The sequence below is a fragment of the Thermithiobacillus tepidarius DSM 3134 genome (assembly GCF_000423825.1).
Lineage (GTDB): Bacteria > Pseudomonadota > Gammaproteobacteria > Acidithiobacillales > Thermithiobacillaceae > Thermithiobacillus > Thermithiobacillus tepidarius.
In genome coordinates this window covers 1-54,684 of record NZ_AUIS01000009.1, presented here as the reverse complement: position 1 = coordinate 54,684, position 54,684 = coordinate 1, and the positions used below count along the sequence as shown (strand labels likewise).

Sequence of the window (54,684 nt, the reverse complement as noted above, 5' to 3'; positions counted from 1 at the left end):
CGCATGGTGCCCACCAACGTGGTGGAGGCCGCGGCCCGGGGCGAGATGCTCGGGCTGATCTTTTTCAGTCTGCTCTTCGGCTACTTTCTCACTCAGGTGCAGGGCCGCGGCGGTGAAGTCCTGCTGGCATTCTGGCAGGGCGTGTTCGAGGTCATGATGCGGATGACCGACTGGGTGATGCGCTTCGCGCCCGTCGGCGTCTTCGCCCTGGTGGCCAAGGTCGCCGCCGGCACCGGGCTGGCCGCGCTGCAGCCTTTGCTGCTCTTTCTGCTGACCGTGCTGCTGGGGCTCGCCGTCCACTTTTTTCTGGTGCTGCCTTTGCTGCTGCGCCTGCTGGGCCGGGTCGATCCGTTGCGCCACTACCAGGCCATGGCGCCGGCCCTGTTGACCGCCTTTTCCACGGCGTCGTCCTCGGCGACCCTGCCGCTCACCATGGAGTGCCTGGAGAAGAACGCCGGCGTGTCCAACCGGGTGAGCAGCTTCGTCCTGCCGCTGGGCGCCACGGTGAACATGGACGGCACCGCGCTCTATGAGTGCGTGGCGGTGCTTTTCATCGCCCAGGCTTATGGTGTCGAGCTCAGCCTGGGCATGCAGTTCACCGTGGTGCTGCTGGCCCTGCTCACCTCCATCGGCGTGGCCGGCATCCCGGCGGCGAGCTTGGTCGCCATCGTCATCATCCTGGGCGCGGTGGGGCTGCCGGCCGAAGGCATCGGCCTCATCCTGGCGGTGGACCGCATCCTGGACATGTGCCGCACCGCCGTCAACGTCTTCAGCGACAGCTGCGGCGCGGTGATCATCGGCCGTTCGGAGGGGGAGACGGGAATTTTGACCGCCACGCGGCCCTCCTAGCAAGAGAGCTTTCATCGACAGGCAAGCTGGATGGATTCCTCAGAAGGAGAACAGCAAATGGATCTGCTCCGCATTCTGCTTTCAGTGCTCATCCCGCCGCTGGGCGTCTTTCTGCAGGTCGGCCTGGGCGGCCAGTTCTGGCTGAACGTCCTGCTGACCCTGCTCGGCTACATCCCGGGTCTGGTGCATGCCATCTGGATCATCGCCCGGCGCTAGGACTCGCGTGGCCGGCGGGATGGTTCGCGTTTGGGCGCTGTGCTGGCTTCTGTTCTTCGCCGTCGGCGCCCGCGCCCATCATGATCCCGGGCGGGAGCTGCTGGACAGCTTGGCGGCGCAGTGCGGGGCGGCCTTGTACGGTGCCCTCTACGCCCTGCCGGACACCCAGCCGGCCTTTCACGCCGTGGCCGGGCCGGGCGACTGGGGCACGCTGTTGCCGCCCGAGATCGCTCGCCGGCTCGGGCCGGCGGGCCAGGAGGCGCTGCTGGCGCGCGTGGCCGGGCAGATGCAGGAACCGAATGCGCAGCGAACTTTCCAGCGCATCCGCTTCTGGTGCGCCGCCTACGCCCAGCTCGACGCCATGAACGCCTATGCCGGCGTGGAGACCACAGCTGCGGCCCTCTACAGCACGGCGCTGACGCGCGGCGTCTTCGACCGGGTGCTGGGGGCGCGGAGCTGGGAGCGGTCGCCGGTCACGCCGCGCCAGGTCGGCGAAAGCCTGGCGGCGGCGGAACTGCCCGGCATCTACTACGCGGCGGCGAACCGGATCTCGACGCTGCCCGCCGCCCGGCAGGCCGCGTACTTTCGCGACCTGTACGCAGCGCTGCTGCGCCTGATGCCGGGCTAGCGGCCGTTTCCCGCGCGTCCGGCATGGCGCGGCGCCCGGGCGGGCCCTTCTGGGGATAACATGGCGCCGTGCGCGCGCCTATACTGCAAGTATCCCTCGACCCATTTGCAAGAAGACTACTGCACAGGAGCCATCCATGCGGGACTATCGCCACGTCTTGCTGGCCACGGATTTCTCCCCCCACAGCGAGGCCGCCGCCCAGCGTGCACTCGACCTGACCCGGCGCTACGGCGCGCATCTGAGCCTGATCCACGTCATCGAGGAGTTGACGGCGCAGCTGCGGGGCGCGGAGAGCAGCGCTTTTCTGACCAATCGTGCCCAGGAAGCGCTGACCCGCTTCGCCGAGCGCCTCGGCCTGCAGGAGGCCCGCATGCTGGTGGAGTGGGGGTCCCCCCGCACGGAGATCCTGCGCGTGGCTCAGGAGCAGCAGATGGATCTCATCGTGCTGGGCTCCCACGGCCAGCGCGGCCACGCCCTGCTGCTGGGCTCCACGGCCAATGCGGTGCTGCACAGCGCCCCCTGCGACGTGCTGGCGGTGCGCGCCGTGCCATGACGAGGGAGCAAAAGGGAAGGGCCGCCATGCGCGCATGGATCACGCTGCCGCTGCTGTGCCTGTTCTGCGGCGCTTGCGCGAGGACGCCGCCGCAAGCGTCCGAGGATCCCCAAAGCGTGGTCAGGGCCTGGCACGCCTGCGTCGTCGCGGAGACCCGGCGCTTCGCGCCGCGCGCGCAAAACATCGTGCAGCTGGCGATGACCGCGGACGACAATTGCCGCTACTATGAGGAGCGCCTGCAAGCGCTGATGACGCGCAAGCCGGGCTACTCGCGCCACTACGTGCAGGATTTCGTCGCCGGCTCCTCGCGCCAGGCCGCCGATCTGGCGCTGGACGCCGCCCGCTTCGAATTCGCGCATCGTTAGACGAAAACTCTTTCCCCAAGAAATCTGGACCGAGAAAACAGTATGCAATATCGCAAGCTTGGGAGCAGCGACCTGGCCGTTTCGGAAATCGGCCTGGGCACCATGACCTTCGGCGAGCAGAACAGCCTCGACGAGGCCCGCCGGCAGCTCGATCATGCCGTGGCCCAGGGGGTCAACTTCATCGATGCCGCGGAAATGTACCCGGTGCCGGGGCGCCCGGAGACCCAGGGGCGGACGGAGGAGTACGTGGGCGACTGGCTCAAGGGCCAACCGCGCGACCGCTTGATCATCGCCAGCAAGGTGACCGGTCCGGCGCGCGGCTTCGACTGGATCCGCGGCGGGCCGCGCGCGGTGGACCGGCGCAACATCGAGGAGGCCGTGCACGGCAGCCTGCGGCGCTTGGGCACCGACTATATCGACCTCTACCAGATCCACTGGCCGGACCGCTACGTGCCCATGTTCGGCCAGAGTGCTTATGATGCGGCCCTGGAGCGGCCCTGCACGCCGATCCAGGAGCAGCTCGAGACTATGGCGGATCTCATCCGGGCCGGCAAAATCCGCTATGTCGGCCTCAGCAATGAAACCCCGTGGGGCGTGTCCGCGTTCGTCAAGGTAGCCGAGCAGATGGACCTGCCGCGAGTGATCTCGATCCAGAACGCCTACAACCTGATCAACCGCAGCTTCGAGAGCGGCCTGGCGGAGACCTGCCGTCACGAGGGCCTGGGTCTCCTGGCCTACAGCCCGTTGGCCTTCGGGCTGCTGTCGGGCAAGTACCTGCGCGAGCCGCCCGCCAGCGCGCGCCTGACCTGCTTTCCCGAGTTCGGCGGCCGCTACCGCAAGCCCAACGTGGACGAAGCGGTGGCGGCCTACGCGGCGCTGGCGGAGCGGCTCGGCCTGGCTCCCGCCGCCCTGGCCCTGTCCTTTGTGCGCAGCCGCTGGTTCGTCAGCAGCACCATCATCGGCGCCACCTGCCTGGACCAGCTCGCCGCCAATCTGGACAGCGTTCGCGTCACCCTGGATGCGGAAACCCTGGCGGCCATCGACGCCATCCACGCCCGCTATCCCAATCCGGCGCCCTGACGGAACGGCCTGCCGCCGTGTCGAACTTCCGGCGGCGCGGCGCATCTTAGCTCCTGTAACGGTCTGTTCACGAATCGGCCTATCCGATGGAGGATTTATGATGCAGGACAGGATGCCGGGACATTATCTGCTGACCAAGGAAAAGCACGGCAGGTTCATCAATGCCCTGGAGGCGCTCGGCGACGCCGTGCGGCAGGAGGGGCCGGTCGACGAGAAGACCGCCCACCTGATCCAGTTGGCCGCGGCCGTGGCGATCCGTTCGGAAGGGGCCGTGCACAGCCACGTCCGCCGGGCCATGGCCAGCGGCGCCACTGCCGAGGAGATCGTCCACGCCATCATCCTGCTGACCAGCACCGTGGGCTTTCCCAACGTGTCCGCCGCCCTGAGCTGGGCGGAGGACGTCTTCCAGGGGCGCAGCACCGACGCCTGAAGCGGGCGCAGCCCGGCGGAGAGCGCCATGCAGCGGAGCGTGCGCGAAGTTTTCGAGGAGCATCTGCGCCGGTGCCAGTGCCAGTGCATTCCTGATCCGCCATGGGCGCATCGTGGTTCAAACCATCCACTATACGGGCGCCAGTCCAGGCTTGGCGGTTCTCGGCCCGTCTTCCGTCTGGCAGCTAGGACCTACGTCCCTTTGGCGCCGTTGCGCATGGCGTTATGGTAAGCATGGTACGTCGCAAATGGGGCGGGCAGTCAGTGCATGTTGCCCTGGCAGCTATCGCCCGGAGTAGCGGAGGCAGTCTGCAGTTCCCCTTCCATAACATCCTAAATACCCAGGAGGTAATATGCGTTCCAAGCTACTGGTTTTGGCGTTGACTCCGTTGTTTGCCATGGGGCTGGCCGCCTGCGACGTGAAGAAGACCCAGGAAGGCGAAGCGCCCAAGGTGGACGTGGATGTGAAAGAGGGCCAGATGCCCAAATACGATGTCGAGACGCCGGACGTGGACGTGAAGACCAAGGAGAAGGAGATCCAGGCGCCGGTGGTGGGCACCGAAAAGAAGACCGTGGAGGTGCCCGTGGTCGGCACGGAGGAGAAGACGGTCAAGGTGCCGGATGTGGACGTGAAGACGCCCGACGAAAAGCGCGCGGAAGGACAGCAGTAGGCCAGCGCGTCCTCACCGCTTGCAAGGGCGGTTGGCGGACGCTTCGCCAGCGCACCCGGAAAGCAAGAACGCCGCCCAGGAGGGCGGCGTTTTTGCTGCATGGCAGTATTTCAGTTTTCGCCGTAGCGGCAGTTTTCCTCGTGGTACTGCTTCTTGCCTTCGGCGATGTCGCCCTTGACGCGCGGGTCCTTGGGCCGATCGTGGCCGTTCATGAAGTAAGCCACGTCCCAGGCCTCCTGGTCGCTCAGGCTGCCGCCCTTGCCCAGAGGCATATTGACCTTGATGAAGGCGGCGGCGGTGTCGATGCGGTGCATGCCGGCACCCCAGTTGAAGGAATCCGGACCCCACAAGGGCGGGAAGGCCCACTGGCCGTCCTTGCCCTTGGTGCCTTCGCCGTTGGCGCCGTGGCAGACGGCGCAGTTGGCGGCATAGACCTTGGCGCCGCGTTCGGCGCTGGGCGCCTGCGCCGGCTTCTGCATCTTGATGTAACCTGCACCGGCCATCTTTTCACCGACCGGCGCACCCTTGGATAGGTAAGCCATGTAAGTAACCAGGGCGGTCATCACGTCGCTGTCAGCAGCCGGCGGCGTGCCGTTCATGCTGAAGCGGAAGCAGCCTTGCAGCCGCTCGGCGAGCGTGTTGACTTTGTTGTTCTTGGCGCGGTAGGCGGGGTAGTGCACGTAGGCGGCCCACATGGGCGCGGAATTGGCCTTGCGCCCACCGTCCAGGTGGCAGTTGACGCAGTTCAGGTTGTTGCCGGCGTACGGCTTGGCCAGCTTGCCGGTGTTGTAAAAAATCGCTTCCCCCTTGCGCACCATCTCGCCGTAAGCATCATTGGGCAGATCGTCCAGGGAGGGCGAGACGAAATACTGCACCTTGGCCGAAGCGGATTGCGCCTTCTTGCTCTGGGCGGCGTTGACCTGGGCGGGCTTGCCCGTAGCCTTCGTTTCGGCCGCAGCGGGCTGGGCGCCGAGCAGCAAACCGGCCGTCCCCAAGACCGCCAGTACACGGAACAGATGTTGGTTCTTCATGTAAAGCTCCTAAAACTGGTAAAAAACACGCACGCCGGCGGGCTTATTTGGCCGCCGTCTTGTCCTGGCCTGCATCCACTGCCGGCAAGCTGGCGAAGTAGGCGGCAACCGCCTCGATTTCCTTCGCGCTCAACTTGCCGGAGACGGATTTCATCAGGCCGACGGGATCGTTGCGGCGCGTGCCGGCCTTCCAGGCCTGGATCTGGTTGCTGATGTAGCTGGCGTGCTGGCCGGCGATGCCCGGGAACTGACCGACACCGGTGCCGTCGGCGCCGTGGCACTGGATGCAGGCGGGGACATCCTTGCTCCAGTTGCCGTGCTTGGCCAGGCGCTCACCCGCTTTCAGCAGGTCGGCGGCGACCGGGGCGGGTGCTTGGAAGGGGGCTTTCTGGGCGGCATAGTATTCCGCCACGTCCTTGATCTCCGCATCGCTCATGGCGGCGGCAATGGGCTTCATCATGGGGTTGTCGCGGCTGCCATCCTTGAAGCTCTTGAGCTGCTGCGCCAGGTATTCGGCGCTCAAGCCGGACAGACGCGGGAATCCGGCGGCGGCCATGCCGGCGCCGTCGGCCTGATGGCAGGACATGCAGGCGGTGGCGCCCTTGCCGTTGCCCTGCATCACGATGTTGCGGCCGTTCTCGTTGTCCGCATACACCGATCCCGCAGCCAGCAGACCCATCAACAATGCGGTGCTTTTGATCTTGCGCATACCCACTTCCTTTACAGTGTCAGGATACTGTTACCGTTTGCACGGTTTAGCTTTGATTGTATTGAGAAAAGTTTGGCAAACGGCGGCCTGGAGACAGGCGCCGTCGAGAATGCAGCTTGGGGCGGGGAGTATGCACAGAATGTAACAATATTACAATATTGCGATGTGCAAAACCGCGGTTGCCGGCTGACGGACGTTGTGGTGATTTGTTTTTTTTTGCCTTGCCCGGTGCCACGCCCTGCCTGCCGGCTTTCACCGGCAACCTGGGCAGAGCCGGTGCAGCATGGCTGCTTTCTCAAGCGCTCAATCTTCGCCGATGCTCGAGATGTCGAGTATCGGGAAATCCTGATTTTTTTGTAAGGGAAACCTTACAAGCGGGGGACAGCGGGGCCGGTCCGGGCACTCATCCTGCCTGTCAGGACGAGCAGCTTACCTGGATGTGCTGTGCCCAGTCCGGGGGCGGGGCGGCGTAGGCCTGCATGTCCGGCTGCTCGTCGTAGGGGCGGCGCAACAATGCCAGCAGGCGATCGATCTCAGAGTAATCGCGCGCCTCCACTGCGCGGTCGATGGCGATCTGGGCCAGGTAATTGCGCAGCACGTACTTGGGGTTGACGCGCGCCATGCGCGCCTTGCGCTCACCATCCGGGCTGCCGTCGGCCAGCAGGCGGGTGCGGTAGCGCGCCGCCCAGGCGTCGAAGGCGACGCGGTCGATGAAGAGATCGCGCAGGGGCGCGTTGGCCGCGGCCGTTTCGGTGCTGAAGCCGCCCAAGGCGCGGAAAAAGCCGGTGTAATCCACTTGGCTGGCGTGCAGGAGCTGCAGCAGGTCGGTCACCAGCGGGATGTCCTCGCGGGTGTGATCGCGCAAGCCGAGCTTGGCGCACATGAGCTCCACATAGTGCGTCGCATAAGCCGGCCCGTAGCGGCCCAAGGCTTCCCGCGCCGCTTCCACCGGCACCAGCGGCGAGAGCGCCTGGGCCAGCGCGGTGAGGTTCCACAGGCCGATCTGCGGCTGGCGGTCGAAGGCATAGCGGCCGGCATGGTCGGAGTGGTTGCAGATGAAGCCCGGATCGTAGCGGTCCAGGAAGCCGAAGGGGCCGTAGTCCAGGGTGAGGCCGAGGATGGACATGTTGTCCGTGTTCATGACGCCGTGGGCAAAGCCCACCGCCTGCCACTGGGCCAGCAGCCGCGCCGTGCGCAGCACCACCTCCTGGAAGAAGCGGACGTATTTGTCATCTCTGTCGACCAGTTCAGGGTAGTGGCGCTCGATCACGTAGTCGGCCAATAGCTTCAGCTCCGCGTGCTGGTCGCGGTAGAAGAAGACTTCGAAGGAGCCGAAGCGCACGTGCGAGGGCGCCAGGCGCAGCAGCACGGCGCCGCGCTCCACGCTTTCCCGATAGACCTCCAGCTCGCTGCCGACGATGCACAGGGCGCGCGTGCTCGGGATGCCAAGCCCGTGCATGGCCTCGCTGCACAGGTACTCGCGGATGGTGGAACGCAGCACCGCGCGGCCGTCGCCGCCGCGGGAATAGGGCGTACGCCCGGCGCCCTTCAATTGCAGTTCCCAGCGCTCGCCGGCGCGGTTGCGCACTTCGCCCAACAGGATGGCGCGCCCGTCGCCGAGCTGCGGCACGTAATGGCCGAACTGATGGCCGGCATAGAGCGCGGCCAGCGGTTCGCTGCCGGGCAGCGGCCGGTTGCCGCTGAAATACTCCACGAACTCGGGCCGCTGCGCTTCGCGCGGATCGAGATCGAGCAGGGCAGCGGCGGTTTCGTTGTAGCTCAGCAGCTCGGGCGCGGGCACCGGCGTGGGCATGACCCGGCTGTAAAAAGGCTCCGGCAGGCGGGCGAAACTGTTGTCGAAATCCAGGTCTTCGAGTGGACGCATGGGTGCTCAAGGTTGCGGGCGCGAGCGGGTGCGCCGGGCGGATGAGAGGCAGGCTGAGTCAAAAATTATACGATTTCTGACGCCGCCCGTCTGCCTCCCCGGTCAAACCCGGTTTTCTGCCGCAAGCGTTCAGCGGCTCCGGCCGCCTCCGCGGCCGGGATGGGCACGGAAGGGCCGATGACCCGGCTCCCAGCCGCCGCGCCGGTAACCGCGCTCCGCTTCCAGCTGGTAGCGGTTCCAGTGCTCTTCACGGAAGCGGAGCAGGCTCGGCGGCAGCCGATCGGGACCCACATGGCTCCAGGGGCCGCTGTAGCCGGGGCCGGCGTACCACTGGCCGCGGTTGTAATGGTAGTAGTTGCCGCTCCGGAAGAAGATCCGGTAAGGCGAGCGGTAGGCCACGTAAGCGTTGGCTTCCGGCACCCACACCATGACGGGTGGGCCGGCATAGGCTACGGCCGGCGGCGGACCATAGGCCGGCGGCGGTGGGGGCGAGACCGCGCAGGCGGGCAAAAAACCGAGCCCGAACACGGGCGCAAGGATGAGGGTGCGACGCAAGAAAAGGATGTTCATGGCGGGCTCCTGCTTGGCTCCATGCTGTATCAACGAAGCAGGCAGCCTGGCAGATGACAGGTGCTGGGCACCGCCAAAGAAACGGCCGCCCGGAGGCGGCCGCAAGGATGGCGGGAGGAAGGAGGGCTAGCGCCCGAGGCCGAGCGCATCCAGGATGCCGAGCGGCGTCACCGTGTCCGGCGCCGCGCGGCTGGGATCGACGGTACCCGGATCGGTGGTGATCAATTGGCCGCCCATGAAGGGATCGTCGGTGCCGCTGGACAGGCTGTCGAAGCGGGCTTCGTGGATGCCGAGCGGATCCAGGGCGGTGCCCTCGCCGAACTTGCTGTTGTGATCGGCCAGAGCGGGCAGGGCGGTGCCCAGGGTCAGCAGGGCGCCAATAAGCAGGGCTCTCTTTTTCACAAGCTTCCTCTCTCGATGCTGTTGGTAACGCGTCCCGGCGGGAGCCGGGGCGGTGCGCGCTGCAGGCGCACGGGTAATGGGACAAGAACATCTTATTTAAGTTCCTGCTCGCCAGCTCAGGGCTCTAAGCCCTTCGGCTCGTCCCTGGATGCGCACCGGTGTTACAATATCCCCTCATTTACCGGACCAAGGACCCGAATCATGGCCACAGTAGAGCTGACCAAGGACAACTTCGAAGAGGTGATCACCGGCAACGACATGATAATCGTCGATTTCTGGGCCCCCTGGTGCGCCCCCTGCCGGTCCTTCGCCCCCACCTACGAGGCCGCTTCCGAGAAGTTTCCGGATGTGGTCTTCGCCAAGGTCAACACGGAAGAGGAGCAGGAACTGGCCGGCTACTTCCAGATCCGTTCCATTCCGACCCTGATGATCTTCCGGGAGAAGGTGATCCTGTTTTCCCAGCCCGGCGCCTTGCCGGCCTCGGCCCTGGAGCAGGTGATCACCCAGGCCAGGGAGCTCGACATGGCCCAGGTGCACAAGGACATCGCCGAGCAGCAGGCCCAGCAGGGTCAGCAGCCCAATCCCTAGGCGGCACGCGACATGATGGACGACTACAAGCCCGCCGTGGCCTTCTTTTTCGATGAGCTGGAAGCCAAGTATGGCGGTCAGTTCAACTTCGACGCCCTCAGCGACGAGGAGCTGCTGGAACTGGAGCGCCTGGGGCGCCACGCCATCGAGCAGGATGGGCAGGTCACGGCCACGGAAAAGCAGATGCTGGCGCCGCTGCTTACGCTGACGGCCAAGCAGCGGGAAAAACGCAAGCTCTGAAGCCCGCTTCCCTGTTGCCTTTCCTCGGGCCGCGGCGCGCGGCCCGTATCCTTCGTTTTGCCAGGAAGAATGGTCATGTCAAAGGATGCCCCGCAAGTCATCTATCTGAAGGATTACATGCCGCCGGCCTATCTGGTCGATACGGTGGATCTGCATTTCGAACTGGGCGAGGCGGTCAGCACGGTCAGATCGCGCCTGGGCCTGCGGTGCAACCCGGACGGCGGGGCGGGCGCGCCGCCGCTGGTGCTGGACGGCCAGGCGCTGGAGCTGGTATCGGTGGCCATGGACGGCCGGCAGCTCGCGCCGGACGCGTACGCGGTGGACAGCGAACGGCTCGTCATCGCCGCGCCGCCCGCCGCCTGCACCCTGGAAATCGTCACCCGCCTCAATCCGCAGGAAAACACCGCCCTGGAGGGCCTCTACAAATCCGGCGGCAACTTCTGCACCCAATGCGAGGCGCAGGGTTTTCGCCGCATCACTTATTTCCCCGATCGCCCGGACGTGATGGCCCGTTACAGCACTACCATCGTGGCGGAGCAGGCCCGCTATCCGGTGTTGCTGTCGAACGGCAACCTGGTGGAAAGCGGGGTGCTGGACGACGGCCGCCACTGGGCTCGCTGGCAGGACCCTTTTCCCAAGCCGTCCTATCTCTTCGCTCTCGTGGCCGGCGATCTGGTGCGCATCGAGGACAGCTTCACCACCCGCTCGGGCCGGCCGGTGGCCCTGCACCTCTATGTGCAACGGCAGAATGCCGACAAGTGCGAGCACGCCATGCGTTCCCTCAAGCAGGCCATGCAGTGGGACGAGGATGTCTACGGGCGTGAGTACGACCTGGACGTCTACATGATCGTCGCCGTGGACGACTTCAACATGGGCGCCATGGAGAACAAGGGCCTCAACATCTTCAACTCCAAGTACGTGCTGGCCCGGCCGGACACGGCCACCGACAGCGATTACGAGGGCATCGAGGCGGTCATCGGCCACGAGTATTTCCACAACTGGACCGGCAACCGCATCACCTGCCGCGACTGGTTCCAGTTGAGCCTCAAGGAGGGGCTCACCGTCTTCCGCGATCAGGAATTCTCGGCCGACATGGGTTCGCGCGCCGTCAAGCGCATCAACGACGTCAAGCGCCTGCGCAGCGCCCAGTTCCCCGAGGACGCCGGCCCCATGGCGCATCCGGTGCGGCCCGAGTCCTACATCGAGATCAGCAACTTCTACACCGCCACCGTCTACGAAAAGGGCGCCGAAGTCATCCGCATGATGCACACCCTGCTGGGCCCGGCCGGCTTCCGCCAGGGCATGGACCTCTATTTCGAGCGCCACGACGGCCAGGCGGTCACCACCGAGGACTTCGTCAAGTGCATGGAAGATGCCAACGGTGCCGATCTCGGTCAGTTTCGCCTGTGGTACAGCCAGGCGGGCACGCCGGTGCTGGAGGTGGCGGGCAGCCATGACGCCGCGGAGCGCGCCTACACTCTGCGCGTGCGGCAGTCCTGCCCGCCCACGCCCGGGCAGCCGGAGAAGGCGCCCATGCACATTCCGCTGGCTCTGGGCCTGCTGGACGCCGACGGCCGCGAAATCCCGCTGCAACTGGCGGGAGAGGCGGCGCCCGTCGGCACCAGCCGGGTGCTGAATCTGCGCCAAACCGAGGAAAGCTTTTGCTTCGTCAACGTGCCGAGCGCGCCGGTGCCGTCCCTGCTGCGCGGCTTCTCGGCGCCGGTCAAACTGCGCATGGCCTACGGCGACGCCGAACTCGCCTTCCTCCTGGCGCACGACACCGATCCCTTCAGCCGCTGGGAGGCGGGCCAGCAGCTCGCCGGCAATCTGATGCTGCGCCTGATCGACGAGCATCGGGCCGGCCGGCCGCTCGCCCTCGATCCGGCCCTGGCGAACGCCTATGCCAGGACCTTGCAAAGCGCCGATCTGGACCCGGCCTTCAAGGCACTGGCGCTGACCCTGCCGGCGGAAAGCTATGTTGCCGAGCTCATGGAGGTGGTCGATCCGCAGGCCATCCACGTTGTGCGCGAGTTCCTGCGCCGGGCTCTGGCCGAGGCGTTGCGCGACGACTGGCTCCGCGCCTACGAAGCCCACCGGGACGAAGGGCCCTATCGCATCGACGGCGCCGCCATCGGCCGGCGCAGCCTGAAAAATCTGTGCCTCGGCTATCTCATGAGCCTGGACGAGCCGGATCCGCGCGCGCGCTGCATGGCGCAGTTCCGCAGCGCCGGCAACATGACCGACGCCATCGGCGCCCTGGGCCTGCTGGCCAACAGCGACAGCGCCGAACGCGTCGAGGCGCTGGCCGCCTTCTACGAGCGCTGGCGCCATGACGCCCTGGTGGTGGACAAGTGGTTCACGATCCAGGCCACCGCCAAGCTGCCCGGCACCCTGGACGAGGTCAAGCGGCTCCTGCAGCATCCGGCCTTCGAGCTGAAAAATCCCAATAAGGTGCGGGCGCTGATCGGCGCCTTCGCCCACGGCAACCCGGCGCACTTCCACGACGCCGGCGGGGCGGGCTATGCCTTCGTGGCCGAGCAGGTGCTGCGGCTCGATCCCCTCAACCCGCAGGTGGCGGCGCGCCTGGTCGCCGCCCTGAGCCGCTGGCGCCGCTTCGATGCCGGGCGCCAGGCCCTGATGCGGGCCCAGCTCGAGCGCATCCTGGCGGCCCCGAGCCTGTCCAAGGACGTCTACGAGATCATCGCCAAGAGCCTGGCCGACGCCTGAGGGGAGCGGGACCGTGAACGATATCGCCATCCAGGTGGAGGCGCTTTGCAAGCGCTACGGCGAGGTCCGCGCCGTAGACGGTATCAGCTTCACCGTGCGCCGCAGCAGCATCTGCGCGCTCCTGGGCGGCAACGGCGCCGGCAAGACCACCACGCTGGCCATGCTGCTGGGGCTTTTGCTGCCCACCTCCGGGCGCATCCACATCTTCGGCGAGGACATGCTGCGCCACCGCTACCGGGTGCTGCCGCGCATGAATTTCGATTCGCCCTATGTGGACCTGCCGCATCGCCTGAGCGTGGCGGAAAACCTCGGCATCTACGCGCGCCTTTACGGCCTGCGACGGATCCAGGTGCGCATCGGCCAGCTCGCGGATGAGCTGGACCTCGGCGCCTTCATGCAGCGGCCCTACGGCACCCTGTCGGCGGGCCAGAAGACCCGGGTGGCGCTGGCCAAGGCGCTGCTCAACGAGCCGGAATTGCTGCTCCTGGACGAGCCCACCGCATCCCTCGATCCGGACACCGCTGATCGCATCCGCGGCTATCTCATGGACTACCAGCGCCGCAGCGGGGCGACTTTGCTGCTGGCTTCCCACAACATGCCGGAGGTGGAACGCATGGGCGACGACGTGATCATGATGCGCGACGGCCGCATCGTCGACCGCGGCCCGCCGCCGGCCCTCATCCAGCGCTACGGACGCAGCAACCTGGAAGAGGTGTTCCTGGACGTGGCGCGCCGGCGCACGGAACCGGAAGAAGCGCCGGCGCTGCGCAGGAAGGCGGAATGAGCGCGCCCGCCTCGGTCTTTTCCCCGCGTCGCATCCACGCCATGGTGCTGCGCCATGTCTATCTGCTGCGCAACTCCTGGCCGCGGGTGCTGGAGCTCGTCTACTGGCCCACCATGCAGATGATCCTGTGGGGCTTCATCAGCCAATTCCTGGTCAGCACCAGCTCCTGGGTGGCGCAGGCGCCGGGCCTGCTGCTGGCCGCCGTGCTGCTCTGGGACATCCTCTTTCGCGGTCAGCTCGGCGTCTCGCTGGCCTTCTTCGAGGAGATGTACTCGCGCAACCTGGGCCACCTCTTCGTGAGCCCGTTGCGCCCCTATGAGTTGGTGACGGCGCTGCTGGTGGTGAGCTTCATCCGCACCGTGATCGGCGTGGGCGGGGCCGCCGTGCTCGCCATCCTGCTCTATCACTACTCCATCTTCGGCATGGGGCTGCCCCTGCTGGCCTTTTTCAGCAATTTGCTGGTGATGGGCTGGGCCATCGGCCTCCTGGTGGCGGCGCTGGTGATGCGCTACGGCCTGGGCGCCGAGAGCCTGGCCTGGGCGCTCATCTTCGCCGTGGCGCCGGTGAGCGGCGTCTACTATCCCATCCGCGTGCTGCCGGACTGGCTGCAGCCGCTGGCTTGGCTGCTGCCGTCCAGCCACGTCTTCGAGGGCATGCGCGCGGTCATGCTCGAACACGTCTTCCGCACGGAGCTGTTCTTCAACGCAGTGGCCCTGAATGCGCTCTACCTGGCCATCGGCATCGCCGTCTTCCTGGCCGCCTTCCACACGGCGCGGCGGCGCGGCCTGCTCCTGCACGTGGGCGAATAGGGCGGGCCTCTGCCTCCCGGCGATGCCGATGGCAGGGGAGGGCAATCGCGGGCAAGATGCGGCGTCCGGGGCACGTATGGCGACCACGACACCGTCGCGGGCGGCAGAGCAAGGTGCGGTGTCCGGCGTAGGAGCGGGCTTGCCCGCGATAAGCCAGTCCATTTTTCAAGGCGGCGGTTTATCGGCCCGGCATGGTCCGGGGTCAGCGTTGGCGTCGTGCCGCCGCCCAGCGGCCGTGGCAAACGCTTGCTCGACAAGCGCCACCATACGGGGATGCCCATGTTGCGCCGCATCGTCTGGACTCTGATCGCCGTTGCCGTGCTGGCCGGCGGCTTGCGCTGGCTTTTCCCGCCGCTGCAGCACACCTTCAGGATCATCGCCCTGCTGCGCGAGCCGCCGCCGGCGCAGTTGCCGCTGCCCGTTGCCGGCGCCCGGCCGGCGCGGCTGGTCGACACCTATGGCGCGCCCCGCAGCGGCGGGCGCCGCCACGAGGGCATCGACATCTTCGCGCCGCGCCACACGCCGGTGCTCAGCACCACGCGCGGCGTGATCGTGCGACGGGGCGACAATCGGCTGGGCGGGCGCGTGGTGATGGTGCTCGGGCCGGGCGGGCAGTTGCACTACTACGCCCATTTGGAGGCGTTCAGTGAACTGCCGCTGGGCGCCTGGGTGGAGCCCGGCCTGGTGCTGGGCTACGTCGGCAATTCGGGCAATGCGCAGGCCACGCCGCCGCACCTGCACTACGGCATCTATCAGCCCGGCGGCGGCGCCATCGATCCCTACCCGCTGCTGCGCCCGACGGGCTAAGCGCCGCCCAGGCGCGCCTGCACCCGGTGCTTGGCGGCGATGAAGTCCGGATGTGGCACGTAGAGGAGATCGGCGATCCTGCGGATCATGTGCTCCTCGTAGCGGTGCAGTTCCGCGTCGGCCAGAGCGATCTCCCACAGGTGCTCGACGACCTGGATTTTCTGCGCGAGGGTGAAAGCCTTGTTGATGAGCGAGGTGAACTGATAGTAGGACGTGGCCTGCCGTGCCTCGGCCTCGGCCAAGCGGACCAGTTCCGCCGTTTCCGCCGCCGAGAGCCCGAACTTCCGTTGCACCGCGGCGCTTACCGCTTGGCGCTCCTCGTCGTGCACCGTGTCATCCAGGCGGGTCAGCTCGATGAGCAGGGCCGCGGTCGCCAGTTGCAGGGCGTGCTCGCCGGCCGGAGTCCGCGCGTCGGCGGACCCGGCCAGGTATTTGTCGAAGAACTGCTTGATGGCGTCGATCATGGCGGGGCTGTTCCTCCGGATCCGGCTGCTGGCCTTCAGTATTCCACAGCCGTTTCCGGAGGAGAACCCGCCGGCGGCGCGCTCAGTGCACGGTGCTGAACACCTTCAGCATCTGTTCGTTGAAGGCCGGGATGTCGTCCGGCTTGCGGCTCGTCACCAGCACCCCGTCCACCACCACCGGCTCGTCGCGCCAGTCGGCGCCGGCGTTTTTCAGGTCGGTCTGCAGGCTGGGCCAACTGGTCAGGTGCTTGCCCTTGGCCAGGCCGGCCTCCACCAGCATCCAGGGGCCGTGGCAGATGGCGGCGATGGGCTTGCCGGCTTGCCCCATCTCGCGCACGAAGTTCACCGCCTCGCGGCTCAGGCGCAGCATGTCGGGATTGGCCACCCCGCCCGGCAGCACCAGCGCATCATAATCGGCGGGACTGGCGTCCTTGACGCTGACCTCGACCCGGAAGCTCTGATCCGGCGTCAGGTGATTGAAGCCCTGGATCTGTTCGCCCTTTCCCTTGGGGGACAGCAGTTCGACCGTGGCGCCCTGTTCCTCCAGGAACTGGCGCGGTTTCAGATATTCCACTTCCTCCACGCCGTCGGTCAGCAGCATGGCGATCTTCTTGCCTTTCAACGTTTCCGTTCTCATCGGTGTCTCCTTGTTTGGCTTGGATCACTCCTTCTTGAGGCCGGAAAGCCCGGATAGTTCGGCGCGTATCATGGAACGAAGGTAGGAGAGGGCGACAGCCGGCGCCGCTCAGGTGAAGAGGGTCAGCACGCCGGTATAGCCGTAGAGGCGGTCGTGGGAGATTTCGCCGTTGGCGAAAAAACCCACCAGCGGAAAGTCGCCGAGCTGCTCGCGGATGAGCTTCAGCTCGACGGAGTCGGGACCGAAGAGGCCGGCGCCGCGGCCCAGGCACGAGTAGTAGACGCCGCCGCGCGGCGGCGCCCGCAGCTCGCGCTTCAGCTCCGCCAGCATGCGCAGCATGTCCTGATGGGCGCTCATGCCGTCGCGGCGGCAGAACATGAGCGGCATGCCCGGTTCCAGCATCTCGCCGATGGCGATGAGCTTCTGGCCGGTGTCGATGCCGATCAGATTGCGCACCAGGTAGTCGCCGGTGTCGGAGCCCGGAATGGGCAGGCCGGCAAAGATGTAGCCCGCCGCCCGGTTGAGATCACGCGCCAGGATCTCGCCGATTTCCTCGTAGAACACGTCCAGGGCCGGGCGGCCATCCAGGCTGATGAGGATGTTGCGCTGACAGTCGGTGACCTCGTGCTGGGGACCGAGCGGCGACACGCCCTGGGTCAGGCGGCTGACGATGGGCACGGTGTCGGCCAGGAGCACGCCCGACAGACAGCCGCTGCCGACTGTGTCGGCGATCTGCAGGTTGCGCCTGCGCGAGCTGGTCAGGCCGCCGACCAGGAAGCCGCTCGCCACGCGCCCGGCGAGCAGTTCGATGAGCTCGGGAATGCCGGCGGTGTATGGATCGCCATGGACGATGCCGGACTGGGCCGGGCGGCCGTGGACATGGGCGAGATCAGGCGCCGTGAGCCCGGGCGAGCTGAGGGTCAGGCCGGGCAGGACCCGGAAGGCGTCCGCCGGCAATGCCGCCAGCATGACCGCCATGGCCGCTTCGTCGAGGTATTCCTGCCCCGTGGCGCAGATGCCTACGCCCACGCCGCCGACCCAGTGCGCCACCGCCGTACGGGCCTTGAAGAAGTCGAGAATGTCTTCTAGATCATCGGCGAAATCGTCGGTGACATAGAGGAAGCCCAGATTGGCTCCGGCCGGCTTGCCGCCGAGCTGCGCCAGGCAGTCCTGCGCCGCCGTGATCCACTGCGGCGCGCTGGCATGCCCATAGCTGAAGCTGTTGTCCATGGTGGCAGCCTCCGCGTCAACCGGAAAATGATCCATTGTGCCTCATCGGAATTCCCGCGACCAGCGGAGGAAGGCCTGGCCTTCGGTATTGGTCTGGCCGCCGTCCCGTGTCTTGTCGCGCAGCACGCCCGCACCCAGCAGGAAGCGGTTCGCCGCCCAAGTGAAGCCGTGACGCAGCTCCAGGCTCAGGATGTCCCGGGAGGCCGGCGAGTAGCGGTCGGTGCGGATGCCGCGCGCCAGCGCCTCCCAGGACGCCCCGCTGGGCCGCACCAGGACGCCGCCCAAGGACAGGCTGCGCGCGTCCCGGTCGATGCTGTGGCCGATCGGGCGCCCGTAGTAACGGTAGCCATCCCGGTAGATGTGGTGCTCGTAGGCATAGTTGGGCAGGTAGGATCCGAAGACGCCGGCCGTGGTGTCGGCATACTCCAGGTGCAGGCGGTAGGATTGCCCATCGTCACCGAGGCCGCCCCAAACTTCGGCGCCGCCCAGGAAGATGAAGCGGCTGGGCAGGCCGCCGGCTTCGTCCTCGCCGATGAGCTGGGCGTAAAGGGCGTAGGGCAGGTCGAAGAGCGGCGAGGTCCAGCGGATGTCGTAGCCGGCCAGCTGGTTGCCGGGCTCGTTGGTGGCGGTGATGCCGGCCTGGCCCGTGTTGTCCCGGCCGAGCAGCACATCGGCCAAGGTGCCCAGGCCTTGTGGCCGGCCATCGCCGCCCCATTGCGCCGTGCGCGACAGGCCGATCTCCAGCTTCGGGGTCGGCTTGAAGTTGACGCGCATGCCGAGGAACTTGGCGTGCGGCACGTCGCGATTGCCTTCGAGCTGGCCGAGCATGAAATTGAACTGCCACGGTCCCAGCCAGCGCAATGGCCGCCAGGAGAAAGGCGTGGACTGTTCGCGCTGCAGGGTGACGGCGGGAATGGGGCGGGCGTTGTTGGACAGGATGAGACTGCCGTCCCAGCCCGGTCCCCACCAGCGCTCCAGCGTGTCGGCGCGCAGCGACCAGTTGCCCAGCTTGGCGCCGACGTAGGAGCCGTCGGCGCGGATCTCGCGCTTGTCCTCCGGGTCACTCACCGCCTGGGCCTGCAGGCGGTAGGCGAACCAGTCGCCCGTATACTCCACGCCCAGGCCGCCCTCCAGGGATTCGCGCGGCGTGTTGGTGAAGGTGCGAAACTGGACCGGGTTGTGGGCGGCGGCGGCTTCCACCCGCGGGATGAGCCGGCCATTGCGCGCCGCCCGGCTCAGGCGCTGGCGTACCCGGCTCAAGGCGGCGGCCACTTCCGGTTTCGATATCGGGTTGAGGCCGCGCCTGAGACCCTGGTCGATATCGGCCCAGGCCAATGGCCAGGTAGTCAGCGGGGCATCGAGCAGGCCGTGGTCAGCCAGCAGCTGCAGATCATGCCGCAACGCCAAATCGCCGGGATCGGCCCAGGGGCCGGCATGCGCCGCGGCAGCGAAGAAGGAGAGGAAGAGCAGGACGGCCGGGCGCCGATAGCGGCGGCATGAATGATTGTGCATGTTTCCCCCCTGTTGCGGCCGGCTCCTTCTCGTTGTTGTGCCGGTATGCCATGGAATGCTGCTAGTGTCCGTTGTCGCTGCCTTGCCTGAATTCCGGCAGGTAGCGATGCACGTGGATGGAGGGCAGCAACGGTTCGTCCTCCAAACGCACGTCCATGCGCCGCAGGCGGTCCGGGTCCGGCCCGCGTTCCTCGGGCAGGCCCGAGAAGACGGGCAAGGGTTCGCCGCGCCGGGCCGGATAAAGGAGGGGCAGGGCGACCCGCACTTGCCTGCGCGTGATCTGCCCTTGCTGCCTCCAGACCACGTTGGCCCGTACATGGGTACTGGCGTCGAGGACTTCCGCCAGCGCTTCGTCCGGTGGTATCTGCGCCAGCCTGCGCAGCTGGGCCTGGATGTGCGGGCCATCGCCCAGCTTGCGCAGGCGCTCGCCGGCCTGCGCCGGCAGGAGGCGCGAAACCTTGCGGGTATGCGCCCAAGTAAAGCCCAGCCGCTCGGGTCGTTGCTCGAAGACCACCAAATGCCGCCATGCCTGCAGGCGATGCAGGCGAGCCCGGCCCATTGCGCGCAGGGCGACGGCGCTCAGGGGCTCGTCCACGCTTTTCCCGGTCCTGGCATCCCGGACCGCCACTTTGCGCCCGTCCATGCTCTTGAGCGCGTAGCGCAGATGATCCTTGGCCTGGTTGAGTTCCTGGGCCAGCATCAGGGTATCCGCGGAAGCGCCGAGCAGCCCAGGCAAGGTGACCGCCTCATTGGGCGCTTGGCCGTCCTCATACTCGATCTGGCCGATGACCAGCGCCATCCGGCGGCGGGCTTCCGCCGCCGGCGCCCGCCAAGCCCAGGCGGCCAGCTCACGGTCGGCATAGACCGACTGCAGCAGCCGTCCGAGTGCCCCTTCCAACTGTCGCATGGCCTGTTCCAGCTGGATGCGCAACATGGTGTCCTGCGATGACATGCGCCATCTCCGTGTCTGGCTGTTTCAATGCATATTATACCTCCTCCATTTTGATCCCATCCGACTAAATGCCTAGAGAATCAGATGATTAAGCACTGTCGATCCTTCTGTCTCAAAGTTTCACGAAGCGGATTTGAAGCGTCACAGTAAGCAGGAGGTATAATATGGTAGGTCACTGCGCCCAAGGCCGAGGTCGCTTGTGCCGGGCGCCCGGATTGCAGAGAAATGGCACGGACACAAAGAGAGGTGCCGGCCGCTGGGGCCGGCCGCGGCAGGTGGTCAGTTGCGCTGTTGCGGTGTCAGTTGCTCAACGTTGCTTCCATGCTGATCTGGGCGTTGAGCAGACGGGAGATGGGGCAGCCGCTCTTGGCGGCTGCGGCCGCCTGCTGGAAGGCAGCCGGATCGGCGCCCGGCACTTTGGCGTCGACGCTCAGGTGGGATGCGGTGATCGTCCAGCCTGCATCGAGCTTCTCCAAAGTCACGGTGGCGGTGGCGTGAATGCTGTCGGGCGCCAGCCCAGCGTTGCCGAGCTCTCCCGCCAGCGCCATGGAGAAGCAGGCGGCGTGGGCGGCGGCGATGAGTTCTTCGGGGTTGGTGCCGGGTTGCTCCTCGAAGCGGGTGCCGAAAGAGTACTGGACTTGTGACAGGACTCCGCTGGCCGTGGAGATCGCGCCCTGTCCGTTCTGCAAGCCGCCTCGCCAGACGGCGGAAGCTTTGTTGCGTTTCATAAGCCCTCCTGGCTGCAGCTGGGATGAAAAGCAGCCGTCGCATCCATTTAGGCCCACAGCTCCGGCTTCTGGTTCCGGCCGCTGCGGCTCATGCGAGCTCGGCAGGGCGGAGCCGAGACAAAAAATGGGAAAACTCGATGCCGAAGCGCGCTTCCATGGCTTTCAGCGGCTCCCGCGCCATTTTCTGATAAGAGACCGGAAACGGGCGATTGCCGGCGAGCGCGATGACGTTGCCTTTCGCCTCCACGGGCAGCTGCAGCAGGAAGCCATCGAAGCTGCGCTGCAAGGCTTGCAAGGTGCCGTCCAGGCCGTCGCGATCGCCGCTCCAGAGGTTGATGGACAGGATGCCGTGCCGCGCCAGGCGGGCGCGGCAGGCGTCGAAGAAGGCCAGGCCGCTTACTGAAGACACCATGCCGGCGGCATCGTAGGCGTCGACCAGCAGGAAGTCGTAGCCGTCCTGCGCCGTGCTGACAGCGCGCACGAACTCGCCGCCGTCGCCGATGTGGATGCGCAGCCGCGGGTCTTCGGGCAGGTGAAAGAAACGGTGCGCCAGATCCGCCACGCTGGCCCGATTCTCCACCGCATCCACGCGGCAGTCGGGGAAGTGGTGCAGCAGAAATTTTGCCAGGGAGCCGCCGCCCAGGCCGATGAGCAGGGCCGAGCGGGGCTTGTCGTTGAAGAGGAGACAGGCCATCATGGCACGGGTATAGGCGAAGACCAGCTGCACCGGGTCACGGAGCAGCATGCTGCTTTGCTGAGGCGGAGCGCCGAAGTAGAGGGAGCGGGTGCGGGCTTCTTGCACCACGTCGATGATGCCGAATTCGTCCTGGGTCCGGTGGATGATGGTGCCTGGATAGATGCGCATCGGCCCATTGTACCGCAATCCTCACGCATCCGGCGGATCCAGGAGGCGATCCATGTACGCGATCGTGGTTCATGGCGGTGCCGGCGACTGGCAGAACGAGCTGGAAGCGCAGTTGCTGGCCGGGGTCCGGCGCGCCGCCGAGGCCGGCGTGGCCATTCTGGCCCCGGGCGGCACGGCGTTGGACGCCGCGGTGGCGGCGGTGGTGGTGCTGGAGGACGATCCGCTTTTCAATGCCGGCACCGGCTCCACCCTCAACCTCGACGGCGAGGCGGAAATGGATGCCGGCGTGATGGTGGGGCAGGGGTTGCGCAGCGGCAACGTCGCCGCCCTGCGGCGGGTGCGCAATCCGGTGCTGGTGGCGCGCAAGGTGCTGGAAGAGACCGACCACGTGCTGCTGGCCGGGACCGGCGCCGAGCGCTTCGCCCGTGCCATGGGCTTTGCCGAGCACGATCCGCGCACGCCGGAGCGCTTGGCCGCCTACCGGCGCCAGCGCGAGGCCTTGGCCCGCCTGCCCAATGCCAAGCTGCCGCGCCTGCACGCGCTCCTGCAGGCGCACCCCGGGCTGGCGGGGGACACGGTCGGGGCGGTCGCCTGCGACAGCGCCGGCAACCTGGCCGCGGCCACCTCGACCGGCGGCGTTTCCCTGAAGCTGGCCGGACGCATCGGCGACAGTCCCGTTCCCGGCGCCGGCAACTATGCCACCCCGGCGGCGGCCGCCTCGGCCACCGGCCAGGGTGAGCTGATGCTGCGCTTCCTGACCACCAAGGGCCTCTGCGATCTGGTGACGCAAGGCTACCATCCCCAGGATGCGGTGGAAGCGATCCTGGCGCGCATGACCGCGGATCTGGGCCGGGACGTGGGACTCATCGCCGTCGATGCCACTGGGCAGCTCGGCGTGGGACACGCCACCAGCGCCATGCCGCATGCCTGGTTTCAGGAGGGCTTCGCGGCGGTATCGGCGCGCATGCGCGTGCCGCTGTGAGCGCGCCGAATAGCCAAGGAGAGTGAATGAAGCGGATATGCGTCTTTTGCGGCGCGAGCACGGGGTTCGATCCGCGCCACGCGCAAGCCGCCCGGACACTGGGCGGGACGCTGGCGGAGCGTCGGCTGGGACTGGTCTACGGCGGCGGCCATGTGGGCCTCATGGGCATCCTGGCCGATGCCGTGCTGGCGGCAGGCGGCGAGGCCGTCGGCGTCATTCCCGAAGTTTTGATGGAACGCGAGGTGGGCCACCACGGCCTCACGGAGCTGCACGTGGTCGGCTCCATGCACGAGCGCAAGGCGCGCATGGCCGAGCTGAGCGACGGCTTCATCGCCCTGCCGGGCGGCATCGGCACCCTGGAGGAGTTCTTCGAGGTGTGGACCTGGGCGCAGCTCGGCCTGCACCGCAAGCCGGTGGGCCTCTTGAACGTGGCCGGCTACTTCGATCACCTGATTGCCTTCCTCGACCACACGGTCGCGCAGGGCTTCCTGCAGGACCGGCATCGTGCCTTGGTGCTGGAAGATCGTGATCCGGCGGCCCTGCTGGACCGCTTCGAGCGCTACCAGGCGCCGGCGGTGGCCAAGTGGCTGGATCGGCAAAGCACCTGAGGAGGCCGCATGCATCTGCACGAACTGACCGCCTACACCGACCAGCTGCTCGGCGTGGAGCGCTTCCGCGACTACTGCCCCAACGGCCTGCAGGTGGAGGGGCGCGCCACGGTGAACACCATCGTCACCGGCGTGACCGCCTCGTTGGCCTTGATCGAGCAGGCCATTGCCCTGCAGGCGGATGCCATCCTCGTGCATCACGGCTACTTCTGGCGCAACGAAGACCCGCGCATCGTCGGTTTCAAGCAACGGCGCCTGGCGCAGCTCATCAGGCATGAGATCAGCCTGCTGGCCTACCATCTGCCCCTGGACGCGCACCCCGAGCTGGGCAACAACGCCCGGCTCGGGGTGCGGCTGGACTTTGCCATCGAATCCTGGCACGGCGAGCAGGGGCTCATCGCCCTGGGTCGCGCAGCCAGCCCCTTCACCCCGCTGGAATTTTCCGACTATCTGCACGACCGCCTGGGTTACCCCGTGCGCCTGCTGCCCGGCGACGGCCGCCCCATCCGTCGGGTGGCCTGGTGCACGGGCGGCGCCCAGGGCTACTTCGAGGAGGCGATCGCCCTGGGCGCGGATGCCTACATCACCGGCGAGGCCGCCGAACCGAGCTTTCACCTGGCCCAGGAATCGGGGGTGGCCTTCGCCGCCGCCGGCCACCACGCCACCGAACGCTTCGGTATCGAGGCGTTGGGACAGCATCTGGCTGCCACTTTCGGACTGCGCCACCAGTTCGTCGATCTGCCCAACCCGGTCTAGGCGGGGGCTCGGCCGGCTTGGCAGCAATGCCCTAGAACTTTAGCTTCATACTTCCCCGAGGGCAGGGGTATACAATCCCAGGCAGCGACAGGCAAAGCGACCATCAAGCAACCGCCGTTCCCCAGCCGAGAGGACGCGCCGTGACCCCGCTCAGACCGCCCGATGTGGACAGGATGGACCTCACCGACCAGGAGCGGCGCTCCCGCACCCAGAGCGAATTCTGGATCGGCGAAGAGCCGCGCGAACTCTATCAACGCGCCCTGCGCACCCTCAATGCGGCCGGCGTGCCCTATGTGGTGTCCGGCGCGTTCGCCATCTATCACTACACGGGCATCTACCGCGAAACCAAAGATCTGGACCTGCTGCTCGAACCCCGCCACGTGGTGCCGGCCGCGAAGGCGCTGAAGCAGGCGGGCTTTCGCATGACGCTGGAGCAGCCGCACTGGATCGCCAAGGCCAAGTCCGACCCGCATTTCGTGGATCTCATCTTCGGCATCGCCAACGGCTTGGCCTTCATCGACGAGGACTGGCATCGCCACAGCCGTGCCGCTACCCTGGCGGGTGAGCCGATCCGCGTGTCGCCGCCGGAAGAAATGATCTGGCATCGCCTTTTCATTTCCGAACGCCACCGTTACGACCTGGGCGACACGGTGCACCTGATCCTGGCGTCCGATGGACAGCTGGACTGGGACCGGTTGCTGCGCAAGACGGGCGAGCACTGGCCGCTCCTGCTCACGCATCTGATTCTGTTCCGCTACGTCTATCCCGAGTTCGCCGACTACGTGCCGGGCGCTCTCATGCAGGAGTTGCTGCAGCGCCAGGCGGCGGACCTGGGCCGGCAGGGGAGCCGCGAACTGGTGACCCGCGGCCCCTTGATTTCGCTCTTTTCGTTTCGCATCGACGTGAAGGAGTGGGGTTTTCGCGACCTGCGCCAGGCGGCGGTGGCGCGCGCCCTGCAAGATCCGATGGTGCAGAGCATCGTCAGGAGCCCGGTCTGGGAAAAGGAGCAAGCAGAAGGTGACGGACATCCTGCGTGAAGTGCGCATCGCCGCCGTAGGCGACCTGCACGTGGGCCGCAACGCGCGCGGCCTGTACCGGGGCGGCTTGAGCCGCGTCAACCACGAGGCCGACGTCCTGGCGCTGTGCGGCGATCTCACCAACTTCGGCACGCCGGAGGAAGCGGAGGTGCTGCTGGGCGAGCTGGCCGAGGTGAACATTCCCATCGTGGCCGTGCTCGGCAACCACGACCACGAAGCCGGGCTGCACGAGCAGTTCTCCCATATCCTGTGCGAGCGCGGCATCCATCTGCTGGATGACGGGGACAGCTTCGAATTCAATGAATGGCTGGGCTTCGCCGGGGTCAAGGGCTTCTGCGGCGGCTATGGGCCGGGCGCCTTGTCCGCCTTCGGCGAACCCATGATCAAAACCTTCGTCAAGGAGGCGCTGGACGAAGCCGCCAAGCTGGAGGTGGCGCTGCGCAAGCTGGCCACTCCGGTCCGCATCGCGCTCCTGCATTATGCTCCGGTGGCGGATACGGTGCGCGGCGAACCCATCGAAATCTATCCCTATCTGGGCACCTCGCGCCTGGCGCAACCGCTGGACAACTTCCAGGTGGCGGCCTGCTTCCACGGCCACGCCCACCACGGCAGCTTCGCCGGCCGGACCACCGGCGGGGTGCCGGTGTTCAACGTGGCGCTGCCCCTGTTGCGCCAACGCAATCCGGACGCCTTTTTCCACGTGCACACCGTCACCATGCCCACTGAAATGGGCCGGGCCTTTGGCACGCCCGAGCGGCGGCGCTCCGTTTCCATTGGCGCGAGCGGCCGGCGCATGGCCGGCGTCCCGGAGAGCGGCGCGGCCGGCGGCGAGCGCGACGGCCAATGACGACAAGCCGCGGCAATCTTGCCCTGAGTGGAAGTCAATCTGAAGAGGAGTCCATGCATGAATGAACAGGAGGCGCTGGACCGGCTGTGCGCCCTGTGCGGCATCGATCTCGCGTACACCGATATCTGGGGCAAGACCCATCCCGCGTCGGATCAGACCAAGCGCGCCCTCCTGGCGGCGATGCACGTCCCGGCCGGCAGCGAGGCCGAGCTGCGCCAGTCCCTGGAAGAGCTCGAATCGAAGGCCTGGCGGCGCCTGCTGCCGCCGGTGCTGGTGCTGCGCCGCAGTGAGCCCGCGCCGCGGATCCCGTTGACGGTGCCAGCCGAGCGGGCAGAGCGGGCGTTCCGTTGGGCCTTGCTGGAGGAGGGCGGTCAGCGTCACGGCGGCGAGTGCCGGCCGGCCGAGCTCGAGGTGCTGGAAAGGCGACAGACCGGCGCCGGCGACTGCGTGCGCTACGCGCTGCCATTGCCCTTTCTGCCGGCGGACGGCTATCACCGCTTCGAGCTAGAGGAGGTCGAGGACCCGAGCCACTGCGCCGCCATGAGCCTGATCATCGCCCCGGACGCCTGCTATCAGCCGCCCGCGGTGGCGGGCGCGGGCCGGGTCTGGGGCCCGGCCGTCCAGCTCTACACCCTGCGTTCGGGCCGCAACTGGGGCATCGGCGACTTCAGCGACCTGCAGCGGGTGGTGGAGCTCTCCGCCGAGCTGGGCGCCAGCCTGGTCGGCCTCAATCCACTCCATGCCCTGTTCCCGCACAATCTTGTGCACGCCAGCCCGTACAGCCCTTCGAGCCGGCTCTTTCTCAACGTGCTCTATCTGGACGTGGAGGCCGTGCCCGACTTCGCCGAGAGCGAGAGCGCGCGCGCCCTGGTCCGGTCGCCGGTGTTTCAGGAGCTGCTGCAAGCGCAGCGAGCCGGCGAGCTGGTGGACTACGCAGCGGTCGGCGAAGCCAAGTTGCGGGTGCTGAGCGCCGCCTACAGCCATTTCCGCGAGCATCATCTGCAGCAGGACAGCGAGCGGGGCAGGGCCTTCCGCCGCTTCCAGGCGGAGGGCGGCGAGATGCTGCGCATGCAGGCCCTCTTCGAGGCCCTGCAGGAACATTTCCATCAGGAGAACCCGGAGATCTGGGGCTGGCCCGTCTGGCCGCCGGCCTACCGCCACCCCGGCTCGGCCGAGGTCCGCGAGTTCGCCGCCGCCCACGAGGCGCGGGTGGAATTCTTCGAATATCTGCAGTGGCAGGCGGATCTGCAGCTGGGCGCCGCCGGCCGCCGCTGCCTGGAGCTGGGATTGGGCGTCGGTCTCTATCAGGACCTGGCGGTCAGCGTCGACCGCGGCGGCGCCGAGGCCTGGGCCAACCAGGATCTCTACGCCGTGGACGCCAGCGTCGGCGCGCCGCCGGACGCCTTCAACATGAAAGGCCAGGACTGGGGCCTGCCGCCCCTGATCCCGGAGCGCCTGCGCGAGGCCGCCTACGCGCCCTTCATCGCCACCCTGCGCGAAAACATGCGCCACGCCGGGGCGTTGCGCATCGATCACGTCATGGCCCTGATGCGGCTCTTCTGGGTGCCGCCCGGCAATTCGGCGGCCGAGGGTACCTATGTCAACTATCCCTTGGCCGATCTGCTCGGTATCCTGGCGCTGGAAAGCCAGCGCAACCGCTGCTTGGTGATCGGCGAGGACCTGGGCACCGTGCCGGATGCCGTGCGCGATGCCTTGGGCCCGCTCGGCGTGTTGTCCTACCGCCTGCTCATCTTCGAGCGCCACGACGACGGCAGCTTCAAGGCGCCGGGCGAGTACCCCAGGCAGGCGCTGGTGGCGGTCAGCACTCACGACCTGCCCACCCTGGCGGGCTACTGGCAGGGCGTGGACCTGGAGCTGCGCAGTGCGCTGCACCTCTTCCCCTCGGCGGAGGCGGGGCGCGAGCAATACGCCTTGCGCGAGCAGGACCGGGCGCAACTGCTCGCGGCGTTGCAGCGCGAGGGCCTGCTGCCCGAGGGGCTGAGCACCGATCCGCGCAGTGTTCCCGCCGTCACGCCGGAGTTTGCGCGGGCGGTGCACGTCTATCTGGCGCGCTCGCCGGCCCAGGTGATGCTGGTCCAGCTCGAGGACGTCTTCGGGCAATCGGAGCAGGTCAACCTGCCCGGCACCACGGACCAGCATCCCAACTGGCGGCGCAAGCTGACCGTCGGCCTCGAGCAGTGGGCCCAGGACGGACGCCTGGCGGCGCTGGCGGAAGCCTTGCGCCGCGAGCGCAGCCCGGCCGCCGGCGAGCCGCAGAACAGCTGTTGAGCCATGCTATGCCCGCTGCGCGGTCAGTGCTATCTTGGACGCCAGGCCCAGCCTGCCCGGCACGATGGGCTCCCACCCGATAAGCAAAAAGGAAAACGTCGATGGCAGTCGAGGATGCGATAAAACAAACGGTGTTGCAGCAGGCGCAGGGCGCGGCCGCCCTGCAGGTGGCTTACCTGGGCGTGTCCCGGGGGCTCTTCGACCGGCTCTGGGAAACGGCGTTGGGCAGCAGCACCCTGGCCGCCCAGGCCGGGCTTGACGCCGGCTACTGCGCCGCCTGGTGCGATGCCGCCTATGCCTTCGGCTACCTGGACGAGATTGACGGCCGCTTCAGCCTGACTCCCCTGGGCCGCGCCTTCGCCCGGCGCGAGCCGGACTCCCTTTTTCCGGCGGCGGTGGGGGCGGTGCTCGGCGCGCACATGGCGGAGCGCGCCGCCCACTACAGTGCCAGCGGCGAGCGCCCCGGCGAGCAGGTGCTGGCCGAACGCGAAACCCTGTTGCCGCTCTTCGGTCCCATGCTGGAGCAGAACTTCGGGCCGCTCTTCGAGCGCGAGATCCTGGCGCAGGTGCCGGTTTTCGCGGAGCTGGACCGCCAGGGCGGGGTGGCGGTGGACCTCGGCTGCGGCAACGGCTGGTACCTGCGCCGCTTGGCCAAGCACTACCCCAGGCTGCGCGGCATCGGCCTGGACGGCTTTCGCGAAAATATCGAGCAGGCCGGCCGCCTGGCCGCGGCGGAGGGATTGGCGGAGCGTCTGGACTTCCGCGAAGGGGATCTGCGCCAATTCAACGTCGCCGAACCGGTGGACCTGATCGCCATGAACCGTGCGCTGCACCATGTCTGGGAGGCGGGCCGGAACGAGGTCTTCCGCATCCTGCGGGAACATCTGCGCCCGGGCGGCGCGGCGGTCATCTGGGAACCCGCCTGGCCCGCCGAACGCGCGGCGCTGCGGGGTCCCGGCTACCGCAACATGGCCATGCAGAATCTTTTCGAATACGTGCAGGGCAATCACTTCCTGTGCCCCGAGGAGATCGAGGCGGCCTTCGCGGAAGTCGGCATGAAAGCGCAGACCTACCGCTTCCGGGATGGCACCGAGGCAGTGGTAGTGGGGCGCCGGCCTTAGGACAGCCCTGTCCGCTGCTTGCTCGATGGCAGGGGAGGGCCCGGTTGCAGGCGGGCCTCCAGCTCGCTCGGCGCGACTCACCGGCGCAGCCTTGCCGACCTTTGCCATTTGGCGCTATGATTGATGCCAAATTGAAGCCGCGCCGCCGGCGTGGCGAATGGCAGGAGCATTCCATGCTGGATACGCGCCGTATCGCAGACGTGCTGGGCGGGCCGCGGGTCCTGGGCCGCGAGATCGAACGCACCACCGAGGCCATCGAACTGGTCCGCGACGGTCTGCCGACCCGGGTGCTGGACGTCATCATGGCGCGCCTGGATCTGTCCCGGGACGAGGTGTCCGCCGTCGCCGGCATCCCGCTGCGCACCCTGGCGCGGCGCCAGCGCGAGGAAAAGCTCAAGCCCGAGGAGTCGAACCGCATCTACCGCCTGGCGCAGATCACCGCCTTCGCCGAGGATGTTTTCGGCGACCTGGACAAGGCGCACCACTGGCTACGCAAGCCCAACCGGGCATTGGGCGGGCAGGTGCCGCTTGACCTCCTGGACACCGATCTCGGCACCGCAGAAATCCGCAACGTGCTCGGCCGCATCGCCCACGGCGTCCATAGTTGATGCGGGTCTGGCGCATCTACGACCGTCGCTACGCCGCCAGCGCGTACGACGGCGAGGGCGCCCGGCTGTATGGCGGCCGCTGGAACAGCCCCGGCGTCAGCATGGTGTACACGGCCGCCAGCCCCTCCCTGGCGGCGCTGGAGGTCTTCGTGCATCTGGATCCGGAGGAAGTCCCGGACGGTCTGCTGCTGGGGGCGCTGGACCTCTCAGACGACCTGTCGCCGCAGTCCGTCTCCCCGCAGGACCTGCCCGCCGACTGGCGCAGCTTTCCCGCTCCCGAAGCCCTGCGCCGCCTGGGCGACCAGTGGGCGCAGGGCGGGGCCTCGCTCCTGCTGGCCGTGCCTTCGGCCGTCATCCCGGAAGAAAACAACTACCTCATCAACCCCTGTCATCCCGAGTTCCATGCTGTCCGCCCGGCCGCGACGCGGCCTTTCACCTTCGATCCGCGCCTGTGGAAGTGAAGTGCGACCTTCTTCCCCGGAGTATGCACTTTTTGCTCGCTCATCACCCTTCTGCAGTAGACACTACTGATCGAGAGCGAGGAGGGCAGCATGGAGGCGTAGTCCGTCTGAGGAGGTACGCTCCAGACTGCTTTTTTGGCGGTCCTTCCGGTGAAGCGATCCGCCTCCTGTTTCGCCATGCTTTCCCTCAATAACGTATCCGGTAACGATTGACATAGTATCAAAATCTGATATCATTCACAGTGTGAATGCCCGACACCAAAAAACCCTTCAGGCGATTTTCGATCAACCGGTACGCGCCAACGTGGCCTGGTCCGACATTGAAGCCTTGCTGCGGGCGTGTGGGGCAGAAATCACCGAAGGGAATGGATCTCGGGTCAGAATTGCGCTGCATGGGGTGCGCGCTGTCTTTCATCGCCCCCATCCGCACAAGGAAGCCGACAAGGGCGCTTTGGTCTCCATGCGCCGCTTTCTCGAAGAAGCAGGGGTCACGCCATGATGGAATACAAAGGCTATATCGGTACTGTGGGCTTCGATGATGAGGCCGGGATCTTCTCTGGCGAGGTCATCAACACTCGGGATGTCATTACCTTTCAGGGTCGCACCGTAGACGAGCTGCGCCAGGCGTTTCGCGACTCCGTGGACGATTACCTGGACTTCTGCGCCCAACGCGGCGAAGCCCCGGATAAACCATTTTCCGGCCAGTTTTTGCTGCGCCTTGGCCCGGAGCGCCACCGTAACGCCTCGATCAAAGCCCGGCTGGCGGGTAAAAGTCTTAATGCCTGGTTGACCGAGCAAGTGGACAAGGCCCTTTAAAGCACAACTCCGCCTATCCCGACCGTGAGCCGGCGGACCCGCGTGGGGCCGCAGGCGCTGTGTCCGGCAGCCAGGCGCCGACACCGGCGACCCGCGTGGGGCAGCCCGTAGGGGTGCGCGGGCGAACCTGGCGTGCCCCCGTCGTTTCGGCCTGTCGCACCCATCGTTTGATGGTGACGGGATGCCGCCCGAAGTGCGCGGCCACGGCCTCCAGGCTGTGGCCGGCCTGCAGCAGCGCCACGGCTTGCCGACGCTGCTGCAGCCGGCGTGCCTGGTTGGCCGCGACCTGGCGGAGGCGGACCTCCTGGCGCACGTCCTCGCACAAAAGCCGGGTGCGTCGGGCGGTCTCGCGGATCGAGCCGGTTTCCTGGAAAATCTCCCAGGCCTGCGCGTAGCGGGCCGCCAAGTCCGCGCGCGCCAAAACGGCTTCTGCTTCAGCCAGCGCCCGGACCGTTCGCCGGCGCTCGATCTCCGCCAGGGCGGCCTGTGCCAGCGCCTGTAGTGTGGTCAGCTCCTCGACGGCGCTGAAGGGAATGTCCACGGATACCCGCGGGCAATTGCCATATAGTCTCCATTGAAGCAAGGGCGTTCTTCTCATTGTCGTGCTTGCCTCCAATAAAAAACCCCCGGAGAGGGGGTTTTAGCACGGCGGCCGCTGCGCAGTCGGCGCAACCTTCGTCTGATTCTCGATTTCGTATAATGTATATTATGTTAAATTTATTACCACTCCGTCCCATTCCCTACCGATCAGTTTTCCAGGACAATCAGGGATCACCGCGCACTCGGACATGGGACGCGATGCTCCACCTCACCTGCCGTTCCGGCTGTATGGTACGCACCAGGTCCACCAGCAATCGGGCTGGAAGCAGCCCGGCCGATACAGACCACAAATGACCCGTTCGCCAATGTCCACGCGCAGCAGGCCGGCCACGAGCAAGAGTTCAGCGCCCAAGCCCAAGCTAACCAGCGTGCCCGTCATTTTGAGATTGCACCGCATGAGCTCTACCCCGCTGCTATGTCATGAAAGCTAATCCACGCACAGTCGCCGTCGCTTAGCTCTACGGTGTTTAGACCCAATTGAGCAACGTGGTGCTCTGTATTGCAAACGTTACGTACATGCATTATAATGCAACTATGCATTTAATTAGTATTCCTCCCGAAGAGTTATTCCAGGCATTGGCCGATCCAACCCGCCTGCGCGTCATGCGCCTGATGGTGGTGACTGGTGAGGAAGCCTGCTTGTGTGAACTGGTCGACAGTCTGCAGGAGCCCCAGTACAAGCTGTCGCGCCATGTAAAAACCCTGCGTCAGGCGGGTCTGCTGACGTCTACCAAGGACGGACGTTGGGTCTATCATCGGCTGGTGAGAGACCTGCCGCATCTGGAGGCGCTGTACGAGATGCTGCTTCGCCTACCAGACGCCAGCGGTATCTATGCACAGGATCTACAACGCTTCCAAGAGCGATTGTGCCTGCGCGAGAATGGCCGTTGCCGAGTCGGCATCCAGACACCGCATTTGGCGGAGGAGACCGTAGATGGCTTGCACGGATAGCTGCGGTACACCCGGTACTCCGCCGCCACGACCGTGGCGCAATGCCAAAGTATTGACATCCATCACGTCAGGCCTGCTGCTCGCCATCGGGTTTTCCGGCAGCCGGGTCGGTTTGCCGGAGCCGCAGGCGACATTCCTGTATGTCACTGCGATTGCCGTCGGTGGCTATTTCTTCGGACGCGAGGCCCTGGAGGAACTCATCAAGGAACGGGAGATCGGGATCGAACTCCTGATGGCCACGGCGGCCATTGTAGCCGGACTGCTGGGCGAATGGGCGGAGGCGGCAACGCTGGTGTTCCTCTATTCCATCTCCGAGGCAGCCGAGGGCTACACCGGCGAGCGCGCCCGCCACGCTATTCGTGCACTCATGGACCTATCGCCGAAAACCGCCCTGGTACAGCGGGATGGCGGCGAGATCCGCGTGCCTGTGGAAGCGTTGCGGGTCGGCGATATCTTCATCGTGCGCCCCGGTGAGGCCGTACCGACCGACGGCGAGGTGATCGCCGGACAATCCAGCGTCAATCAGGCACCAGTGACCGGCGAGTCCGTGCCCGTGGAGAAAATGCCGGGTACCAAAGTCTTTGCCGCCAGCCTCAACGGCGAAGGAGCCCTCACCGTGCGGGCAACCAAGACCTCCGCCGACAACACCCTCGCCCGCATCATCCATCTGGTGGAGGCCGCACAGGCCAGCAAAGGACGCAGCCAGCGCTTCATCGAACACTTCGGCCGCCGCTATAGCCCGACGGTGCTGGGTACCGGGATATTGCTCGCACTCCTGCCGCCCCTCTTCGGCCAGCCCTGGGGTGAGTGGATGGCCCGCGCCACCGTTTTCGTGGTTGCCGCCGCACCCTGCGCCCTTGTCATCTCTGTGCCCATCACCCTGGTCGCCGCGCTCGGCACCGCCGGCCGTCACGGTATTCTGATCAAGGGCGGCGTGCATCTGGAAAACCTCGCCAAGATCCGGGTCGTGGCGTTGGACAAGACTGGCACCCTGACCATGGGTCGGCCCAGCGTCACCAATCTCATCCCGCTCTGCGGCCAAAGCCCACAGCGTGTGCTGGAACAGGCCGCGGCGTTGGAGGCGCGCTCGCAGCATCCCCTGGCCCTGGCCATTCTCCAGCGTGCCCAAGCCGAAGGCGTGGCGCCACAGCCGGCCGAGGAATTCCAATCCCTACCCGGTTTGGGCGGTTACGGCCAAGTGGCGGGAGAGCAGCTCTATATCGGCAGCCCCAGGTTGTTCCAGGAGCTGGGGGTTGACCCGGAGCCTGCACGGACACTCGTGCGCCAATTGCAGCAGGAAGGCAAGACGGTGGTGCTCCTCGGCTCTGTGCAACGTCTCTACGGTTTGATCGCTATCGCCGATCCGCTGCGGCCCGGAGCCGCCGAGGCGGTGGCGGCGCTCAAGGCCTCGGGCATTGAGCGCGTCGTGATGTTGACCGGCGACAACAATCTGGCCGCGCAGGCCATCGCCGCCCAAGCGGGGGTCGATGAGGTACTGGCGGAGCTCAGTCCGGAGGACAAGACCCGGGCTGTGGCCGACCTGGAGGCCCGCTATGGCAAGGTCGCCATGGTGGGCGACGGCGTCAACGACGCGCCGGCGCTGGCCGCCGCCCACGTCGGCATCGCCATGGGCGCGGCTGGCACCGACGTGGCCCTGGAAACGGCAGACGTCGCGCTCATGGCCGACGACCTGTCCCGCCTACCCTATCTGGTACGCTTCAGCCGGCGCAACTGGGGCGTGATTCGGCAGAATCTAGCCCTGTCGGCCTTGGTGATCGGCACACTGGTAGCGGGCGCGGTGAGCGGCGTCTTCACCCTGCCGACCGCCGTGTTGGCCCACGAGCTGAGTGAGTTTGCAGTGATCGCGAGCGGGCTGCGCATGCTGCGGGCTTAGGTCCCGGACTGACGGGTCCGACCCTCTCGTGAGCACGCCGCTGTTCTTGTGGCGGAAGCACTTCCGTTGATATCGCACCGACAAGGAGGCTGTACCATGCAGAGCAAATACGGATTCGGCACCGAACTCGAAATGTCCTTTGCGGTAGCCGTCGAGCGCGTCACGCAGGCCTTGCAGGTCGAAGGCTTCGGTGTGCTCGCGGACATCGACGTAGCCGCGACCCTGCAGAAGAAACTCAACCAGATGATGCCGCCCTACCGCATTCTGGGCGCCTGCAATCCCTCATTGGCCCACCGGGCCCTGGAAGTAGAACCGTCCATTGGCCTCTTGCTGCCCTGCAACGTGGTCGTGCGTGAGGACGCAGCGGGCAAGGTGCATGTGGAATTCATGGATCCCCAGGTTGTGCTGACGCTGGTGGACAAACCCGAGATTGCCGAACTCGCCGGCGAGGTGCGTCAGAAGCTGGAGCGGGTGCTGACCACCCTGGGCGGCGCGGCGCCTGAGACGGGGCCGACGGCGGATGAGCCGATGACCCAAATGCAGGCGCGCATGCAGCGGATGCAGGCACAAATGGAAAGAATCCGCCAAGCCCAGGATCCCACGGAGCGCCAACGCCTCATGCAGGAACACATGCAGGCCATGCGTGAGAGCATGCGCACAATGCATGGCATGATGGGTAGCAGCATGCAAGGCAAATGCATGTGCTGCGGCCGTTAGGACATTGCACGTGTGAGTTCTTCTGCCCTGTTTCGACCGCGAGGACGCTCCCATGGCCATTATCCCGCGCGACACCATGCCCGACAGCACGCTAGCCTTCGCACTGGAGGGCTACACCTTCATCCGCAGACGCTGCCAACGATATCGCGCGGACATCTTCCAGACACGTCTGCTATTCCAGAGGACCATTTGCATGCTCGGCGCGGAGGCGGCCGAGCTCTTTTACGATACCGACCGGTTTGAACGCAGCGGCGCCGCTCCCCGGCGAGTGCAGGAAACCCTGTTCGGCCGTGGTGGCGTGCAGGGAATGGATGGCACAGCCCATCGACACCGGAAGGCGATGTTCATGGAGCTCATGAGTCCTGCCAGCATCCAGCGGCTGGCCGAGCTGAGCGTCGAGCAGTGGCGTGTCCATACCGAAAAGTGGCGGCGGATGGACACGGTGGTGCTGCTGAGCGAGACACAGGAAATCCTGTGCCGCACCGTGTGCGCCTGGGCTGGCGTGCCACTCGCGGAAGCGGAGGTCGAACAAAGAACCAAGGACTTTGTCGCCATGATCGAGGGGGGCGGCGCAATCGGTCCGCGGCACTGGCGCGGACGGCGTGCGCGCAACCGGGCGGAACACTGGCTTGGCGATCTCATCGAGAAGGTGCGCCGCCAAGAGATGCCGGCCGAGGCGGACAACGCACTTGCCGTTGTCGCCCTACACCGCGACATGAACGGGGAGCTACTCGACAAGCAGGTGGCCGCCGTGGAACTCATCAACGTCCTGCGCCCGACCGTGGCAGTGGCTTGGTACACCACCTTCGCGGCATTGGCGTTGCATCAGCACCCGGAATGTCGGCGAGAGCTCGACACAGATGGCTATCTTGAACTGTTCGTGCAGGAAGTGCGCCGATTTTATCCCTTCTTTCCCGTAGTGGCGGCGCGCGTGCGCCACGACTTCGAGTGGCGTGGCTACCCCTTTCCCAAAGGAGTGCGGGTACTGCTTGACCTCTACGGCACCAACCACGATCCCAGGCAGTGGGACCACCCGGAGCAGTTTCGGCCGGAGCGCTTCCGTCACTGGGATGGAGGTGCATTCAACTTCATTCCGCAGGGCGGAGGCGATCACTATCGGCAGCATCGCTGTCCGGGTGAGTGGATCACCATTGCGCTCATGAAAGCGGCAATCATGCTGCTAATCCGGCTGGATTACGACGTACCGACACAGGATTTGCGCGTCAGCCTCATGCGCATGCCCACAGCGCCGAAAAGCGGTTTTGTCATTCAGCACGTCGGGGAGACCAGAGGAGGCGTGCAAGTGCCTAAGCCAAGGTAATCGGAGATACTCTATGAACATTAAACTAGTAACTACCCGCAGCTGCCATTGTAACGCCATCGAGCAGGAACTGCGGGACTTGGGTCTCGACTACGAATTCCTTTACGCCGAAGAGCAGCCGGAATTGGTGGCGCGCTTCGCCATTCGCCACTGCCCCATGCTGATCATCGATGACATGCATGTCATTCCGGTGGATGGTCAGAGCGAGGGGCAGCTCAGAGCCCTGTTGCAGTTGTAGTAACGGCACGCCCGGCTTGATCGGGAGCGCCGCTGGTTCATGTCAAACCCGCAGTATTTCAACCTGGAGGTGATCCATGAACAGTCACAATGGGGTTGCGGCTTTTTCTGTTGCAAGCCTGCTGGCCGGGCTGCTGACCACATCCGCGCTTAGCGCCGCGGATCAGCCCACACCTCAGAGCGGTCGCACGGCTCCAGCTGACTGGATGCTGGCACAAATGTGGGGGAACGGCTGGGGCATGCGAGACGGCATGTGCGACGGCTGGATGGAGGGCATGATGATGGGCGGCCAGATGCCGCGTGGCACTGACCCTGCCCAGTTGCCGAACCCCCAGGCGCCAGGCGCCCGGCTGTTGAATCAATATTGCACCCAGTGCCACGGCCTGCCCACGCCGGCATTGCACAGTGCCGCCGGCTGGCCACCGGTTGTCGAGCGCATGAACGCCCGCATGCAATGGATGAGCCGCAATAGCCGCATGCCGATCAAGGCGCCAAATGCAGCAGAGTTCAGAAGCATAGTGGAGTACTTGCAGCGGCATGCTGGCCAAGGTGGGTGATTGAGAGAACCAGTACACTGGCTCATGCTGACGAGCCCGTGTACTGTGCGAGCTTACACGTTGAAACGGAGGAGATATTCATGGGCATGTTGTTGCTCCTGCTGGTCCTCTTGTTTCTGGTGCCGCTTGGAAAAGGCATTGACTATCCGGGAAGAGCGATATGCCCGGGGCGAGTTGGACCGGGAGGGGCTTTTGCAAAAGCGCGCCGACCTGTTTCAAGACTGGAAAAAGAGCGGAGTCCTCATGCGTGCGGGCATATCCAGCAGTACCGGCATTTCCACCTTGGAAATAGACGAAAAAACTGTACAAATGAAAACGTGTCACGGTAAGCTAAACAAATGACACGCATAGCCCACAATGCCGCTCTGTTCCTCCTCTTGGCCTTTCTGGTCAACACGGGCGGCTGGACGTTCGATCGCGCGATTCTTGAGGACATAGTCTTCGAGGCGCAGCGTACCAGTGTCTCGGCGGATAGCCACTATCTTGACCTGGGTAGTACGAACGCGTCCGCGGAGCACGACGGCAAGACGCAAAATGTCTGCAATCACGGCTGTCACTTCCTTACCCACTTTCAAGGTGAAATCAGCCAGGATTTCCAGTGGTCTGTCGCCGCTATGCCCCAAGAACGGATCGCTCACACCCGCTCCACGCCAAGCAGCTACTCCCCCACTACTCCACTGCGTCCTCCGCGCCTCCTCGCCTGGATTTAAGCCCGTCTGATTAGCGGTTAAATCCCGAGTGCTTGCGTCCGTGCCGAACGGGCGCAGCGCTCACACGCGAAGGAGTAATCGTGGAATCTCGTCATGTCTTGCACGCTGCCGTGCGCTCCGCGCCGGCTCGTGCCTATCGCCGGCTCCGTCTTGCGGTGCTGGCAACTGTCTTCAACTTTGTTTGCGGCACCGCCGCTTGGGCGCAGCCGCTCACGTTGGAACAGGCTTGGCAGCAAGCCGAAGCCGCCAATCCCGCCTTGCAGGCCGTCCAGGCCAATCTGAGCACCGCCCGCGGTCAGCAACGTGATGCCCGGGCACCGCTGTGGAACAACCCCACCGTTTCCGGCGAGTGGTTGCGGCGCCGGATCCCGGAGCCCGGCCAGGCGGTGACCAACACCCGCGACTGGAGCGCGGGACTTGCACAGACCTTTGAGACCGCCGGCCAGCAGGGGCTTCGCCGTCGCATTGCCGAGGACAACATGGCGGCGACGCAGGCCGACATCCTGGATGTGCGCCGCCAACTGCGGCTGGAAGTGGCCCAACGTTTCTTCCGGGTGCTGGGGCTACAGCAGCGCATCGCCATGGAGCGGGAAACGCTCCGGCTCATCGAGGACTCGGCAGCAGCCGTCCAGAAGCGTTTCAACGCCGGCGAGGATACGCGCCTGGACAACAACCTCGCCCAGGTCGAGGCCGAGCAGGCGCGCAACCAGATCCTGCTCCTCCAGGAGCAGTTGATCCAGGCGCGTTCGGACCTGGCGGCGCTGCTGCAATTGCCACCGCCGTCGCTGCCCGAAGTCAGCGGCACGCTGGACACCCCCCTGCCCCGCTACACCCTGGAGGAACTGCTTGCCAGCGTGGATCGGCGTCCCGACTTGCGCGCCGCGGCCCTGCGCGTGAACGGGGCCCGGAGCCTGCTTCGCCTGGAGCGCGCCGCCGTTTCGCCGGATGTCACTGTCGGGGTGAGCTATGGGCGCGAGGGCTCAGCCCTTGGTAACGACACCCTGCTGGGTGTCAACGTCGCCCTGCCCATTCCCCTCTTCCGCCGCAACGCCACCGGCATCGGCCGCGCCCAAACCGAGCTCACCCAACGCGAAATCGACCAGCGGGCGTTGAGCCGCGACGCCCGCGCCCAGCTTCAGGCCCTGTGGCGCCAGTGGGAAAGCCTGGTCGCTCGCGTCGAGCGGCTGCAGCGCGAGGTCCTGCCCCGGCTGGAGGAAAACCAGCGCCTGTCCCGCATCGCTTACCGCGAGGGCGAGATCGGACTGCTGCAGTTGCTGCTGCTCAACCGCCAAGTCCTGGACAGCCGGCGCAACCTGCTGGAGGCCCAGACCGAATTGCGCCTGACGCAATTGGCGATCGAGGGAACGTCCGGCTGGCCGGGTGCATCCGGCCCCCTGGCCGAGGCGCCGTCTCCTGTAAACCCGAATATGGTGAATCCATGAAAAGAATCCTCAAAGATTGCATCGCGCGTCAGCCGGCCGCCCTGCTTACCGCCTTTGTCGTGTTGCTCGCCACGCTGGCCCTGCCGGGTTGCGGCCGCGACCAGCAGAAGCAAGACGAAGTACCGGCTGCCGAGAAATCCATTGCCCAGCCGGCATCCGGCGCACCTGAAAAGAGCCTGCTGAAGCTCGGCGCCGAAGAAGCCCGCACTGCGGGTCTTCGTACCGCGCCGGTGCAGTTGCAGGATGTCGCCGAGCGTGTGATTGTCACGGCGACCATCCAGCCAAACCAGAACCGGATAGCGCATGTGGCACCGCTGATCGCCGGCCGCCTGACCCGCGTCGATGCCAATCTCGGAGACCGGGTCCGGCGCGGCCAGGTGCTTGCGGTGGTCAATAGCGTCGAGGCCGGCCAGGCGCGCGCAAGCTACCAACAGGCGCAAAGCGAGCACTTGCTTGCCCAGGCAAATTTTGAACGCGCCGAGCGCCTGTATCGGCAGCAGATCGTGGCGCAAAAGGATTACCTGCGGGCCCGGGCCGAACTGCAGCAAGCCCAAGCCAACTTGCGTGCCGCGCGCGAACGGCTGCATACCTATGGCGTGGCCGTCAAAAGCGACGGCGAGCCCTCGGTGGTGCCTGTGACCGCGCCCATTGCCGGCATGGTGATCGAGAAAAAGGCCGTTATCGGCGAGCTGGCGGGTCCGGATCAACCCCTCTTTACCGTGGCGGATCTGTCCAACATGTGGATTGAGGCGGACATCTTTGAAAAGGATCTGGGCAAGCTGCGGCCAGGCCTGTCGGCCGATGTCACTATCGCAGCCTATCCCGGTGAACGCTTCGAAGGCCGGGTCACCTATCTCAGCCCGGTCGTGGACCCGGAGACGCGCACCATCAAGGCGCGGGTGGAGGTTGCCAATCCGGAAGGCCGCTTACGGCCCAACATGTTCGCCACCGTCGCCATCGAGACACTCGCCCGCAAACAGGTGCTCCAAGTGCCCGATGATGCCGTGGTGCTGCTGCAGGGCCAGCCGACCGTCTTTGTGGCCGAGGCTGACGGCTTCCAGCCCCGCGCGGTGCGGCCCGGCGAAAAGTTCGGCGGCCAGACCCTGATTCAGGCGGGACTGAAACCGGGTGAACGGGTGGTGGTCAGTGGAGCTTACGCCTTGAAGGCGCGTCTATTGAAGTCGCAGATCGGCGATGCGGATTAAGGGGAAAATGTAATGCTGAATACCATCGTCGATCTCTCCCTACGCTACAAAGTGCTGGTACTGGTGGGTTTCTTGATCATTGTCGGGCTGGGCGTGAAGGCCTGGCGAGAAGTGCCGGTGGATGCCTTCCCGGACGTCACCCCGGTACAGGTCAACATCTACACCGAATCCCCCGGGCTGGCCGCCGAAGACGTGGAAAAGCTTCTGACCTTCCCGGTGGAGTCCGCCATGGCCGGTCTGCCCGGCGTGGACCAGATCCGCTCGGTCTCGCTCTTCGGTCTCTCCTACGTCAGCGTCTATTTCGAGGACAATATCGATATCTACTTCGCCCGCCAGCGCGTAGCGGAGAAGTTGCAGGAAGTGCGTTCCCGCATCCCTGAAGGTTATGGCGAACCGGAACTGGGGCCCAATACCTCAGGCCTGGGCCAGGTGTTCTGGTACACCATCGAGGCGGCCGACCAAAAGCTCTCCGAAATGGATCTGCGCACCCTGCAGGACTGGACCGTACGCATGGTGCTGCGCACCGCGCCGGGCGTGGACGACGTCATGTCCTGGGGCGGCCAAGAGAAGCAGTATCAGGTGCTGATCAATCCTCAGCAACTCATCAAGTACGGCCTGACCTACAAGGGAGTGATGGAGGCCATCATGACCAACAACCGTCAGGTGGGTGGGCAGTACATCAATCTGGGCCAGGAACAGTATCTGGTACGCGGTTTGGGTCTGGTGGGCAACGTCCAGGATATCGGCAACATCGTGATCGCCGAGCGCGAGGGTACGCCGGTCTACGTGCGCGATGTGGCGTCGGTCACGGAAGCCCCGGCATTGCGCTTTGGCGCCGTCACCAGGGACGGCAGGGAGGTCGTGCTTGGCATGGCGCTCGCCCGCATCGGTGAAAACGCCAAGAACGTAGTGGACGCAGTCAAGGCCAAGCTTGCGCAGGTCAAACAGGCCTTGCCCGCCGGCGTGACCGTCAATCCCGTCTACGACCGCACCGCCTTGGTGGAAAAGGCGGTCAGCACCGCCGAGCGGGCACTGATCGAAGGTTCGATTCTGGTGGCCATCGTACTTTTCCTGTTCCTTGGGGAGATCCGCTCCGCCATCGTGGTGATCATCGCTCTGCCCCTGGCCATGCTGATCGCCTTCATCCTCATGCAGCAGACGGGGCTCTCGGCCAATCTGATGTCGCTCGCCGGTTTGGCCATCGGCATCGGCATGATGGTGGACGGAGCGGTGGTGATGGTGGAAAACAGCTTCCGCCTGCTGGGCCATCAAGTGGGCAAGACGGTCAACAAGACCCATGTGATCCTGGAAGCGGCGCGCGAGGTGATGAACCCCATCGCTTTCGCCATCATGATCATTATCGTGGTCTTTTTGCCGCTCTTCTCGCTTTCGGGACTCGAGGGCAAGCTCTTCAAGCCCATGGCCTTCACCATCAGCTTCGCCATGCTCGGTTCGCTGTTCCTGACCATGACCCTGATCCCGGTGCTGGCGGCGCTGATCCTCAAGCCCAAGGAGGAAAAGGACACCTTCGTGGTGCGCTGGGCGAAAAAGCTCTATCTGCCGCGCCTGGATTGGGCGCTGGACCACAAGCCGGTCATGATCGGCGGCGCCTTGGCGCTGCTGCTCGTCTCCATCGGCCTCTTTCCCTTTCTCGGCAAGGAGTTCATGCCGACCTTGCAGGAAGGCAGCATCATGTTCCGGGTGACCAGCATTCCCTCTACCAACCTCGATGAATCCATCCGGATCTCGGAAAGCGTCGAAACCGCTCTCAAGCGCTTCCCGCAAACCCAGTCGGCGCTCGCCATGATCGGCCGCGCGGAAAAGGGCGAGACGGCGGACGTCAACTACATGGAGATCCTGGTCGATCTGAAACCCCGGGAGCAGTGGCCGCAGGACGTGTCCTTCCAGGAGCTGAGCCGGCAAATGCAAGAAAGCCTGGAAAAACAGGTGCCCACCGCAGTGATCGCCGCCACCCAGCCGATCCAGATGCGCGTGGAGGAACTCATTTCCGGCGTGCGCGCCACCTTGGCCCTGAAGCTTTATGGTGAGGACCTGGCCACTCTGGACCGTCTGTCGGGGCAGCTCAAGGCGGTCTTGGAGAGGGTACCCGGAGTTGCGGATCTTTCCCTGGAGGCCAACAAGGGCAAGCCGCAACTCGTCATCCGCCTCGACCGGCAGGCGGCTGCGCGTTACGGCATCAACGCCGACGACGTGCTGGAGGTGGTGCAAGCGGGCATTGGCGGCAAGACGGTCAGCACCCTGATCGATGGTGTCAAGCGCTTCGACATTCTGGTTTGGCTCGATGCCAAGGACCGCAGCAGCGTGGCGGCCATCCAAAACATTCCGATCCGGACCCAGGGTGGGGTGCTGGTGCCGTTGTCGCGCGTGGCCAGTGTGGAGATGGACGAAGGTTATTCCTTCGTGCGCCGCGAGCAGTTGCAGCGCTATGCCGTGATCCAGATGGACGTCAAGGGCCGTGATGTGAACAGCTTCGTGCAGGACGCCAATCAAGCCATCCAGCAGCAGGTGAAATTGCCGGCCGGTTACTGGATCGAGTGGGGCGGCGCCTTCGAGAACCAGCAGCGCGCCATGGCGACCCTGTCCATCATCGTGCCGCTGACCATCGGGCTCATCTTCATCCTACTCTACACGGCCTTCAATTCGCTCACCTACGCCACGCTCATCATCGCCAATGTGCCCTTCGCAATCATCGGCGGTGTGGTCGGGCTCTTCATTACCGGCCAATACGTCTCGGTCCCCTCGGCCATCGGCTTCATTGCTGTCTTTGGCGTCGCCATGCTGAACGGCATCGTCCTGGTATCGTTCATCAACGACCTGCGGCGGCAGGGTTACTCCGTACGCGAGGCGGTGCGCCAAGGCGCAGCGTTGCGCCTACGGCCGGTACTGATCACCGCCTCGGTGGCCATCCTTGGCCTCATCCCCATGCTGCTGTCCACCGGCGTGGGCGCAGAGACCCAGCGGCCCCTGGCCACCGTGGTGGTCGGCGGACTTTTCACATCCACGGCGCTCACCCTGCTTCTCCTGCCATTGATGTACGAATGGGTGGAGACCCGCCGGGAGCGCAAGCAGCAAGTCGATTGACACCAAGCCGGGTGGCCCATGCGGGCCGCCTGCCTTCGTCTAGGAGGATGTATGAAAGAGATCAATGCCATCATCCACAGCAACCGCATTGCCGATGTCTTGGATGCGCTGAAAGAAGCCGATTGCACGAGCGTCTGCGCGGCAGTTGTCAGAGGCCTTCTGAGAGCCATTGATACCCGCGAGCAGCACTACTCCGTGGAATTGGCCCAGGCCATCATCTTCGAGTACAAGCTGGAACTCGTGTGCGAGGACGACCAAGTCGAACGCTTGGTGGAGATCATCAAGCGCAATGCGCAGACGGGTCAAGCCAAGGCGGGCATGATTTATGTGACCGAAGTGCTGCAGGCGATCCCGATCACTGGCGAGCGGACCTAAAGCGGGCAAAGGGGATGCAGACATGACCGCGAAGCTGGCCTTGGATTTGTCACTTATCCTTCCCAACCTGCCGGATGAACATGACGCCTGCTTCCAGCGCTTGACGCAACTGTTGCAAGCGGAGGGCCTGGAGCAGGCCCATCTCATCCGCGAGGACGGCACCGCCCGCCTCTGCGTGCACTACGATCCGGCACATGTCGATGTCGCGCGGGTGCGCCAGCTCGTGCAGGCTGCCGGCGCTCAAATCGGTAAGCAGTACCAGCACGCGATGCTGCGCATCGATGGCATGGACTGCGCCGACTGTGCTGGCGTCATCGAGCATGCGCTCGGGCGCATGGACGGCGTGCTGGAGGCCTCGGTGAGCTATGCCGCCGAACGCCTGCGCCTGGAATACGACACCGAGAAAGTGTCCCTGGATGCCATCCGCCAGCGCATCGAGGCGCTCGGCTACAGCGTGATCGAGAAAGGCCGCGAGCGCGGTTGGCTTGCGGAGCACCGCGAACTCATTCTCAGTCTGCTGGCCGGTAGCCTTCTTCTTGCCGGCTGGTTGGGCGACCGCTTCGGCGGCCCGCCGCCGCTGTCGCTCGTCCTGTTCCTGGTCGCCTACGCCGCTGGCGGGTTCTACACGATGCGCGACGCTTGGCAGAGCCTGCGGAGCCGCCGCTTCGACATCGACCTCCTGATGATCGTGGCGGCAGCGGGCGCCGCCGCCCTGGGCGCCTGGGCGGAGGGCGCCCTGCTGCTTTTCCTCTTCAGCCTGGGCCACGCCCTCGAACATTTGGCCATGAACCGGGCGCGCAAAGCCATCGAGGCGTTGGCGGCGCTCGCCCCCAAAACCGCCCTCGTGCAGCGCGACGAGGCCGAGATCGAGGTAAGGGTGGAGGATCTGCAACGGGGCGACCGGGTGGTGGTGAAACCCGGTCAGCGCATTCCTGCCGACGGCCGCGTGGTTTCGGGCAGCTCGGCGGTGGATCAGTCGCCGATCACCGGCGAGTCTATGCCGGTCGACAAGTCGGTAGGGACCACCGTCTTTTCCGGTACCATCAATGGCGAAGGGGCGCTGGTTGTCGAGGCCACCAAGCTCGCGCGCGAGAGCACGCTGTCGCGCATGGTCGAGTTGGTGACCACTGCGCAGACGGAAAAGTCCCCAACGCAGCGCTTCACCGACCGTTTTGAGCGTGTTTTCGTTCCCGTCGTGCTCGTTGGCGCCGGACTCCTGATCGTGCTGCCACCCTTGTTTGGCATCCCTTTCGCGACATCATTCTACCGCGCCATGGCGGTGCTGGTGGCCGCCTCGCCTTGCGCCCTGGCCATCGCCACGCCTTCGGCCGTACTGTCCGGCGTTGCGCGCGCCGCGCGCGGCGGCGTGCTGGTCAAGGGCGGCGTCCACCTGGAGAACCTCGGTGCCTTGTCCGCCATCGCCTTCGACAAGACCGGCACCATCACCGAAGGCAAACCCCGCCTCACCGATGTCGTGGCCTTCAATGGCGACGAGGACTCGCTGCTGCGCACGGCCGCAGCGGTGGAAAGCCGCAGCGCGCATCCGCTGGCACAGGCGGTGCTAACGGCCGCGCGCGAGAGAAACCTGGATTGGCGCGAGCCCGAAGCCCTAGATTCCGTTACCGGGAAGGGGCTGCGGGCTCGGATCGAGGGGCGGGAAATCGCGGTCGGCAATTTGCGGCTCTTTGAGGGAGAGCCTCTGCCCGAGATCGTTGACCAGACCGTGACCCGTCTGGAAGAGGCCGGCAGAACCGTCATGCTGGTGCGCGCCGGCATCAACTTCCTTGGCGTGCTGGGTTTGGCGGACACGCCGCGTCCTGGCGTACGTGACATGCTGACGCAATTGCGCGGGCTGGGCATGCGCAGGACGATCCTGCTTACCGGCGACAACGAGCGCGCCGGGCGGGCTATCAGCCAGTCGGTCGGTCTGGATGAGGTCCTGGCGGGCCTCTTGCCGGAGGATAAGGTCCGGGCCGTCGGGGAACTGGAGCAAGCCTACGGCCCGGTGGCGATGGTGGGCGACGGCGTCAACGATGCACCGGCCATGGCCCGCGCGACCGTAGGTATCGCCATGGGCGGAGCCGGCACCGACGTGGCCCTGGAGACAGCAGACGTCGCGCTCATGGCCGATGACCTGTCGAAACTGCCCTTCGCCGTGGCGCTGAGCCGTGCGGCCCGGCAGGTGATCCGCCAGAATCTCTGGGTTTCGCTCGGCGTGGTAGCCCTGCTCATTCCCGCGACCCTGTTAGGTTGGGCGGGCATCGGCCTGGCGGTGCTGGTGCATGAGGGGTCCACCGTGCTGGTGGTTGTCAACGCCTTGCGTCTCCTGGCCTACCGGGAGGAAATCCGCCTGCCGGCAAACGGAGGCGCATCGTGAATTTCGACTGGCGGTTGGAGCTACTTTTCGTCGGGCGCACGCTGCTGGCCGCGTCCCTCGGCGGACTGATCGGCTGAAAGCGAAAGGTGGCAATCTTAGGCTGGAAACAACGAAAGGAGACAGTGTCATGGGATTCCTGGAACGTATATTGGAAAGGTTCGGCGGCCAGTTCGGTGGCCATCACGGTGGCTCCAAATACGGCGGCTATGGCGGCGGCCATCACGGTGGTGGCCGCCATGGCGGCGGGTACAATCAAGACTGGCCAGGCAATCCGCCCAGCAGCGGACCCACTCCGGGCGCCAGCGTTAATACGGGCCAGGTCTGCCCCAATTGCCGGACCGTCAATCCACCCGATGCCCGTTTCTGCATCCAGTGCGGCACACCGCTGAGCGCCATCACATGCCGCCATTGCGGTGCTGGGATACCACCGAACGCCCAGTTCTGCAGCCAATGCGGCCAGCCGCAGCGATAATTTCAGGAGAGCGCCATGTCCGGCCAGAGCTTGTTCAGCTATATGCTGTTACCGCTTGCCGTCACCATCCTGGGCGGCATCATCGCGGCTTTTCGGGCGCCGGGTCCGAAGCTAACGAGCGCCATCCAGCATTTCGCCGCCGGCGTCGTGTTCGCCGCCATCGGCCTGGAACTGCTGCCGGATCTGGTGGGCGAGCATGCGCCGTTGGAAGTATTGGTTGGTTTCACGGCCGGCGTCCTGCTGATGCTCGGGGTCAAGTGGCTCACCGAATTTCTGTGGCCCGAGCCATCCGCGAAGCCACGTGTCTCCCCTCGGGCTCGTCGAGGGCGAACATTTTTTCCCATTGGTCTCGTGGCTACCGTGACGGTGGACTTGATGATCGATGGATTTCTGATTGGCGTAGGATTCGCCGCGGGTGCAGAAAAGGGAAAAAATCTCATGATCGCACTCACTGTCGAACTCCTCTTTCTCGGGCTTTCCGTGTCGGCGGCCCTCGCTCAAAGCGGTGTGGGCCGCCTCACCAGCATCGTGACCACCACCATCATGGCTTTTTTCGTGGTCATCGGCAGTGTGACGGGCTTTTCCCTGTTGGCGGGCCTGCAGGGCCCGGCTCTGGCTGGCAGCATTGCTTTCGGCAGCTCGGCCCTGTTGTACCTGGTTACGGAAGAGCTGCTCGTGGAAGCACACGAGGTGCCGGAAACGCCCTGGCTGACTGCAATGTTCTTTGCCGGGTTTCTCCTCTTTTTGGAGCTGGGCATAACGAATACTTGAGCGCTGATGTAAATTGCAGAAGCACCCCTATCAGCCCGGGAATTTCGGGTAGATGGTTGGCACAAGCATGACAAACCATGAAAGGAGATGGCTATGATGCACTACTGGGACTGGGAAGATCGTTGGGGAATGGGGTGGGGAATGGGGCCCATGGGGTGGCTGCTCATGTTGCTGTTCTGGGTTGCGGTGATCGGGCTCGCGGTTTGGCTGGTCGTGCTTCTGAGCAGGCGGCAGGGTCGTTCTGACCAGAGTCGTTCTGGATCTTCGGTGGCGTTGGACATTCTCAAGGAGCGGTACGCCAGGGGCGAGATCGGCCAGGAAGAGTTCGAGCAGAAAAAGCGCGACTTACTCTGACGACCACGGCCGTGGCGGCCACCGCTGCAAGGGCCGGGCAAACCACGCCCGGCCTATTTCAGCAGCGCTCGTAGCGCATGGTTGCGTGCCTGCAGGTCATGGGCCAACTGGAGCGCCACCAGGTATTGAAAGTGTCGGGCGATGGGCGCGGCGGCGTTGAACAGGAGATGCCAAGCCGTATGCGGCAGGGCCCCCGCTGTCACGGGACCGCTAGCCGTGCAACTCGCCACCGCCGGGATACCCTCAATGAGGGACAGCAACCCGAAAAGCTCGCCGGGCCGCAGGGTTTTCAAATCCTGCCGTTCCCGCTTGATCGGGTCGTAACGGGACACCGTCACTTCTCCCTCAAGCAGCAGGTAAAGCGTCTGACCCGGTTCCCATTGTTGGATGAAGACATGACCGTTAGGGTAGTCATCCACGCGCATGGCTGTGGCCAAAGCGTTGATCTCGTTTTCTGAAAAGGCCTTGAAATCCGGCAGCGTCCGAATGAAATCCTTGAGAAACATCACTGTCCCCCCTCCGCGCCGGCGAGCTTGCGCAGCACCAGCTTGAACCATGCGGCGCCCGGATCGCCGCTGTCCTGAGCGATGATAGCGCATGCCGGCAGCTCCCATTGCCCGTCCGGCGCTTCCCGCAGGGCTTCATCGGAAGCACGCAGGCGTTCGGCCATCACCCCGATCAAGACGTGGGTGAGCACCCCGGCGACGGCCTCTTGCTCCCGCTTCAGGCGCTCGAAATCGTCATACTTCAGCTCCAAAAGCTGAAGCGCGGTCTCTGCCAGCACCGTCGCGCTGGCCGTCCGTTCTCCGCTAAACAGAGCCACCTCGCCAAGCCACTGGCCCGGCCCGAAGCGCCCCAGACGGATCGAACAGCCGCGCTCCTCAATGGCGACGGAGCAAACCCCTTCCATAACGAGATACAGGGCGTCCACTGGTCCCTGATCCTGAATAACGACCGTGCCGATCGGCACACGCCGGGGGCGCATCAGATCCTGCAAGGCACGCACGCCCTCCCGGCCCAGTTGTTCGGCCAAGCTCGGAAAGTTAGTCTCCAAGGCTCCAGCCATCCTTTTCCTCCTGTCCGGGTTAGCCAATGGGGTACCGCAGCCCTGCGGGCGGGACCGTTTGCTGTCCATTATGCACATGGGTCTTCCGGATTTCAAAGGCAAATTAGCGAATCTGCCACGCCTCCACTTCCCGCCTGCGCCGTTAGCAACAATACGGATGAGCCGCTGGTGATTCTGTAAACCTCCCCAAATCAGTGCCACTCATTACTAGAAGTGTCGGGGGGTGAGCACGTGCTACTCGACGGGGTCAAAGCGTCAAGCGCGTCGTGCGGTAAGAGCTCGTTGTCATCCGCGATCCAGGCTGCCGTCCGCTCGCGGACTGCTTCCAGCGTCCTGAACACCTACATGTCCAGCACCGCTTCCCGGTAACTGCGGTTCAATCGTTCAATGAATCCGTTCTGCATAGGCCGCCCGGGCTGGATGAACTCCAGTGCCACGCCATGCTGCTGCGCCCAGTCGACCAAGACGCCAGCGATAAATGCGGGCCCGTTGTCCATCCGTATCCTCGCCGGATAACCGCGCCAGGCGGCGATGCTTTCCAGTACCCGTACCACCCGAACTGCGGGCAGATACAGGTCAACCTCGATGGCCAGCACTTCGCGGTTGAAGTCGTCGGCCACGTTAAAGGTGCGACACCGCCGTCCGCACCACAGCGCATCGCTCATGAAGTCCATCGACCAGCTTTGGTTGGCCTCAGCCGGCACCGCCAGCGACTTGGGATCCCGGGGCGGCAACCGCTTCTTGCCCAGCCGTCGCCGATCCAGGCCCAGTGCGCAGTACACACGGTGCACCCGCTTGTGGTTCCAGCCCAACCGGCGTCGCCGAATGAGCTTGTAATCCTTGCCCAACCCCCGATCCGGGAACAAGGAAACCGCCCGACAGGCTGCACGCTGGCTCAAGCCATGTTGCCGAAGCTCCTGGACCATCCAGCGCTTCTCGTCGGGGGTCAGCGCTTTACATTCAGAACTTCCTTGATCGCCCGGTTCTCCAGGCACAGATCAGCCATCAGCCGCTTGAGCTTGCGGTGCTCCTTTTCCCGTTCCCTCAGGCGCTTTTCAATGTCCCAAGGATCTGACTCTCGCTAAACTTGCTCTTGCGCATCTTGGCATCTTGGCCTCTTGGCAACATAGGGTGCAAGACCTCCAGTTATGCATGGCCCGATTTTAGGGGAGGTTTACAACACCAGTGCCACGGCTCATAACCGTAGCCATATGGGTTATTTTCCGGGTAAGACAGAAAGAAACCGTAGCGCTGAGCGTTGGCGCTCAGCCAGGCGAAGGCCGGGGTGCGATCGAAACTGTTGGCGGACGGCCGGTAGCCGGCGGTAGTCACATCCACGGCGCGGCCGGTATGGTGCTCGCTGAAGCCGGGCGGCGCGTAGACCGCCAAAACCTCTGCCAGCGTCCGCCCCCGGGCCACATGGCTTCGAATGATCTCGAACTGTCGCTCGAAGCTGCGAAAGCCCGATTGGATCGCCAAGCTGACCCCGTCGGCAGCCGCGGCCGCCCGCATCCGGCACCAGGCTGCGCCCGCGACCGGCGTCAGGCGGTGCTCCCGGCCGTGGGCATCGACTTCCACCAGCGTGAGCACTCGGGCCTCCGGGCAGACCGGCAGTCGGCGCGCCCACACCGCGGCGGCGTCGGTGCCCAGCGCCGCCAGGGCCGTTTCGATGCGCACCAGGTAATCGGCCTCCTGCAAATCGGGCAAGACCGGCTCAGCGAAAGACTTCGCCATGTTCACTCGCCACCCGCTTCGGGCGCCTGGGTACCGTGCATTTCGTCAACCCGGGCCTTGTGCCGCACGAGCCGGTGGTCCCGATAGTCGGCCAGCGCCTGTTCGATCTCCGCTCGGCTGTTCATGACAAAGGGACCGTACTGGACGATGGGCTCGCGCAAAGGGCGCCCGGCGACCAGCAGGAAGCGGGCCTCCCGGCTGCCCGCCTGCACGAGGACCCGCTCGCCGGGCCCCAGCACGGCTAACTGGTCCGCCGGGATGCTTTTGTCATTCAGCCGGATCTCGCCCTCGAAGACATAGAGAAACACCGTCCAGTCCGCATCCACCGGGACGCTGAAGGCGTGGCCAGCGGCCAGGGTGACGTCGAGATAGCGCAGGCCGGTATGCGGATCCGCGACGGGGCCGCGCTGCCCGCCCCACTCGCCGCTCAGCACCCGCACCAGCACCCCCTCCTCCTCGACGGTCGGAATGGCCTCGGGCGCGATATCCTGATAAGCAGGCTCACTCATCTTCTCGCTGGCCGGCAGGTTGATCCATAATTGGAAGCCGCGCATGCGGCCCTCGCGCTGCTGCGGCATTTCGGAGTGGATCACTCCGCTCGCCGCTTTCATCCACTGCGCCCCGCCGGCGCGCAGATCCCCGCGGTTGCCCATGCTGTCGTGGTGCAGCATGTGGCCGTCGAGCAGGTAGGTAAGCGTGACGAAGCCCCGGTGCGGATGCTCCGGGAAACCGGCGATGTAGTCGTCGGGATTGTTGCTGCTGAAATGGTCCAGCATCAGAAAGGGGTCCAGGTGCGGACGCTGCCGGGTCCCGATGCTGCGGCGCACGGTCACGCCCGCCCCTTCGGTGACCTGGGTGGCCGGAATGAGTTGCATCAGTTCGCGTGTGCTCATCTTCGCCTCCGCCGATCGGCGCTACGACTGGTCATCCCGCCCGGCCGGCCGCGCCGGCCGGGCACTTGATTGCTTCAAGCATAGCGCCAATTCATCCTCCGGTCATGCCGTCGGCTCCGCCGAAGGGTCCAGTCGTGCTTCCACCGCGACCTTGCGCAACCGGCGCATTCGACTATCTGGATACATGCCCAGTGGTGGGTAGCTAAGAACAACGACAAAGACGACCAAGTCGCCCGGCTCACCCGAGTCGGGCTTTTTTGTGCCCCTTCCCCGCGGACTATGGCCAGGACCGGCCAGGATGCGCATAATGCAGGCAAGCAGCAGGAGGGGCGCCATGAAATTCAGCCAATTGGCCGTGGGCCAGGTGTTCGAGCATGCCGGCGAGCGCTACGTGAAGATCGGTCCACTGACCGCGCGCCACGAGCGCACCGGGCAGCAGAAATTCCTGGCGCGGGCCGCGCTGGTGCAGCCAATCGGCGGCTTCGCCCCGGAGAAAGCGGCCTCCAAGCGGGACGCACTGCCGGCGGACCAGGTGCTGGCCGCCTTCGAGAACTTCCATGACCGCTGCCTGCAAACGCTGGCGGAGTTGCACACCGAACTACCTCCCGCGCAGTGGGAACGCGCGCGCCAGCATCTGCGGGAAGCGCGCCAGGAGTTTCTGGACCGCTTGGCATGAGCAGACGCTGGCCGGCCGCAATCGACGGCCGGCGTGTGCCCCGCCGGGTTCACCCCTGCCCTGCCGCCTTCCGACAGACACCCAGCGCGAGTAACCGCCCCATGGAATGCAGACCTCATTGCGGGGCGTGCTGTATCGCCCTCTCCATTTCCTCCCCGATTCCGGGCATGCCCGGCGGCAAGCCCGCGGGCGTCCGCTGCACGCAGCTGACCGAAGATTTCCGCTGCGCCATTTTCGGGCATCCGGAGCGGCCCAAGTGTTGCTCGGGCCTCCAGCCTTCCATGGAAATGTGCGGCTCCCATCGTGAAGCGGCTTTGGCTTGGATGGCTTGGCTGGAAGAGGCGACCCGGCCGGAGGACTGATGCGTCGATGCCGTCTGCCGTGCCGCGGCATCCGAGTTCTTCCGCGGCTGCTCAGGTGACGCTCACCCCGAAGAGATGGCCGACGCCGTAAGTGGCGGTGCCGGCCAAGACACCGATGAACATCATGCGCAGCCCGCTGCGCAGCGCCGAACGGCCGGTGAACAGGCTGGTGGCTGCCCCGACCGCGCAGAGCGCACCCAGGGTCAGTGCGACCGTCGCGGCCAGGGCGTGCGCGTGCGCCCCGAGCAGGAATGGCAGGAGAGGGAGCACGGCGCCGGCCGCAAAAGCCAGAAACGAGGATCCGGCCGCACTCCAGGGGGAACCCAGCCCATTGGGATCAAGGCCCAGTTCCTCGCGCGCGAGGCTGTCCAAGGCATGTTGCGGGTCGGCCACCAGCGCCTGTGCCATACGCTCGGCATCCGCCGCCGGCAGGCCGCGCGCCTGATAGATGAGAGCCAGCTCTTCCGCCTCTTCCTGCGGGTAGGCCGCAATTCCTCCCGCTCCAGCCGAATCTGAAATTCGAACATCTCGCGTTGCGAGCGCATGGATACGTATTCCCCGGCAGCCATGGAAAAAGCGCCGGCCAGCCCGGTCAGCAGGATCACGCGATTGTCCACGGCGGCGCCGGCCATGCCCAGGATCAGGCTGGCATTGGACAACAGCCCGTCGTTGACCCCGAACACGGCGGCACGCAGATTGCCGCCACTGGTGAGAGCAGCATGCCGCTTTTCCGGCTCCTCCGCCGAAACGGGGTGCGGATGCGCGGGCGGCCGGGTATAAACCGACAATCCGCGCACCTTCATGGCGGCCAGGACCTGCAGCATGCGTCGGGGACCGACGCGGCGCAACAGTTGGGCCACGAGTCGCGTTCTGAGCGGCGGCCGATAATGGGCGGGCAACTGCAGGCCCTGCTGTCGCGCCAGCTCGGCCCAGGTGCGCGCCTGGTCCAGCGCGGCTTCGGCCAGATTGACAAACAAGCGCCCGCGGGCGCCGCTTTCAAGCTGGGCCAGCACCCGGTAGAGATAAGCGGAATTCTGCTCTTCGCGCCAGCTTTGCAGTGGGTCCATGCCCGCTCCTCAGCGTGCCGGCGCGTCCCGCTGGCTACCAGCGCCGCAGGGCGGCACTTGTTCACTCATGGCGTGCCGCGCGTGCCTGTCTGCAACCATCGGGCCGATGCGGACCGCCCTGTCCTCCCGGCACCCGGCCGGCATCAGTGCCGCCCGCCCGGCCGGATGCGTTCGAAGACGGGGTGGCCCATGAGCTGGTGCAGGACGGCGATGGCGACGTGGCCGCCCCAGTAGATCCACACGAAGGTGGCGATGAACTCGTGCGCCTCCCGATCGGTGTGCAGGGCGGGCGGCAAGTTACCGTTCTCCGGCAGCCACAGGAAGAGGATGAAGCCGGTCAGCGCCGAGCCGAGCACCGCCAGCAGGCCCAAGGCGTGGGTCAGGGCCGACAGGCCGCTGTGCTCCTCGCGCCAGGGCAGGCGCAGGCGCCGCAGCGACTGCAGATCGGCTTTCAGCGCGCGCCATTGCGCCGCCCGCAAGGGCAGCATGGTGCTCCAGCGTACCGGCGCCGGGCCGACCAGGCTCCAGACGAGATGCGCCAGGAC

Annotated in this window: 61 protein-coding genes and 1 pseudogene (1 of these 62 only partly in view); 41 read left to right on the top strand and 21 right to left on the bottom strand. The window is 65.6% G+C overall.

Features of this window, described 5'->3' with window-relative positions:
- The 8 genes from G579_RS0106515 to G579_RS0106480 form a co-directional block, all read left to right on the top strand.
- Nucleotides 1–849, top strand: partial view of a dicarboxylate/amino acid:cation symporter gene (locus G579_RS0106515; protein ID WP_211218676.1) — the 3' portion only. 432 nt of this gene lie to the left of the window's left edge; only the last 849 of its 1,281 coding nucleotides appear in the window; its start codon lies beyond the left edge, outside the window; the stop codon is at nucleotides 847–849.
- A gap of 57 nt (nucleotides 850–906) precedes the next feature.
- Complete coding sequence (locus G579_RS18600; protein ID WP_038018593.1) at nucleotides 907–1,065, top strand: YqaE/Pmp3 family membrane protein; 159 nt, start codon at nucleotides 907–909, stop codon at nucleotides 1,063–1,065.
- Between the two features lie 19 nt (nucleotides 1,066–1,084).
- On the top strand, nucleotides 1,085–1,693 hold the full coding sequence (locus G579_RS0106505) for a hypothetical protein (protein WP_028989530.1): 609 nt from the start codon (nucleotides 1,085–1,087) through the stop codon (nucleotides 1,691–1,693).
- Nucleotides 1,694–1,829: 136 nt separating this feature from the next.
- Entirely contained in the window at nucleotides 1,830–2,246 is a 417-nt protein-coding gene (locus G579_RS0106500) for a universal stress protein (RefSeq protein WP_028989529.1), read from the top strand.
- Between the two features lie 26 nt (nucleotides 2,247–2,272).
- Entirely contained in the window at nucleotides 2,273–2,611 is a 339-nt protein-coding gene (locus G579_RS0106495; protein ID WP_028989528.1) for a hypothetical protein, read from the top strand.
- A gap of 42 nt (nucleotides 2,612–2,653) precedes the next feature.
- Nucleotides 2,654–3,691, top strand: coding sequence for an NADP(H)-dependent aldo-keto reductase (locus tag G579_RS0106490; RefSeq protein WP_028989527.1), 1,038 nt, complete (start codon nucleotides 2,654–2,656; stop codon nucleotides 3,689–3,691).
- Between the two features lie 97 nt (nucleotides 3,692–3,788).
- Complete coding sequence (locus tag G579_RS0106485) at nucleotides 3,789–4,121, top strand: carboxymuconolactone decarboxylase family protein (protein WP_028989526.1); 333 nt, start codon at nucleotides 3,789–3,791, stop codon at nucleotides 4,119–4,121.
- Between the two features lie 352 nt (nucleotides 4,122–4,473).
- Nucleotides 4,474–4,791 (top strand): hypothetical protein, encoded by a 318-nt coding sequence (locus G579_RS0106480; protein WP_038018590.1) that lies wholly within the window; start codon nucleotides 4,474–4,476, stop codon nucleotides 4,789–4,791.
- A 110-nt stretch (nucleotides 4,792–4,901) separates the two neighbouring features.
- Here the strand turns inward: G579_RS0106480 and G579_RS16285 are convergent, their stop codons facing one another.
- The 5 genes from G579_RS16285 to G579_RS0106455 form a co-directional block, all read right to left on the bottom strand.
- Nucleotides 4,902–5,822, bottom strand: coding sequence for a c-type cytochrome (locus G579_RS16285; protein WP_051181018.1), 921 nt, complete (start codon nucleotides 5,820–5,822; stop codon nucleotides 4,902–4,904).
- 43 nt (nucleotides 5,823–5,865) lie between these two features.
- Nucleotides 5,866–6,531, bottom strand: coding sequence for a c-type cytochrome (locus G579_RS0106470; RefSeq protein WP_051181017.1), 666 nt, complete (start codon nucleotides 6,529–6,531; stop codon nucleotides 5,866–5,868).
- Between the two features lie 415 nt (nucleotides 6,532–6,946).
- Nucleotides 6,947–8,416 (bottom strand): protein adenylyltransferase SelO, encoded by a 1,470-nt coding sequence (locus tag G579_RS0106465; protein WP_028989523.1) that lies wholly within the window; start codon nucleotides 8,414–8,416, stop codon nucleotides 6,947–6,949.
- A 129-nt stretch (nucleotides 8,417–8,545) separates the two neighbouring features.
- On the bottom strand, nucleotides 8,546–8,986 hold the full coding sequence (locus G579_RS18175; protein ID WP_051181015.1) for a hypothetical protein: 441 nt from the start codon (nucleotides 8,984–8,986) through the stop codon (nucleotides 8,546–8,548).
- Nucleotides 8,987–9,112: 126 nt separating this feature from the next.
- Nucleotides 9,113–9,388: a hypothetical protein gene (locus G579_RS0106455; protein WP_028989522.1), complete on the bottom strand. Its 276-nt coding sequence runs from the start codon at nucleotides 9,386–9,388 to the stop codon at nucleotides 9,113–9,115.
- Nucleotides 9,389–9,589: 201 nt separating this feature from the next.
- Here G579_RS0106455 and trxA point away from each other — a divergent pair, with 201 nt between their 5' ends.
- The 6 genes from trxA (at nucleotide 9,590) to G579_RS0106425 (ending at nucleotide 15,343) form a co-directional block, all read left to right on the top strand.
- Nucleotides 9,590–9,976, top strand: a complete 387-nt coding sequence (trxA, locus tag G579_RS0106450) for a thioredoxin (protein ID WP_028989521.1) — start codon at nucleotides 9,590–9,592, stop codon at nucleotides 9,974–9,976.
- A gap of 12 nt (nucleotides 9,977–9,988) precedes the next feature.
- Nucleotides 9,989–10,216: a hypothetical protein gene (locus tag G579_RS0106445; protein ID WP_028989520.1), complete on the top strand. Its 228-nt coding sequence runs from the start codon at nucleotides 9,989–9,991 to the stop codon at nucleotides 10,214–10,216.
- A 75-nt stretch (nucleotides 10,217–10,291) separates the two neighbouring features.
- Nucleotides 10,292–12,943 (top strand): aminopeptidase N, encoded by a 2,652-nt coding sequence (pepN, locus tag G579_RS0106440; protein ID WP_028989519.1) that lies wholly within the window; start codon nucleotides 10,292–10,294, stop codon nucleotides 12,941–12,943.
- Between the two features lie 13 nt (nucleotides 12,944–12,956).
- The gene (locus G579_RS0106435; protein ID WP_028989518.1) at nucleotides 12,957–13,727 is read left to right on the top strand and encodes an ABC transporter ATP-binding protein; all 771 of its coding nucleotides are present in this window, start codon (nucleotides 12,957–12,959) and stop codon (nucleotides 13,725–13,727) included.
- On the top strand, nucleotides 13,724–14,536 hold the full coding sequence (locus G579_RS0106430; protein ID WP_028989517.1) for an ABC transporter permease: 813 nt from the start codon (nucleotides 13,724–13,726) through the stop codon (nucleotides 14,534–14,536). Before G579_RS0106435 ends, G579_RS0106430 begins: the two co-directional genes overlap by 4 nt.
- A gap of 279 nt (nucleotides 14,537–14,815) precedes the next feature.
- Nucleotides 14,816–15,343: a M23 family metallopeptidase gene (locus tag G579_RS0106425; protein WP_081662638.1), complete on the top strand. Its 528-nt coding sequence runs from the start codon at nucleotides 14,816–14,818 to the stop codon at nucleotides 15,341–15,343.
- On the opposite strand, the gene G579_RS0106420 is transcribed toward G579_RS0106425, so the two are convergent.
- The 7 genes from G579_RS0106420 to G579_RS0106390 form a co-directional block, all read right to left on the bottom strand.
- Nucleotides 15,340–15,807: a tellurite resistance TerB family protein gene (locus G579_RS0106420; protein ID WP_028989515.1), complete on the bottom strand. Its 468-nt coding sequence runs from the start codon at nucleotides 15,805–15,807 to the stop codon at nucleotides 15,340–15,342. The genes G579_RS0106425 and G579_RS0106420 overlap by 4 nt on opposite strands.
- 82 nt (nucleotides 15,808–15,889) lie before the next feature.
- A complete protein-coding gene (locus G579_RS0106415; RefSeq protein ID WP_028989514.1) occupies nucleotides 15,890–16,444 on the bottom strand; it encodes a type 1 glutamine amidotransferase domain-containing protein in 555 nt (184 codons plus the stop codon).
- A 108-nt stretch (nucleotides 16,445–16,552) separates the two neighbouring features.
- Nucleotides 16,553–17,674: an FIST signal transduction protein gene (locus G579_RS0106410; RefSeq protein ID WP_028989513.1), complete on the bottom strand. Its 1,122-nt coding sequence runs from the start codon at nucleotides 17,672–17,674 to the stop codon at nucleotides 16,553–16,555.
- A gap of 42 nt (nucleotides 17,675–17,716) precedes the next feature.
- Nucleotides 17,717–19,186 carry a capsule assembly Wzi family protein gene (locus tag G579_RS16275; protein WP_051181013.1) on the bottom strand — a complete coding sequence of 490 codons (1,470 nt, stop codon included), beginning with the start codon at nucleotides 19,184–19,186 and terminating at the stop codon, nucleotides 17,717–17,719.
- Nucleotides 19,187–19,247: 61 nt separating this feature from the next.
- On the bottom strand, nucleotides 19,248–20,138 hold the full coding sequence (locus tag G579_RS19160; RefSeq protein ID WP_051181011.1) for a hypothetical protein: 891 nt from the start codon (nucleotides 20,136–20,138) through the stop codon (nucleotides 19,248–19,250).
- Between the two features lie 299 nt (nucleotides 20,139–20,437).
- Nucleotides 20,438–20,866, bottom strand: a complete 429-nt coding sequence (locus tag G579_RS0106395) for an OsmC family protein (RefSeq protein WP_028989512.1) — start codon at nucleotides 20,864–20,866, stop codon at nucleotides 20,438–20,440.
- A gap of 88 nt (nucleotides 20,867–20,954) precedes the next feature.
- Entirely contained in the window at nucleotides 20,955–21,731 is a 777-nt protein-coding gene (locus G579_RS0106390; protein WP_028989511.1) for a spermine/spermidine synthase domain-containing protein, read from the bottom strand.
- Nucleotides 21,732–21,783: 52 nt separating this feature from the next.
- Between G579_RS0106390 and G579_RS16265 the strand changes: the two genes are divergently transcribed.
- The 11 genes from G579_RS16265 to G579_RS0106340 all read left to right on the top strand — a co-directional run bounded on the left by G579_RS16265 (nucleotide 21,784) and on the right by G579_RS0106340 (nucleotide 31,256).
- Complete coding sequence (locus G579_RS16265) at nucleotides 21,784–22,713, top strand: isoaspartyl peptidase/L-asparaginase family protein (RefSeq protein ID WP_051181008.1); 930 nt, start codon at nucleotides 21,784–21,786, stop codon at nucleotides 22,711–22,713.
- Between the two features lie 26 nt (nucleotides 22,714–22,739).
- The gene (locus G579_RS0106380) at nucleotides 22,740–23,321 is read left to right on the top strand and encodes an LOG family protein (protein ID WP_028989510.1); all 582 of its coding nucleotides are present in this window, start codon (nucleotides 22,740–22,742) and stop codon (nucleotides 23,319–23,321) included.
- Between the two features lie 9 nt (nucleotides 23,322–23,330).
- A complete protein-coding gene (locus G579_RS0106375; protein ID WP_028989509.1) occupies nucleotides 23,331–24,077 on the top strand; it encodes a Nif3-like dinuclear metal center hexameric protein in 747 nt (248 codons plus the stop codon).
- A gap of 140 nt (nucleotides 24,078–24,217) precedes the next feature.
- Complete coding sequence (locus G579_RS16260; protein WP_155989757.1) at nucleotides 24,218–25,114, top strand: nucleotidyltransferase family protein; 897 nt, start codon at nucleotides 24,218–24,220, stop codon at nucleotides 25,112–25,114.
- Nucleotides 25,095–25,961, top strand: coding sequence for a metallophosphoesterase family protein (locus tag G579_RS16255; RefSeq protein WP_211218675.1), 867 nt, complete (start codon nucleotides 25,095–25,097; stop codon nucleotides 25,959–25,961). Before G579_RS16260 ends, G579_RS16255 begins: the two co-directional genes overlap by 20 nt.
- 57 nt (nucleotides 25,962–26,018) lie before the next feature.
- Nucleotides 26,019–28,250, top strand: a complete 2,232-nt coding sequence (malQ, locus tag G579_RS0106360) for a 4-alpha-glucanotransferase (protein ID WP_028989508.1) — start codon at nucleotides 26,019–26,021, stop codon at nucleotides 28,248–28,250.
- A 101-nt stretch (nucleotides 28,251–28,351) separates the two neighbouring features.
- Complete coding sequence (locus G579_RS0106355; protein ID WP_028989507.1) at nucleotides 28,352–29,371, top strand: class I SAM-dependent methyltransferase; 1,020 nt, start codon at nucleotides 28,352–28,354, stop codon at nucleotides 29,369–29,371.
- Between the two features lie 173 nt (nucleotides 29,372–29,544).
- Entirely contained in the window at nucleotides 29,545–29,979 is a 435-nt protein-coding gene (parS, locus tag G579_RS0106350; RefSeq protein WP_028989506.1) for a type II RES/Xre toxin-antitoxin system antitoxin, read from the top strand.
- Nucleotides 29,979–30,440, top strand: a complete 462-nt coding sequence (locus tag G579_RS0106345; RefSeq protein WP_028989505.1) for an RES family NAD+ phosphorylase — start codon at nucleotides 29,979–29,981, stop codon at nucleotides 30,438–30,440. Before parS ends, G579_RS0106345 begins: the two co-directional genes overlap by 1 nt.
- Before the next feature lie 244 nt (nucleotides 30,441–30,684).
- A complete protein-coding gene (locus G579_RS18590) occupies nucleotides 30,685–30,939 on the top strand; it encodes a type II toxin-antitoxin system HicA family toxin (protein ID WP_081662632.1) in 255 nt (84 codons plus the stop codon).
- A complete protein-coding gene (locus G579_RS0106340) occupies nucleotides 30,936–31,256 on the top strand; it encodes a type II toxin-antitoxin system HicB family antitoxin (RefSeq protein ID WP_028989504.1) in 321 nt (106 codons plus the stop codon). The genes G579_RS18590 and G579_RS0106340 overlap by 4 nt, the downstream gene beginning before the upstream one ends.
- Nucleotides 31,257–31,269: 13 nt before the next feature.
- Here the strand turns inward: G579_RS0106340 and G579_RS18170 are convergent, their stop codons facing one another.
- On the bottom strand, nucleotides 31,270–31,839 hold the full coding sequence (locus G579_RS18170) for a helix-turn-helix domain-containing protein (RefSeq protein ID WP_162142978.1): 570 nt from the start codon (nucleotides 31,837–31,839) through the stop codon (nucleotides 31,270–31,272).
- 503 nt (nucleotides 31,840–32,342) lie between these two features.
- Between G579_RS18170 and G579_RS16245 the strand changes: the two genes are divergently transcribed.
- The 6 genes from G579_RS16245 (at nucleotide 32,343) to G579_RS16235 (ending at nucleotide 37,533) form a co-directional block, all read left to right on the top strand.
- Complete coding sequence (locus G579_RS16245) at nucleotides 32,343–32,807, top strand: ArsR/SmtB family transcription factor (RefSeq protein ID WP_230973811.1); 465 nt, start codon at nucleotides 32,343–32,345, stop codon at nucleotides 32,805–32,807.
- A complete protein-coding gene (locus G579_RS0106325; RefSeq protein WP_028989501.1) occupies nucleotides 32,791–34,701 on the top strand; it encodes a heavy metal translocating P-type ATPase in 1,911 nt (636 codons plus the stop codon). Before G579_RS16245 ends, G579_RS0106325 begins: the two co-directional genes overlap by 17 nt.
- 96 nt (nucleotides 34,702–34,797) lie before the next feature.
- Nucleotides 34,798–35,418 (top strand): DUF302 domain-containing protein, encoded by a 621-nt coding sequence (locus G579_RS18585; protein ID WP_081662630.1) that lies wholly within the window; start codon nucleotides 34,798–34,800, stop codon nucleotides 35,416–35,418.
- Between the two features lie 52 nt (nucleotides 35,419–35,470).
- Nucleotides 35,471–36,739 carry a cytochrome P450 gene (locus tag G579_RS0106315; protein ID WP_028989500.1) on the top strand — a complete coding sequence of 423 codons (1,269 nt, stop codon included), beginning with the start codon at nucleotides 35,471–35,473 and terminating at the stop codon, nucleotides 36,737–36,739.
- Nucleotides 36,740–36,752: 13 nt separating this feature from the next.
- Nucleotides 36,753–36,977, top strand: coding sequence for a glutaredoxin family protein (locus G579_RS19000; protein WP_155989756.1), 225 nt, complete (start codon nucleotides 36,753–36,755; stop codon nucleotides 36,975–36,977).
- Nucleotides 36,978–37,053: 76 nt separating this feature from the next.
- Entirely contained in the window at nucleotides 37,054–37,533 is a 480-nt protein-coding gene (locus G579_RS16235) for a hypothetical protein (RefSeq protein WP_038018568.1), read from the top strand.
- Between the two features lie 320 nt (nucleotides 37,534–37,853).
- Here G579_RS16235 and G579_RS18995 read toward each other — a convergent pair whose 3' ends face one another.
- A complete protein-coding gene (locus G579_RS18995; protein ID WP_155989755.1) occupies nucleotides 37,854–38,171 on the bottom strand; it encodes a hypothetical protein in 318 nt (105 codons plus the stop codon).
- A gap of 152 nt (nucleotides 38,172–38,323) precedes the next feature.
- Between G579_RS18995 and G579_RS16230 the strand changes: the two genes are divergently transcribed.
- The 8 genes from G579_RS16230 (at nucleotide 38,324) to G579_RS0106260 (ending at nucleotide 48,341) form a co-directional block, all read left to right on the top strand.
- Complete coding sequence (locus tag G579_RS16230; RefSeq protein ID WP_211218674.1) at nucleotides 38,324–39,685, top strand: TolC family protein; 1,362 nt, start codon at nucleotides 38,324–38,326, stop codon at nucleotides 39,683–39,685.
- Nucleotides 39,682–40,890 (top strand): efflux RND transporter periplasmic adaptor subunit, encoded by a 1,209-nt coding sequence (locus tag G579_RS0106290; RefSeq protein WP_051181002.1) that lies wholly within the window; start codon nucleotides 39,682–39,684, stop codon nucleotides 40,888–40,890. Before G579_RS16230 ends, G579_RS0106290 begins: the two co-directional genes overlap by 4 nt.
- A 12-nt stretch (nucleotides 40,891–40,902) precedes the next feature.
- The gene (locus G579_RS0106285; protein WP_028989497.1) at nucleotides 40,903–43,992 is read left to right on the top strand and encodes an efflux RND transporter permease subunit; all 3,090 of its coding nucleotides are present in this window, start codon (nucleotides 40,903–40,905) and stop codon (nucleotides 43,990–43,992) included.
- A 51-nt stretch (nucleotides 43,993–44,043) separates the two neighbouring features.
- On the top strand, nucleotides 44,044–44,367 hold the full coding sequence (locus G579_RS0106280; protein ID WP_028989496.1) for a P-II family nitrogen regulator: 324 nt from the start codon (nucleotides 44,044–44,046) through the stop codon (nucleotides 44,365–44,367).
- A gap of 22 nt (nucleotides 44,368–44,389) precedes the next feature.
- Nucleotides 44,390–46,744, top strand: coding sequence for a heavy metal translocating P-type ATPase (locus tag G579_RS0106275; RefSeq protein ID WP_028989495.1), 2,355 nt, complete (start codon nucleotides 44,390–44,392; stop codon nucleotides 46,742–46,744).
- The gene (locus G579_RS19710) at nucleotides 46,650–47,216 is read left to right on the top strand and encodes a zinc ribbon domain-containing protein (RefSeq protein WP_408033219.1); all 567 of its coding nucleotides are present in this window, start codon (nucleotides 46,650–46,652) and stop codon (nucleotides 47,214–47,216) included. The genes G579_RS0106275 and G579_RS19710 overlap by 95 nt, the downstream gene beginning before the upstream one ends.
- A 15-nt stretch (nucleotides 47,217–47,231) precedes the next feature.
- Nucleotides 47,232–47,987 (top strand): ZIP family metal transporter, encoded by a 756-nt coding sequence (locus tag G579_RS0106265; RefSeq protein ID WP_028989494.1) that lies wholly within the window; start codon nucleotides 47,232–47,234, stop codon nucleotides 47,985–47,987.
- Between the two features lie 93 nt (nucleotides 47,988–48,080).
- The gene (locus G579_RS0106260) at nucleotides 48,081–48,341 is read left to right on the top strand and encodes an SHOCT domain-containing protein (protein WP_028989493.1); all 261 of its coding nucleotides are present in this window, start codon (nucleotides 48,081–48,083) and stop codon (nucleotides 48,339–48,341) included.
- Between the two features lie 53 nt (nucleotides 48,342–48,394).
- Here the strand turns inward: G579_RS0106260 and G579_RS0106255 are convergent, their stop codons facing one another.
- From G579_RS0106255 to G579_RS16215, 5 genes are all read right to left on the bottom strand, one after another.
- Nucleotides 48,395–48,847: a cyclic nucleotide-binding domain-containing protein gene (locus tag G579_RS0106255; RefSeq protein WP_028989492.1), complete on the bottom strand. Its 453-nt coding sequence runs from the start codon at nucleotides 48,845–48,847 to the stop codon at nucleotides 48,395–48,397.
- Nucleotides 48,847–49,374: a Crp/Fnr family transcriptional regulator gene (locus G579_RS18165; protein ID WP_162142977.1), complete on the bottom strand. Its 528-nt coding sequence runs from the start codon at nucleotides 49,372–49,374 to the stop codon at nucleotides 48,847–48,849. The genes G579_RS0106255 and G579_RS18165 overlap by 1 nt, the downstream gene beginning before the upstream one ends.
- 374 nt (nucleotides 49,375–49,748) lie before the next feature.
- Entirely contained in the window at nucleotides 49,749–50,255 is a 507-nt protein-coding gene (locus G579_RS19705; RefSeq protein ID WP_408033218.1) for a DDE-type integrase/transposase/recombinase, read from the bottom strand.
- 298 nt (nucleotides 50,256–50,553) lie between these two features.
- On the bottom strand, nucleotides 50,554–51,141 hold the full coding sequence (locus G579_RS0106240) for a M15 family metallopeptidase (protein ID WP_081662626.1): 588 nt from the start codon (nucleotides 51,139–51,141) through the stop codon (nucleotides 50,554–50,556).
- A gap of 2 nt (nucleotides 51,142–51,143) precedes the next feature.
- The gene (locus G579_RS16215; protein ID WP_051181000.1) at nucleotides 51,144–52,034 is read right to left on the bottom strand and encodes a pirin family protein; all 891 of its coding nucleotides are present in this window, start codon (nucleotides 52,032–52,034) and stop codon (nucleotides 51,144–51,146) included.
- Between the two features lie 334 nt (nucleotides 52,035–52,368).
- Here G579_RS16215 and G579_RS0106230 point away from each other — a divergent pair, with 334 nt between their 5' ends.
- Complete coding sequence (locus G579_RS0106230; protein ID WP_028989489.1) at nucleotides 52,369–52,710, top strand: hypothetical protein; 342 nt, start codon at nucleotides 52,369–52,371, stop codon at nucleotides 52,708–52,710.
- On the top strand, nucleotides 52,707–53,072 hold the full coding sequence (locus G579_RS19700) for a YkgJ family cysteine cluster protein (RefSeq protein WP_408033217.1): 366 nt from the start codon (nucleotides 52,707–52,709) through the stop codon (nucleotides 53,070–53,072). Before G579_RS0106230 ends, G579_RS19700 begins: the two co-directional genes overlap by 4 nt.
- Before the next feature lie 51 nt (nucleotides 53,073–53,123).
- Here G579_RS19700 and G579_RS19470 read toward each other — a convergent pair.
- Nucleotides 53,124–53,875: pseudogene (locus tag G579_RS19470) on the bottom strand (VIT1/CCC1 transporter family protein).
- A gap of 407 nt (nucleotides 53,876–54,282) precedes the next feature.
- Nucleotides 54,283–54,684 (bottom strand): cytochrome b/b6 domain-containing protein (locus tag G579_RS16200; protein WP_169376783.1); only part of this gene is annotated, 402 nt, incomplete at its 5' end.

Bases quoted from the DNA above. Each gene is read 5' to 3' on its own strand.
- G579_RS18600 (WP_038018593.1), top strand. From the start codon at position 907: ATGGATCTGCTCCGCATTCTGCTTTCAGTGCTCATCCCGCCGCTGGGC.
- G579_RS0106505 (WP_028989530.1), top strand. From the start codon at position 1,085: ATGGTTCGCGTTTGGGCGCTGTGCTGGCTTCTGTTCTTCGCCGTCGGC.
- G579_RS0106500 (WP_028989529.1), top strand. From the start codon at position 1,830: ATGCGGGACTATCGCCACGTCTTGCTGGCCACGGATTTCTCCCCCCAC.
- G579_RS0106495 (WP_028989528.1), top strand. From the start codon at position 2,273: ATGCGCGCATGGATCACGCTGCCGCTGCTGTGCCTGTTCTGCGGCGCT.
- G579_RS0106490 (WP_028989527.1), top strand. From the start codon at position 2,654: ATGCAATATCGCAAGCTTGGGAGCAGCGACCTGGCCGTTTCGGAAATC.
- G579_RS0106485 (WP_028989526.1), top strand. From the start codon at position 3,789: ATGATGCAGGACAGGATGCCGGGACATTATCTGCTGACCAAGGAAAAG.
- G579_RS0106480 (WP_038018590.1), top strand. From the start codon at position 4,474: ATGCGTTCCAAGCTACTGGTTTTGGCGTTGACTCCGTTGTTTGCCATG.
- G579_RS16285 (WP_051181018.1), bottom strand. From the start codon at position 5,822: ATGAAGAACCAACATCTGTTCCGTGTACTGGCGGTCTTGGGGACGGCC.
- G579_RS0106470 (WP_051181017.1), bottom strand. From the start codon at position 6,531: ATGCGCAAGATCAAAAGCACCGCATTGTTGATGGGTCTGCTGGCTGCG.
- G579_RS0106465 (WP_028989523.1), bottom strand. From the start codon at position 8,416: ATGCGTCCACTCGAAGACCTGGATTTCGACAACAGTTTCGCCCGCCTG.
- G579_RS18175 (WP_051181015.1), bottom strand. From the start codon at position 8,986: ATGAACATCCTTTTCTTGCGTCGCACCCTCATCCTTGCGCCCGTGTTC.
- trxA (WP_028989521.1), top strand. From the start codon at position 9,590: ATGGCCACAGTAGAGCTGACCAAGGACAACTTCGAAGAGGTGATCACC.
- G579_RS0106445 (WP_028989520.1), top strand. From the start codon at position 9,989: ATGATGGACGACTACAAGCCCGCCGTGGCCTTCTTTTTCGATGAGCTG.
- pepN (WP_028989519.1), top strand. From the start codon at position 10,292: ATGTCAAAGGATGCCCCGCAAGTCATCTATCTGAAGGATTACATGCCG.
- G579_RS0106430 (WP_028989517.1), top strand. From the start codon at position 13,724: ATGAGCGCGCCCGCCTCGGTCTTTTCCCCGCGTCGCATCCACGCCATG.
- G579_RS0106425 (WP_081662638.1), top strand. From the start codon at position 14,816: ATGTTGCGCCGCATCGTCTGGACTCTGATCGCCGTTGCCGTGCTGGCC.
- G579_RS0106420 (WP_028989515.1), bottom strand. From the start codon at position 15,807: ATGATCGACGCCATCAAGCAGTTCTTCGACAAATACCTGGCCGGGTCC.
- G579_RS0106415 (WP_028989514.1), bottom strand. From the start codon at position 16,444: ATGAGAACGGAAACGTTGAAAGGCAAGAAGATCGCCATGCTGCTGACC.
- G579_RS0106410 (WP_028989513.1), bottom strand. From the start codon at position 17,674: ATGGACAACAGCTTCAGCTATGGGCATGCCAGCGCGCCGCAGTGGATC.
- G579_RS16275 (WP_051181013.1), bottom strand. From the start codon at position 19,186: ATGCACAATCATTCATGCCGCCGCTATCGGCGCCCGGCCGTCCTGCTC.
- G579_RS19160 (WP_051181011.1), bottom strand. From the start codon at position 20,138: ATGTCATCGCAGGACACCATGTTGCGCATCCAGCTGGAACAGGCCATG.
- G579_RS0106395 (WP_028989512.1), bottom strand. From the start codon at position 20,866: ATGAAACGCAACAAAGCTTCCGCCGTCTGGCGAGGCGGCTTGCAGAAC.
- G579_RS0106390 (WP_028989511.1), bottom strand. From the start codon at position 21,731: ATGCGCATCTATCCAGGCACCATCATCCACCGGACCCAGGACGAATTC.
- G579_RS16265 (WP_051181008.1), top strand. From the start codon at position 21,784: ATGTACGCGATCGTGGTTCATGGCGGTGCCGGCGACTGGCAGAACGAG.
- G579_RS0106380 (WP_028989510.1), top strand. From the start codon at position 22,740: ATGAAGCGGATATGCGTCTTTTGCGGCGCGAGCACGGGGTTCGATCCG.
- G579_RS0106375 (WP_028989509.1), top strand. From the start codon at position 23,331: ATGCATCTGCACGAACTGACCGCCTACACCGACCAGCTGCTCGGCGTG.
- malQ (WP_028989508.1), top strand. From the start codon at position 26,019: ATGAATGAACAGGAGGCGCTGGACCGGCTGTGCGCCCTGTGCGGCATC.
- G579_RS0106355 (WP_028989507.1), top strand. From the start codon at position 28,352: ATGGCAGTCGAGGATGCGATAAAACAAACGGTGTTGCAGCAGGCGCAG.
- parS (WP_028989506.1), top strand. From the start codon at position 29,545: ATGCTGGATACGCGCCGTATCGCAGACGTGCTGGGCGGGCCGCGGGTC.
- G579_RS0106345 (WP_028989505.1), top strand. From the start codon at position 29,979: ATGCGGGTCTGGCGCATCTACGACCGTCGCTACGCCGCCAGCGCGTAC.
- G579_RS0106340 (WP_028989504.1), top strand. From the start codon at position 30,936: ATGATGGAATACAAAGGCTATATCGGTACTGTGGGCTTCGATGATGAG.
- G579_RS0106325 (WP_028989501.1), top strand. From the start codon at position 32,791: ATGGCTTGCACGGATAGCTGCGGTACACCCGGTACTCCGCCGCCACGA.
- G579_RS18585 (WP_081662630.1), top strand. From the start codon at position 34,798: ATGCAGAGCAAATACGGATTCGGCACCGAACTCGAAATGTCCTTTGCG.
- G579_RS0106315 (WP_028989500.1), top strand. From the start codon at position 35,471: ATGGCCATTATCCCGCGCGACACCATGCCCGACAGCACGCTAGCCTTC.
- G579_RS19000 (WP_155989756.1), top strand. From the start codon at position 36,753: ATGAACATTAAACTAGTAACTACCCGCAGCTGCCATTGTAACGCCATC.
- G579_RS16235 (WP_038018568.1), top strand. From the start codon at position 37,054: ATGAACAGTCACAATGGGGTTGCGGCTTTTTCTGTTGCAAGCCTGCTG.
- G579_RS0106290 (WP_051181002.1), top strand. From the start codon at position 39,682: ATGAAAAGAATCCTCAAAGATTGCATCGCGCGTCAGCCGGCCGCCCTG.
- G579_RS0106285 (WP_028989497.1), top strand. From the start codon at position 40,903: ATGCTGAATACCATCGTCGATCTCTCCCTACGCTACAAAGTGCTGGTA.
- G579_RS0106280 (WP_028989496.1), top strand. From the start codon at position 44,044: ATGAAAGAGATCAATGCCATCATCCACAGCAACCGCATTGCCGATGTC.
- G579_RS0106275 (WP_028989495.1), top strand. From the start codon at position 44,390: ATGACCGCGAAGCTGGCCTTGGATTTGTCACTTATCCTTCCCAACCTG.
- G579_RS19710 (WP_408033219.1), top strand. From the start codon at position 46,650: ATGAGGGGTCCACCGTGCTGGTGGTTGTCAACGCCTTGCGTCTCCTGG.
- G579_RS0106265 (WP_028989494.1), top strand. From the start codon at position 47,232: ATGTCCGGCCAGAGCTTGTTCAGCTATATGCTGTTACCGCTTGCCGTC.
- G579_RS0106260 (WP_028989493.1), top strand. From the start codon at position 48,081: ATGATGCACTACTGGGACTGGGAAGATCGTTGGGGAATGGGGTGGGGA.
- G579_RS0106255 (WP_028989492.1), bottom strand. From the start codon at position 48,847: ATGTTTCTCAAGGATTTCATTCGGACGCTGCCGGATTTCAAGGCCTTT.
- G579_RS0106240 (WP_081662626.1), bottom strand. From the start codon at position 51,141: ATGGCGAAGTCTTTCGCTGAGCCGGTCTTGCCCGATTTGCAGGAGGCC.
- G579_RS16215 (WP_051181000.1), bottom strand. From the start codon at position 52,034: ATGAGCACACGCGAACTGATGCAACTCATTCCGGCCACCCAGGTCACC.
- G579_RS0106230 (WP_028989489.1), top strand. From the start codon at position 52,369: ATGAAATTCAGCCAATTGGCCGTGGGCCAGGTGTTCGAGCATGCCGGC.
- G579_RS19700 (WP_408033217.1), top strand. From the start codon at position 52,707: ATGAGCAGACGCTGGCCGGCCGCAATCGACGGCCGGCGTGTGCCCCGC.